We start from the raw sequence: 55867 nt of genomic DNA, 5'->3' as shown, positions 1-55867 counted from the left end.
GGCAAATGCCTGCCGCGCCCGTTCGGCCGGGTAATTCGATAACCCGACATACAGCGCTTTCCCTTGGCGGACTATCAAATCCAGCGCCGCCATGGTTTCTTCCAGCGGCGTATCTGGGTCAGGGCGGTGATGGTAGAAGATATCCACATAGTCGAGCCGCATGCGTTGCAGGCTCTGGTTCAGGCTGGCGACCAGGTATTTCTTCGATCCCCAGTCACCGTAGGGGCCAGGCCACATGGTGTAGCCCGCCTTGGAAGAGATAATCAGCTCATCGCGATAAGGCTGGAGATCCTGATGCAAAATGCGGCCGAAATTCTCCTCGGCAGAACCCGGCGGTGGCCCGTAGTTATTGGCCAGATCGAAGTGGGTAATGCCAAGATCGAAGGCACGATGTACCAGACTGCGCGCATTGTCATACAGCGAGCTATCACCAAAGTTGTGCCACATACCGAGCGAAACGGCTGGCAGTTGCAGCCCGCTGCGGCCACAGCGGCGATATTCCATATTCTGGTAGCGGGCAGGCTCAGCTTGATAAACCATATAATCCTCATCGACGGCGGGAAATGATATTCAGTGTATGCGCTTACATCTGGGTTGTCAGAGTGCCAGATCACGCTAATTGTCCGCCATTTATTCAAATTGCTTATGGATGATCTCTACTGCATACCGTTAGTGCGTAGATGTAAAGTGAGGTTTCCAGTGCCTCTTGCCGATAAAGTTCGAAAATTCGGCAGCATCTTTAATACTTAATACTAACCATTCTCCCGTTACCTAGGTGATGATCATGAGCAAGAGCTATACGGTGGCAGATTACCTTCTCGATCGGTTAGCCCAGATTGGCATTCGCCACTTTTTCGGCGTACCGGGAGATTACAACCTGCAGTTTCTCGATCACGTTATTGATCATCAGCAGATAACCTGGGTCGGCTGCGCCAATGAGCTAAACGCCGCCTATGCTGCCGATGGTTATGCCCGCTGCAAGCCTGCCGCGGCACTGCTGACCACCTTTGGCGTGGGTGAATTAAGTGCGATAAACGGCATTGCCGGTAGCTATGCCGAATACCTGCCGGTGATCCACATTGTTGGCGCCCCGGCTTTGCGAGCCCAGCGTGCCGGGGATTTGTTGCACCATTCGTTGGGGGATGGGGATTTTGGTCATTTTGCCCGCATGGCGAAAGAGGTCACTATCGCCCAGGCCAGCCTGACGGCCAGCAATGCGGAAGCGGAAATCGATCGCCTGTTGACCACCGCACTTTACGAGCGCCGCCCGGTGTACCTGCTGTTGCCAAGTGACGTTGCTGAAGCTCCGTTGGCTTCGCGCCCGGTACCTTTAGTGTTACGCCAGCCCAATCTGTCCGACGTTTCCCTACAGGCATTTATCGCCGCCGCACGGGGAAAACTGCAGGCAGCGCAGAAGGTTTCCCTGCTGGCGGATTTCCTGGCCGAACGCTTTGGTGCCGAACCGGTGCTGGAACAATGGATGAATGAGGTCAATATTCCTCATTCCACATTACTGTTAGGCAAAAGCGTGTTGGATGAAACCCATGCCTGCTTCACCGGAACCTATGCCGCAGCCGCGAGCGATCCGCAAGTCAGGCAGCAGATTGAGGGGGCCGATGTGGTGATTAACGTCGGGGTGCGTTTCACCGACGCCATCACTGCCGGTTTTAGTCATAACCTGCCCGTGGATAAATGCATAGATATTCAGCCGTTCGAGGCAAGGGTTGGGCAGCAGGTATTCAGCCAGGTCCCGATGCGGGACGCGGTGAAGGCTTTGCACCAACTGACGTTATCGTTGGCCAGCAAATGGACGTTGCCGTCGATCAAACGGCCAGCGCTGCCAGGTCCCAGTGCCAGCGGTCTGGATCAACATGGTTTCTGGCAGCAGATCCAAGACTTCTTGCTGCCGGGAGATATCCTGATTGCGGAGCAGGGTACCGCCTGTTTTGGCGCTGCGTCGCTGACGTTGCCGCAGGGGTGCCGGTTTATCGTACAGTCCTTATGGGGATCGATCGGCTATACCTTACCGGCGGCGTTTGGCGCGCAGACTGCCGAGCCTCAGCGTCGAGTGATATTGCTGATTGGTGATGGAGCCGCTCAGCTTACCGTGCAGGAGTTGGGGAGTATGTTGCGCGATGGGCAAAAGCCGGTGATCTTGCTGCTGAATAATGACGGTTACACTATCGAGCGAGCCATCCATGGGCCGGAACAGCGCTATAACGATATTGCGCAATGGAACTGGACGCGGCTACCGCAGGCTTTATCGCTCGACCATAAGATGAAGTGCCTGCGTGTCACCGAGCCTGAGCAACTGCGTGCGGCGCTTGGAGAGGTCGGTGGTTGCGAGCAACTGGCGTTTATCGAGGTGGTGCTGCCGAAAATGGATTTTCCCGAACTGCTAGATAGCGTTTCACGGGCCATTCAATCGCGTAATGCGGCGGCCTGATCGGTGGCATTCTCCAGCAGGCGATCCAATAACCACAGCCCCGCTGGCCCCGGCGGGGTAAGCTTGGACCATACGGCGTCTACCGAGATGGTTTGCGGCCAGCCACGCATTTTCAGCTCTGTCAGACGTTGCTGTCCGTACTGTTTGACCAGCCAGTGCGGCAATATCGCCCAACCCGCCCCTTGTTCCGCCATCTCCAACAGCATCAGATAGCTGGGTGCCGACCAGGTTCGCCCGCGCGGTTTGGCCGCGTTGTTGCTGGTATAGGTGTTGAGGTAAAGTTGGCGGCTGCTGGCAAGGTGGGCTTGTGTCAGGACAGGGAGATGGGTCAGTGGATGGTCATGAGCAACAAACAGCCCCATTTCAGTCTGTTCTGGCAGCCTGGAGACGGCAATCTCGGGGGGATAGGTGGGTTGAACCGCCAGCATCCCCAAGTGAGCGCGGCCAGTCTGTAGCAGATCCAGCACATCCTCCCCTTCGGCGATCATACATTCCAGCTCGATATCCTGATAACGCCGCTCGAAATGTTTCAGCAGGTTATCGTGATGGTTGGGTTGATAGGTATCGGAAAAAACGATGGTCAGCCGTGGTTCGATATTGTCGCCCAAGCGGATGCTCAACGCATCGAGCCGTTCGCTGGCCGCGAGAATTTCCTGCACGTGGCCCAGCACCTTGCGGCCGGCCTCCGTCAATACTGGTTGGCGGGCTTGGCGATCGAACAGCGTCAGTCCGAGATCTGCCTCCAGATTGGCAATGGCGGTGCTGATGGTGGATTGGCTTTTGCGCAACCTGCGTGCGGCGGCAGAAAACGAGCCTAACGCGGCGGCCTCAACAAAGGCCAGGAGGGCTTCTGGGGAATAGCGCATGATGTATCTACTTTATCGATGGAACCTATTTTTAATCTACGCAAAAAAGCGATGATAATCACCTGACTTTTTCAATAATGATCACAAAGCAGGTGAAGTATGCAGTTGCAAAACAAGTCGTTGACTGAACGTATCGTTCACGCAGTGGGATTCGAAGCTATCGCTGTAATGATCTGTGCCCCTGTGGGGTCATGGTTGCTTAACCGCTCTATGGCACAGGTCGGGACGCTGGCGATCATGTTATCTACTGTCGCCATGCTGTGGAATATCGTCTATAACTCGATCTTTGATCGGCTGTGGCCGGTGAGCCGAGTGGTCAGAACGCTCAAAGTGCGTATTGGCCATGCCTTTGGCTTTGAAGCCGGGTTTGTGCTGATTGGTCTGCCGATAGCCGCCTTTATGCTCAATATTTCGTTGTGGCAGGCCTTTGTGTTGGAGATTGGTTTCTTCCTGTTCTTCCTGCCCTATACCATGGCGTATAACTGGCTCTACGATACCCTGCGCCAGCGTTGGTTCGAGCCGCGCCAGGCTCAGGCTAGCAGTTCGCGCAGCAAATAATTGCTTCGTCAGTCGGGTCGTTCTCGGGTAATGTCTGGTTGATAGTGAGTCAAAACCAAGGAGAACCGAATGAAAGTGTTGGGATTATTGGGCGGGATGAGTTGGGAATCCACCATTCCCTATTACCGAATGATCAACGAGCAGGTGAAACAGCGGCTTGGTGGCCTGCATTCAGCCAAAATCGTGCTCTACAGCGTGGATTTTCATGAGGTGGAACGCTTGCAACACCAAGGTGATTGGGAAGGCGCTGGCCGTTTGCTGGCAGGGGCCGCCGCTTCGCTGCGTGCTGCCGGTGCCGAAGCCATCGTGATCTGTACCAACACTATGCATAAGGTGGCGGATGCGGTGGAACAGGCCAGCGGTCTGCCACTGATCCATATTGCCGATGCCACGGCATTGCAGGTACGGCAGCAAAATATTCGCCGTATCGGCTTACTCGGTACGCGCTTTACCATGGAGCAGGATTTTTACCGTGGGCGTTTGCAGGATAAATTTGCTATCGAAGTGGTCACGCCGGATGCTGCCGATCGCGATATCGTACACCGCATCATTTATGAAGAGCTGTGCCTGGGCAAGATCGTTGATACCTCACGCGATGAATATCGCCGGATTATTGCCAAGCTGGAACAGCAGGGCGCCGAGGGGATTATCTTTGGCTGCACCGAGATCGGCCTGTTGGTTAGCGCACAAGATGCCGCGGTGCCGGTGTTCGACACCACGGCAATTCATGCGCATGCCGCTGCCGAGTATGCTCTGGCCTAGTCTTCATGCGGAGGCTGGTATTTTACTACCAGCATTAAAGGTTTGCCCGCCAGCACTAACCAGGCGGGCAACATCACAATACACAATATCGGTAACAGGTGCAGCTCTGGCACCACCGCCACGGCCATAAACAGGCTCAGCCAGCCGTCGCGAGTCACTACCAGCACCAGCCCCATAATGGCACAAGAAACGGTGATCGCTGCCGGAACCGCCGGAACATGTTGATGCAACATCAACCCCAGTGCGACACCGATAAATACCGCCGGGAAAATACGCCCGCCACGGAAGCCACTGGCGGCAGCTACCACCAGGGCGGCCAGCTTGGTCAGGGTGATCACCAACAATTGGCTGGTGGTGAAACTGCCGTCGACCACCAACAGTTTCATCTCATCCAACCCTTTGAACAGGGTGATATCTCCGCCAATGACCCCAAGGATACCCAGCAACAGACCGCCTAGCCCGAGCATCAATACCGGATTTTTCAGCGAATGGAACATGTGGTGCATACGTGGGAAGCACCAGATCGCCACCATCCCCAGAGCAATAGCGATCAGCGCGACCACTGAGCCGCTGAAGATATCGCGTAGCCGGGTCACCTCGTAAGCATCAAGCTGTAGGGCAAAGTTCGGGGTAAAGAACATCTGGGTAGTGACGGCCCCGGCGGCAGCGGCCATCAGCGGGGCAAACAGCCGGTCCCACAGGGGGACTTCGCTATTCCCCCCCAGCGTTTGCGAGAAAATCAGGGCGGCGGCAACCGGTGTACCAAACATCGCGCCAATCGTGCCCGCGGCGGCGAGGATGATCCAGTCCATCTTGGGCACTTTGGGTAATAGTCTGGCCCCGAGTGCGACCACCAGGGCAATATTGATGGCGGTGATCGGGTTTTCCGGCCCCAAACTGACGCCGCCTGCCAGGCCGATCATCAAAGCTAACGCCAACCCCGGCACGGCGGATAGCGGCAAAGGCATGCCTATCAGTGATTCGGTAGCCGGATCTGGCCCGGCATGGCCCGGTACGAAACGTATGATCAACCCAATGGCTATACCGGTCAGCGTGAGAATACCTATGGTCCACCAGGGTGAATGGCTATCGATATTGAGCAGTTCCGGGAGGCGAGTCCACAGTAAACTCTGCAGCATGCTGGCACTTTCCATCAGCAAGATGAGGATCAGGCTGGAGACAGAACCGATAACGATCGCGGGCAGGGCGAAGGCCAACATAGCATTGGCGCGCGGATGCAGCATGCAGGATCCCTTGTTGTTACGTCCCTGATTGGCAGGGAAAACAGAGAGTAAAGCCAGCAGAATCGCCAGGCCCCAGAGAAATGGTTTGCATAGTATATAGCTCCAACGGAGCGATTTCGCTAATGGTAGCCGCACGCCATCGCTTTCATCTCACGTTTTTTGCGCCAATCTGTAACCGCCGGTATAAATCGGTGAAAACGGTGCTGGCTGAAACGATTTTTGTGATCGAGATCGCTATTGCGCAGCGGGCCACAGAATGGCGATTGTTGTTTGGGCGGCGTGATTTTACAGTGTACCCAATTTCGCATTATTCATTTTAGGGAGAAACACCGATGACCTATGCCCTCGTAGGTGATGTTGGCGGCACCAATGCCCGCCTGGCGCTGTGCACTGTCGAGACGGGCGAGATCGCCCAGGCGAAAACCTATTCTGGTCTGGAGTTCGATAGCCTGGAAGCGGTGATCCGCCAATACCTGGCCGAGCTGCAACTGGAGGTTCAGGATGCCTGTATTGCCATCGCCTGCCCGGTAACGGAGGATTGGGTCGCCATGACCAATCACACCTGGGCCTTCTCCATCAAAGCGATGAAAGAAAGCCTGGGCTTAAAGCACCTGGAAGTGATTAACGATTTTACCGCGGTTTCGATGGCTATCCCGATGCTGTCCGAAGATGACGTGTTGCAGTTTGGCGGTGGCAAAGCGCAAAAGGATAAACCGATTGCCGTTTACGGTGCGGGTACTGGCCTGGGGGTAGCGCATCTGGTGCACGTTAACCGCCGCTGGGTGAGCCTGCCGGGTGAGGGCGGCCACGTGGATTTTGCACCGAACAGCGAAGAAGAGGACATCATCCTCGAGGTACTGCGTGGCGAAGTAGGGCACGTCTCAGCGGAGCGTGTGCTGTCTGGCCCTGGGCTGGTGAATCTGTACCGTGCCATCGTTAAGGCAGATAAGCGGCTACCCGAGAAGCTGGAGCCAAAAGACATCACCGAGCGTGCGCTGGCGGACAGCTGTACCGATTGTCGCCGTGCCTTGTCACTGTTTTGCGTGATTATGGGGCGGTTTGGCGGCAACCTGGCGTTGAACCTGGGGACGTTTGGTGGGGTGTATATCGCCGGGGGCATCGTGCCGCGCTTTATGGAGTTCTTCAAGGCCTCCGGGTTCCGCGCCGCCTTTGAAGACAAGGGCCGCTTTAAAGACTATGTACGTGAAATTCCAGTCTTTATGATCACCCATTCCCAACCGGGGCTGCTGGGAGCCGGTGCCCATCTACGCCAGACACTGGGGATACACCTGTAATCAGCCAATAAAAAAGGGGCGCTACCAGTTTGGCTGCGCCCCTTTTTTTGCCGACCAAAGACTATGGGGTGATTAGCCGTTGGCCTTAGCCAATACCGGCTCTGCGTGAGACTCTTCTTCCTGCTCAACCGCTTTCGGCGCTTTGATAAACAGGGTGATCAGCAGTGAAATCACCGACAGCACACCCATCACCATAAAGGTCGCGTGGAAGCCGCCGAAGTGGTTGGCAACAAACGACCCTGCCAGCGCGCCCAGACCAAAGCCCTGATAAATGATGCCGTAGTTTTTGCTGTGGTTTTTCAGACCGAAGAAGTCACCGACAATCGCCGGGAAGACGGTAATGTTGCCACCGAAGCAGAAAGCAACCGCACCGACGCAGATAAAGAACAACGTATGGCTCAGCGTCACGAAGCTCAGTGCGGCAATCGCCAGAATAGTGACCAGCATGGTGAAGCTGATGACGCGCATACGGCCTACTTTATCGGACAGGGTGCCCAGAATGATGCGGCCTGCGGTATTGAAGATTGCCACGGCGGAAACGGTGTTGGCGGCGGTGGCCAAATCCATCCCAGCCAGCTGTACGCCCATGTCTTTAACGATACCAATCAGATACAGGCCACTCATGCAGGCCGCGAAGAAAATCACGAACAGCATGTAGGCTTCTTTGCTGGCCAGCATCTGGCGCACGGTGTAATCGTTGCCCAGCGTGCCGTGGTTAGCCTGTTGGTTAACCTGCACCGGTTCTTTGAGCAGCATGGAGCCCAGCACAATCAGCGCCATCACGATCACGCCCCAGTAGAAGAAGGCGGCAGAGACGCCGGCACCGCTAATCAAGGCGGCGTTAACATATTTGAACAACAGGCTGCCGCTGCCGAACGCCCCGACGGAGATGCCGGAAATCAGCCCTTTGTTGTCTGGGAACCATTTGATCAAGTTAGACAGCGTAGAGATGTAAGCGATACCCACCGCAAAACCGACCACCACGCCCGCTAACAGATAAATCATATCCAGCGATTGCACGTGGGCGCTGGCAATCAATCCCAGGCCGACCAGCACGCCGGAGACCAGCGTCAGATTACGAATACCGAAACGCTCTTGCAGTTTACCGGCGAACAGTGTGGCAAAGGCCAGGAAGAAGCTGGTGATCGAGAAGGTGGTAGCGACATCGCCAAGGCCCCAGTGGAACTTGTCTACCAACGGCTGGTTGAACAGACTCCAGGTATAGATAGTGCCGAGGCCCATCTGGCAGATGATGGTGCCGAGAACGATTAAGCTGCGATTTGCCGGTTTGCTGTTCATGGCCGGTCTCCTTCCTGTAATGGCGTTGCCTATTGGCAAAATTAGCAAGGCCACCAGAGCCCTGCGGTATGGGCTTATTATAAAGGGGGCGATCGTTGCCAATGGCGGATCGGGAATGAACTGCCGCTGCCGAGGAATGAAATGCCGTTATCGCTGCATGAGTTGCCGAATAAGGGCCAAAATGCTGTTGGAATGCGGCCTGCCGGGCGTGATCTATATCAAAGATATGTCAAATAGATGGCTAAACCGACGCGGCAAACTGTGTGGTAATTGTGAAGGATATGTCTGAAAGACGTAATTGGGCTTTCGTCCTATAGAGAACGTACCGGTGCGGAACTACTGTGATGGGGAAATGGACAGGTTCTGTTCTCTGGGAGTTACCCAATGAAAAAAATGCTGTTGTTATTGGCTGCGTTGCTGCCGCTGTCACTGCCTGCGGTGAGCCATGCGGATGTTTCTGTCGGGATCAATGTGCCCGGTATGTCGGTGCATATTGGCGATCGTGATGACCGTGGCCATTACTGGGATGGTTATCGCTGGCGTGAACCACGCTGGTGGTACCAGCATCGCCCACGCGAATATTATGGCCCACGTGAATACTATGGGCCGCCACCGCGTGAATGGCGTGATGGGCCACGTTATCACCGGATGCCGCCTCCGCCACCACCGGGTTATTATCGTGGAGGTCCACGCTGGTAATTACAGGCGCATCAGTTGGCGGAACGCCTTGACCTTGCTGCGGCTGACCGGAACTTCAAAATCCAGATCGCTCAGCCGCAGAATATAGGTGTTGTTGAACCATGGAACGATTTCCCGGATCTTGGACAGATTGACGCAATACGACCGGTGGCAGCGGAAGAAAAACTCTTCCGGCAGCCGTTGGTAAAACTCGGTGATATTCATCGGCATCACAAACTCTTCGCGCCGGGTATAGACCCGCGTGACTTTCTCATCGGCGGCGGCGTAGTAGATGTCGTTGATATCCGTGACGATGATGCGCTCGTCTTTGATCAGGTTGATGCTGTGGCTGGTGCGATTTGCTGGTGCGCTAGGCTCCGGCGTCTGCGCCGGTCGGCTATGCAATGCTTCCAGCTTTTGCAGCATGGTGATGATACGTGCTTCATGATACGGCTTGAGGATGTAGTCGAACGCCTCGATCTCAAACGCCTCCACCGCATGTTCTTTATAGGCGGTGATAAACACGATCGACGGACGATGCGCAAACTTGCTGATGTTCTGCGCCAGTAATACGCCGTCTAACGACGGAATATTGATATCGAGGAAAATGGCATCGACCTGATGGGTTTGCAGGTATTTCAGCACGTCAAGGCCGTCTTCAAAGGTGGCTTCGATGATGATATTACTATGTTTATTAATTAGATAAGTCAGCTCTTGCTGGGCGAGAAACTCATCTTCCACAATGATGGCTTTCATAGCTGTTCCCCGACAGGTTGTGGGCTGTTTTCGCTCTGCAGTTTATTGCCATTTTTGGTGACATAGAAGGCGATTTCCGTTCCCGGCTCCAGCCGTCGGATGCGCAATCCTTCGCCGTAGAGCAATGAAACCCGGTGATGTACGTTGAGCAGGCCGATATTGTGGCCAGGCATTTCATTGCGCGCTACGCGTTCGATTACCATCGGATCGATGCCGTTGCCAGTATCCTTCACCGAAATCCTGACACGATCGCCCCGATCTTTCACCGCGATCACCACCACGCCTTTCCCTTTACAGGGTTGAATACCGTGCACGATGGCATTTTCCACCAGCGGCTGGATCAGTAGACTGGGGATGCGCACGGCAATATCGTCGTCGATGTCATAAATCACCGTCAGCTTACTGCCGAAGCGCGCCTGCTCGATGGCGATATAGTCCTGGATCTGATGCAGTTCCTTACGGATATCGATCAGTTCGTCGTTCAGTTCCAGGTTATAGCGCAGGTAACGTGAGAGGTTGATGATCAACTGGCGGGCAGTATCCTGGTTAAGCCGGATCGACGACGAGATGGCGTTAAGCGCATTAAACAGGAAATGCGGATTGATTTTGCTTTGTAGCGCGCGCATTTCGGCCTTGTCCGCCATTTGGCGCAGATGCTCAATGCGCGAGACTTCCATCTGGGTGGAGATAATCTGCGACAGACCAACCGCCATCACCTTCAGCGTATTGGTGATCTGATGGGCATGGCAGTAGTAAATTTTCAGTGCCCCGGTCACCTCACCCTTTTCCCATAGAGGGATCACCAGTTGGGAATGGATCTGCGGTGCGGTCTGGTTCTCGAGGTTGTTTTTGATGATGATTTTGCCCTGCTGGATGCTTTCCAGCGTGACTCGGCTCAGCCCTGCGCGCCCGAGTGGGTAGTGCTCTGCTCCCACGCCAACGTAGGCCAGCACATGTTGGGTATCGGTGATGGCGACCGCATCGGCATTGATATCGTGGCGGATAATTTCGCAAATGGTGGTCAGCGATTCGCTATTGATATTACGGAAATAGGGCAGTGTTTTACGGGCGATATCCAGCGCCAGCTTGGCCTGCCGCGCCGCAATCACCTCTTTCTCGTCTTCGACGCTTTGCACCAGCAGCACGATCAGGCCGATACACACCGTGCCGAGGATCATCGGCAGGGCAATTTTAGACACGATATCCAGCCCGAGTTCGGTGGGTTTGGCCCAGGCAACGATCAGCAGCATGGTGAGTGATTCGCACAGCATGCCTCCCAAGATCCCGGCACGCCAGCGCTGGCCTTTCTTCACTTTCAGGTTGATATAACCGGCACCGATCCCGGCAATAATGCTGGTGATCAGGCAGGGAACCGAGGTGATACCGTCGATATCGATCAGATAGCGGTGCAATCCGGCGATAATGCCGGTAATGATGCCGACCCAGGGGCCAAACAGGATCCCCCCGGCCATAATGGCAATCACGCGTACGTTAACCAGAGAGCCTTCGACGTTGATGCCAGAATAAGTACTGAACAGGGCGAACAGAGAGAAGATGGCCGTGACTGCGGCCAGTTCCAGCGGAGTATGATCTTCCTTTTGCAACAGCTGGCGAAACAGCCGGGTGCGGGTGAGGAAAAACAGGCAGATCAACATCAGGGCGGCACGATCGAAGACCGCTAACAACATTTCAAAAACAGGGTGCACAACGGCGGCTCACTGCGACGAACGGGAGACCACAGTATATCACAGCGTGGCAATGACCGCGGTGGCCGGAGCACACCGCGATCATCAGGGCTATTTGATACCCAATTGCGCCTTGCCTAGCGGCGTCAGCAGGTCAACGGTGGCGCGGCCAATGAAATCCACTTCGAAATCATCCGCAGCAAAATCCACCGGGCTTTTGCCGGACAGGAAGCTTGGCAACTGCCGTTGCAGATAGGCATCGTTCTTCTCGCAACCCGGCGCGGCGGCGATGTACATCACGTTGCTGTCGAACTCGCCGTTATGCTCGTTTTCTACCGAATGGATCACGTCACAGTGCCAGAATACCGTATCTCCCGGCTCCAGGTCGGGAATAGGGGATAACCCACCTAATAAAAGGGGATGCCATTGTTCCGAGATAGAGAGCGCCCGGCCTGGTGCGGCTCCGCACAGATCGTCATCCGCCACATCGTCTTGCAGGGCACGCAGCAGGATATAGGCCATGGCGTTGGCGATCGGTACCACGTTCAGCGTTCCGGCGTGGGTGCGTTGCGGTGTCAGCGCCGTCCAGCCCTGGAAGGTGCGGAACATGGAACAAACCGCCGGTGAGGCAATCTCGCGCACTTCGGTGCGGCCATCGGCGGCAAAGGGATCGTATTGCTGCCAGTTGCCGGAGAACACGTGACGATAGACATAGCGGAAATTCTCATCCAGCCAGCGTTCGATGGTGCCGCTATCCACATGCGGGGAAAGGCCCAACGAAGAGGAGTTTGGCGGGCGGCGGCGGGTTCGGTCGGCATAGGTAGCAACACGCGTTGGGTCAAAGTGCTGTTTACCGTTGCTTTCGGTTGCCCATAGGCTGTTGAGGAACACCTGCACCGCATGCATGCGCTGATCTTGACGAGCCTCGACCTGAGGCTTTGACCAGTAAATGCCATAGATCTGTGGCTTACTGGCAGCCAGTTTGCCAAAGTAGTTATCTTCGGCGGCATTTTTTAGCCGCTCGACGAAATTATTGCGTTCGAGATAATCGCCGATCTCCTGGTTCCAGGCCTCGGCTTTGCTGCGTGGGAATACGCCCCGAATTGCGCACACGCCGCGCTGTTTAATCAGGGCAATTTGTTGTTCGGTAACACGTTGTTGCAGGATATCTTCGGCGTCCACCTGCGGCACCGGGTCCTGGCCGTTGGCCAGTTCCTGACGGATTTGCTCCACCTGCTGGCGAATATTGTCTTCCAGTTCCAGGAAGACTTCGCGATAGTTGGGTAAAGCCTGGCGTAACTGCTGCTTGACGCTTTTTATTGCGGCAGGAATATCATCGATGAGTAATGAAGCCATGGTGTTCTCCTTGGCCCGCCGGTGGGCGAGGATGGTGGTGGTAGGGTAGTGTTATAAAGTTGCTGTTTTGTTGTAACCTAGTTAACGATTATCTGGGTTTAATAGGGGAAAATAAAGGGATGTCTTTCATTCGTAACTTCCTCTCTTTCGTTTTTCGGAGATTTACCTGATGAAATTGGAAACACCGCGCTTGCTGCTGACATCACTAACGGCAGATGACTGGCCGTTATTCCTACGTTTGTTCCAGGATCCCCAGGTGATCCGTTACATTGCCGATCCGCTGCCGGAACACGAGATCCGTGAACGTTTTGAAGCACGCTTGCCCGCATGGGATAAGCATTGCGATCGCTGGTTGTGTCTGGTGATGAGAGAAAAAAACAGCGGTCACGCGGTGGGAATGACCGGGTTTCGCCCTGAGTGGTCCCCTTGCCAGCAGGCCGAAGTGGGTTTTGGCAGCCTGCCGGAAGGGCAAGGGAAAGGTTATGGCAAAGAGTCGCTGCCCGTGATCTTGGACTTTGCCTTCAATGCCTGCGGGTTTCACAAAGTGTATGCCACGGTGACAGAGGGGAATTTAGCCTCACGGGGTCTGTTGGAGAGCTGCGGTTTTCAACTGGAAGGGACGTTGCGTGACAATTTCCGCCTGGCGGACCGGTGGTGTAATGACTGGCGGTTGGGGTTGCTGGCGACGGAGTTTGCGGCTGCCAAACGGTAAAAAAATTGTTATGCGGGGGGCTCGACAGCCTGACAAGGCTGAGTTATGTTCGATGTTCGGCCATTCTGTGGCCAGCGTCGCTCGGATGGTCCGGGCGCTAACGTCTCTTCGAGGTAGCTATGTCTGATAACAACCCGCGCCGTTTCACGCGCATCGAACGCCTGCCCCCTTATGTATTTAATATCACCTCTGAACTGAAGATGGCCGCGCGCCGTCGCGGGGAAGATATTATCGATTTCAGCATGGGTAACCCGGACGGCCCGACGCCGCCGCATATCGTAGAGAAACTCTGCACCGTAGCCCAGCGTGACGATACGCATGGCTATTCAACCTCACGCGGTATTCCGCGCCTACGCCGAGCTATTTCGCACTGGTACCAAGAACGCTATCAGGTCGATATCGATCCTGAGAGCGAAGCCATTGTGACCATCGGCTCGAAAGAGGGGCTGGCGCATCTGATGTTGGCAACGCTCGATCACGGGGATACGGTGCTGGTGCCGAATCCAAGTTACCCGATCCATATTTATGGCGCGGTGATCGCCGGTGCGCAGGTGCGTTCCGTGCCGCTGGTGGACGGCGTGGATTTCTTTGGTGAGCTGGAGCGCGCCATTCGTGAAACCATTCCGCGGCCAAAAATGATGATCCTGGGCTTCCCGTCCAACCCGACGGCGCAGTGTGTAGAACTGGATTTCTTTGAGCGGGTAGTGGCGCTGGCGAAGCAGTATGACGTGCTGGTGATCCACGATCTGGCCTACGCCGATATCGTCTATGACGGCTGGAAAGCACCTTCGATCATGCAGGTGCCGGGAGCCAAAGACATTGCGGTAGAATTCTTCACCTTGTCGAAAAGCTATAATATGGCCGGCTGGCGGATTGGCTTTATGGTGGGTAACCCTGAGCTGGTTAGCGCATTGGCACGCATTAAAAGCTACCACGACTACGGCACTTTTACGCCGTTGCAGGTGGCCGCTATCGCCGCATTGGAAGGCGATCAGCAGTGTGTGTTGGACATTGCCGAGCAGTATCGCCAGCGCCGTAACGTGCTGGTGAAAGGGCTGCACGAAGCCGGCTGGATGGTAGAGAACCCGAAAGCCTCGATGTATGTGTGGGCCAAAATTCCTGAGCCTTACGCGCATCTGGGGTCGCTGGAGTTCGCCAAGCGTCTGTTGGCGGAGGCTAAAGTGTGCGTATCGCCGGGGATCGGCTTTGGCGATTACGGCGATACCCATGTGCGTTTTGCCTTGATTGAAAACCAGGATCGTATCCGCCAGGCGGTGCGCGGCATCAAGGGGATGTTCCGTGCCGATGGGTTAATCAAGCCAGCTAAAACGGCAACCCCTGCTACCAAATAACCCCTCATCTTGAGGGAGCTGGTGTGTTGCCTGAGACTCGGCAATCGCTGTTGCCCCTCACCCCAACCCTCTCCCACAGGGAGAGGGAGCTGTTAGCCCCAGCTCGTTTGGAAGTAAAGCGATAATCTCAGCAAGCTCGATTGTCTCTCATCCAAGGTAAGTCACCACAATTTCAAACATGCCCCTCACCCACTCCCACAGGGAGAGGGAGCTATTAGCCCCAGCTCGTTTGGAGGTAAAGCGATAATCTCAGCAAGCTCGATTGTCTCTCATCCAAGGTAAGTCACTATAATTTCAAACATGCTCGATCGGTTCCCTGTGGGAGCTGGCAGCCGCTGCTCGTTTGGAAGTAAAGCGATAATCTCAGCAAGCTCGATTGTCTCTCATCCAAGGTAAGTCACCACAATTTCAAACACGCTCGATCGGTTCCCTCTCCCTGTGGGAGAGGGTTAGGGTGAGGGGCGTGTTACGTACTCACAATCCTGATTTTTCTTCTACTTAAGGTTCTTTTCAGTTGTTATCCGCTATGCTCAGCTAATACCGTATTTAGTAGGAGTCTCTATGAGCGTTCGTTTTGCCAAATCGCAAATCCTCCTGCACTGGCTGACGCTGGTGATGGTGATCCTGACTTACAGTGCCATATTGCTGAAGGACTCTGTGCCGGATGACAGCGCGGCATTGGTGAAGGATCTGCACTTTAACTTTGGCCTGTCGGTGTTTGTGCTGATGTTTATCCGCCTTGGGCTACGCCACCGGCATCCGACGCCGCCGATCACTCCGGCCTTGCCGGAATTACAGGCGCTAGGGGCGAAAATTCTCCATTGGGTGCTGTATCTGCTGTTTTTATCGTTGCCGATTTTGGGCTTCTTGACGTTGGCCTATGGTGGCAAACAGTGGATGCTGTTGGGCTGGCAGGTGCCGCAGTGGGTCACGCCCGATGCGGGCATACGCCGCACGCTGAAAATGGTGCACGAAACCTTGGCAAACACGGGATATTTCATCATCGGCATCCATGCCTTGGCCGCAATTTATCATCACTATGTGCGGGGTGACGACACCATGCGCCGGATGATGCCCGGCAAATAATTCGCGGTGCAGAAACAACAAAGGGGCGCAGAAGCGCCCCTTTATCTATGTACCTGGTGAGATTGCTGTTAGGCAACCATCAGCATGAAGGTGCCTACCCATGCAACCAGCATGAATGAAACGCCCATCAAAAAGTATTTCACGTAACAACTCCTTGTGGAGTCCTCGCAAACCAACGATCCCGATTGTTGTCTGAGTATTTTGTGGCAAATCAGCGGCGGATGGCGGGTTCTTCAATCAGAAGGAACAACGTCCTGAGCTACGATTTACCGGTCGTTGCGATTCAAGTTCCTTGAGGTTATCCAGGAATCGCAACAGGATCGGCGCTAATGTACTCCCAAAATCCTACCCATTTCAATACTGTGTTTTTGATCACACTTTTGCCGATTTTTTACCCTGCCAGGGGGAGACGCGATTTGCCTCACTATGAGGAGCAATGCATCAGGCCACGGCGCTGACGCTGGCAATCAGGATAGCCCAGAAGATCAGACAAGAAAGCAGGATAGCGGCCCAGACATGACGACGGTTGAGTTCCATTTTTAGCCTTCACTTTGCAATCGGTGGTTGTTTAATAACCCTATCGGCGCAAAACGGTAAAAATTTACTCTCTGGGCAAACTATTTATTCTGATGGCAGGTGGATCGCCACTACCGCGGTATGCACTTCGTAGCCCAGCAGAAACAGGGCTTGCTCAAGGGCCTCGACTTTCGAGGCATAGGCCACATCCAGCAACCGATCGATCTGAGCACCGTTAAGCCCCATCTGGCGAGCCAGCAGCGCTTTTGACGTGTTGCTGCTCAACATATGGTTATGCAGTTCCAGCTTTAATTTTACCAGCACCGGCAAATGCAGGGCGATATCGCCGCTTTGTAATGCGGAGGCCGTAGGCACTGGACGCCCTTCTTCCATTTCAATGGCAATAGCCGTCAGCAGGCTTTCCTGCGCCTCCAGTTCAACGTCCTCACGTTTGTAGCAGGCGGCCTGCTGCTCGGGGAAATCGCGTAGGGTAATTTGCCAGGCATCGCTTTCGCTATCGAAGGCGTATTGGGCGGGATAGTGGCAAGGCATCATATTTCCTGCTTGGGGGGAAGTGAGCCGCATTGTGACCGGTTGGCGACAACAATGCCAGAGATTGGCGTTCTTAACGCGCGAGGAAAATCACTGCGTAGGCCGTCAAGCTGAGAGCACTGTTGCACCGTATCTTTTTTGAACGGTGACTGATGTTTTATTAGGAACTTATGCCAGAATTATCCTATAAGCCCAATGATGGTCCGGATTAACATGAAATACAGATTTAACGATCGTGTGCTGTTTGATGATGATAGCGGAACGTTGGGTCCAAGCGACTTTTCCGATGAGCCCACTTCTATTTCCAATCCTGCCAAACGCCTTTTGCAATTACTGCTCGCCAACTATGGCAAACCCGTGGAACGGGAGGTGATTTTCAAAAAGGTGTGGGACGACTACGGCATGATCTCCAGCAATAACAACCTTAATCAATGCGTAAGCAAGTTGCGCCGGGTGCTTAAGGTGATGGGTATCGATGATGAGGTGATTGTCACCGTGCCGAAAATAGGGTTCATGTTACGCCGCGAGATCCAGGTTGAAATCAGCCAGGAAGACGATGGACATTTTACTCCGCTAGTTCCTGCACAGACAGTAGGCAATGAGGCCTATTTGCCAGTAGAGAGCGGGCTGGAAGCCGAGACTGACGATGATGTTGCTATCGCTTCAGAGATGGATGATGAGCCCGATCTGCCGACAAGCGTAGAGATTGCGACTCCAGTTAACAAAAAACGTCTTGGTTGGGGGCTGATCGCTGGGGTTGCTGGTTTGGTCTTTGTACTGGGGATCGCTTCTACGATGTACGCCACCAATTCGCTTGCCAGACAGGAGGTATTTCTTGGCAAGGCGGGGAGTTGCAAGGTGTTTATGTCGACATCCACGCAGTCAGGTGTCCCCGGCCCCAGTCTGAATCAGGACATGTTGTCCTATGTGGAGCAACGAAAAGCCGAATGCCGGGCAGATGAATATCTACTGGTGATACGCAGCAACCAGGTACGCTCTTTTATTTCTGGCGTGAGCCGCCTGTTTTTTGTGCGCTGTACCATCGTACGTGAGCACAAAATAGAGTTTTGCTCAGGGTTAGAGAACGACAGCTTGCCGTTGTTGCAGTGAGGCCAAGTAAAAGAATGGGCCTGATCATCGCAACAGTAGTCTGGTTTTTTGGCGGATGAGCAATAACTCGCCGAATTGTTTAAAATTTGTATAATTTGAACATAAAACAAACAAGTTTTTTGTGCTTAACAATGAGGCCATACAGAGCTTTATGCATTAAATTAGTGATCTAAAACATTAAATTTAGGTTTAAAACCTAAATAATTGCAGGTTAATAGTTAATGATTCTTTTATACCGATTGCGGGTTAAGATTTTTCTCGTCAACGGGTGGTTGGGATTTTTCTTAAGTCACTGACTGATGACGCTCACCACGGAACCTGCGGAGTTATTGCAGAACGGTGGAAACAAACAAGTACGGCAAGATGGTAAATAACGGACCGATGACAGTAAAGATTCTCGGGCGCACCAATCGGCAATGTGCTTGGTTAACTACAGTTATCTTGTAACGGATTAGGATCATTATGAAATTTTACAACACCAAAACTACCCTGCTGGCCGCTGTTATCGGTATGACTTTTGCGGGTTCTGCCCTGGCAGCAGATGGCACCATTACCATCAACGGTACCATTACTGACACTACCTGCGATATTTCGGTTAACAACCAGTCTAAAGACGCCACGGTAACTTTGCCGACTATTTCCATCTCTGCGCTGCCAGCCGTTGGGGCAACAGCAGGGGCAACACCTTTCAGTATCGCACTGACCAACTGTGCGGGGGCTACACTTAATACTGCCAGCACCTTCTTTGAAGCAGGTGCTTATGTTGAACAGAGCACCGGTCGCCTGAACAACTCGGCATCGGGTACGGCGACCAACGTTCAGGTTCAGCTGTTGAACGCCAATCTGGGCAGCATCATGGCGGGTAATGCACATAGCCAAGGCGATTTGGCCGTTGATATCAGCTCCGGTGGCGGCGTAATGAATTATTACGCGCAATACTATGCGAACGGGACGGTCACGCCAGGTACGGTTAATACCCAGGTGGATTACACCATCATCTACCTGTAAGACATCCAGCCGTGGGATGGGGGCAGCCTCATCCCTTTCAGAGGACAGCGCCATGTTAAGAACTCTATTTACCGTTTCCGCCCTTAGCTTGGCGCTGACATGGACAGTTGCCGCTGATGCTGGTGTGATCATCAACGCCACACGCATTATTTATAACGAAAACAGCGGTGAAGCGATTACCCAACTGCGTAACCAAGGGACGAGCCCGGTGTTGATCCAGTCCTGGATCGATAACGGTGATGTCAAATCCAAACCCGACACCGTCAAGGTGCCTTTTACCCTGACGCCACCGGTCGCCCGTATCGATCCGGGTAAAGGGCAGGCGTTGCGCATTGCACGTACCGGCGGAGGATTGCCGGGTAACCGTGAATCTCTGTTCTGGCTCAATGTGTTGGAAATACCACCCAAGGCTTCCCAAAAAATAGCCGCGGGCGACAACCTGATGCAGTTCTCTTTCCGTACCCGCATCAAACTGTTCTACCGGCCGGATAACCTGCCAATGACCCCGGCTCAGGCTTACGAAAAACTGGATCTGAGCTTACGCAAAGGGGCTGCGGGTTACGAAATCGTCGCCAAGAACCCATCGCCTTATTACCTTACTTTCCGCCAGATTGAGATTCGCAGCGCCAAAGGCGCGCCAGTGCTGGGCGATCTGGGGAAAACGCAGGAAAGAATGGTGGCCCCCTTTGGCGAGTTGGTGATGAAAATTCAAGGAATGAAATCGGCACCGTCAGCAGGCTTAAAAGCGTTTTACAGCCTGATTGATGATTTCGGTGGGGATAACAAAAATGAGCGGACGTTGGCGGGCAGTGGTAAGTCTTGATTGGCGACCCACTTTTCTCAACCAGATTTACATTGCCGGAGCCATTTTACTGGCTCCCTTGGCGTTGGCTTATGCGGATGAAACCGAGGCTATTGAGTTCAACGAGTCTTTTCTGCGTTCGTCCGTCGATGTCAGCCAGTTCTCCAGCGGTAACCCGGTTGCTCCCGGCATTCACCGCATCGATCTCTATCTTAACGACCAATGGAAAGGGCGGCAGGACGTCAACTTTTCCCTGGCTTCGCCGCAAAGCAGCATCGCTCAGCCTTGCTACGATCTGAAACTGTTAAGTCTGTTCGACATTGCCTTGGATAAACTGGACAAGGCGGTGTTGTCACGCTTGCAGCAAGGGGAACAGTGTATTGCGCTGGGTGAACTGGTGCCTGGCGTGGAGGGCAATTTTGATAGCGGTGGCCAACGGTTGGATGTGCGTGCACCGCAGTCTTTGCTGCAGCATGAAGCCCGTGGTTATGTCAGCCCTGAGCTGTGGGATAACGGCATCACGGCGGCTACTCTGCAATATGACTACAACGCCTACCGTGCTGATCATTCCGACTCATCTGCTCAAACCACCCAGTTTCTGGGGTTGCGTGGCGGATTGAACTGGGACGTGTGGCGTTTGCGTTACCGGGCGTCGGCCAATTGGAATGATGACGAGGGTTTTCGCTATCAAAGCAATGAAACCTATCTGGAGCGGCCTTTGGTTGGCTGGCGTAGCCGGATGGTGCTGGGGCAATCGACTACCGACGGCCAAGTCTTTGACAGCATTGGGTTCATTGGCGCTCAGATCAGCTCGGACGATCGTATGTACAGCGATTCCCAACGTGGCTTTGCCCCGGTGGTGCGTGGTATCGCCAATACCAACGCGCTGGTGCGTGTAAGCCAGCGTGGCAGCCAGATTTATGAAACCACGGTACCGCCAGGGCCGTTTGTTATTGACGATCTGTATCCTACCGGCAGCGGCGGCGATCTGCTGGTCACGGTGACCGAAGCCGACGGCACCGAACGCAGCTTTACCGTCACCTATGCTTCGATAGCCGAACTGCTGCGGCCAGGTGTAACCCACTATTCACTGATGGCGGGGAAATATCGCAATAATTCGGTGAGCGAGGAACCTGCCATTGCGGTGGGCACCTTGAGGCATGGTTTCACTAACCTGCTGACGGGTTATACCGGCGTGATCGGTGCCGATGGCTATGCGGCCGCCTCGGGCGGTCTGGCATTCAATACCGATTTTGGTGCGCTCTCGGCGGATATTACCCAGGCACAAACGCAGTTTGATAACCGTCCTAACGAGCAGGGGCAGAGCGTACGGCTCACCTATGCGAAAATTTTGCCGGTGGTGGATACCAACATCACGCTGGCCAGCTACCGCTATTCCAGCTCTGGGTATTACAACGTGGATGACGCCATGTTGCTGCGCGATCGCGACAGTAACGATAGCGGCTTTGCTGACTACAACAGTTGGAAACGACGTAATCGTTTCCAGATCAACGCCAGCCAGTCGTTGCCGGAGGGTTTTGGGACGGTCGCGTTGAATGCCAACGTGCAGGATTATTGGGATCATGACCAGACTGACCGCGAATATCAGCTCAGCTACAACAATCACTATAACAAGCTGAATTATGGGGTTAACTTCGCACGGACACGCAACCTGGCAACCGGAAACTGGGATAACAAAGCCATGCTGACCCTGTCGATCCCATTGGGCTCCAGCTCGCGTGCGCCTAACCTGACCAGCAGCTATACCCAGCAAAAGGATCGCCAGGGGTTGCAGAACTCGCTTTCCGGTAGCCTGGGAGAGGACCGGCAGTATAACTACAGCGCCTTTACCAACTACGACTATGCTAAAAATGGTAGCAACAGCGTTAGCGGCGGCGTCAACGGCTCATGGGCCGCACCTTATGCCTTCGTTGGGGGCAGCGTTTCCGCAGGCCAAGGTTATCAACAATATGGTGCCAATATGTCCGGTGGCCTGGTTGCTTATAGCGGTGGAGTGGTGTTTACACCGATGCTGGGGGAAACTTCGGCGATCGTCGAGGCAGAAAACGCCAAGGGGGCCAGGATCACCAACTACAGCGGTCTGCGCCTGGATAACAGCGGGAAGGCGGTGGTCCCTTACCTCAGCCCTTACCGCCAGAATACCGTGGAGTTGGATCCGAAAGGGCTTTCCAGGGATGTGGAGCTGAAATACACCAGCCAGAAGATCGCGCCTACCGCCGGTGCCGTCGGGCTGTTACGTTATGAGACCGAAAGCGGCTACTCGATCCTGGTGACGGCCCGAGACGTTGCTGGTAATCCGTTGCCCTTTGGCGCAAACGTGTCCGACGAACAACAGCGCAGCGTGGGGTATATCGGTCAGGTTGGTGAAGGCTTACTGCGAGTCAACAACCCTAAAGGCCAGTTAGAGGTGAAATGGGGGGAGGGGGCCGGAGAAAGTTGCCGGTTTACCTATCAACTGCCCGCCGTATCGCCTGGGGCTGAATCTGACTATCGCCGCCTGGAGGTAATATGCCAATGAAGCAACGACTGACTTTGACCCGTTTTTTCACGTACTGGCTTGGCGCGGGGTTCCGGCAGCGTGGTAAGCGCTTGCTTCTTGGCTTATTGCTAATATTTGGCTATGGCGGAGCGGCCAGTGCCGAAGGGCTGGCGGTCAGTTGCGCGCGTAACAGTGGTTATTATCAGTTTTTCGATACGGCCACCATTGAGATTGGCAAAGACAGCGCCGTGGGTGATGTGCTGGGTCCTTGGATCAACTCTTACAACTCCACCGCCTGGAACTGCACCCCCAATAGCGCCTACCAGCAGCCGGTGCAGTTTAGCGTACAGGGCTACCCGCCTTACACCACGCGTAATACTATCGTGGTCGATGGGCAAACCTACATGCTGTATAACACCACGGTAAAAACCGGCCTGGGGTATATCGTCCGTTGGCGTTATACCCTGAATGGTAAAACGACCAACTGGCAGCCGCTGACCATTGGCACCGGCGGGCAACAGACCCATCCTGAGTCTATCACCGTCAACTACAGCGGTAACCGCTTCTATTTGGGTGTTGATGCCCAGGTGCGGTTTGTGAAAACGACCACCGGCCTGACCGCTGGCGCAATTCCCCTGTTCGATCCGATTTATCTGCGACATTTAGAGACGTATAACGGTATTGCTGCGCCAGGCGATCTCACCTACATGATTGCCCAGTTCAAAAGCGGCGGCACGATCGCCAGCGGCGGCACCTGCACCACACCTAATGTGAATGTCGATCTGCCGGAGGCCAGCGTCGGACAGTTCAACGGCGTGGGGACAGTGGCAGGGCGTAAAGCCTTTGAGTTGGCGTTCAACCAATGCCCAGCCGGCTTGGCCAGCATTGGTTACAGCTTTGCCGCCACGACTCAGGTGCTGGATGCCGCCAATGGCGTAGTGGCACCGAATGCAACCTCAAGCGCCCGAGGCGTCGGGATCCAGTTGTTACGTGGCAACAATCTGCCGGTGACGTTTGGCACTATTTATCTACTGGATAACTATGATAGTTCGGCCAAGGCCAACTATCGGGTTCCGATGCAGGCTGGTTTGTTCCAGGTGGGTAATACCGTAACTGCTGGTACGGCCAATACCGCAATCACTTTTACGCTCAATTACAAGTAGGGTGAAAATGGCAGCTATGTATGGTTTCACGCCACAATATCGCAGGCTTGGCCGTTGGCTATTGATTACGGTGATGGCCCTATTTATCCCACTGAGCCACGCCGAGATATACCTGGGAGCCACGCGCCTGATTGTCAACGGCAAGGATAAGGAAGCGACGCTGCGCGTGACCAACGAGGGTCGCTCTGCGGTGTTGCTGCAAGTCTGGGTGGACAATGGTGATAGTGAGGCGGAACCGGAGAAAATCGCCACACCGTTTACCGTATCGCCGCCAATCTTGCGCCTGGACGGGAAGCGGGCACAGCGTCTGAGAGTGTTGTTTACCGGGGCAGAACACACGCTGCCGAGCGATCGTGAGTCGGTGTTTTGGCTTAACGTGTTGGAGATCCCGCCGAAAGTGGCCAGCAATACGGCCAGCCAGATGCAGATGGCGTTCAGAACCCGGATCAAATTATTCTACCGGCCACGGTCATTGCAGACGGTGAACACGACCAACGTTCAGGAGCAACTGCGCTTTAGCCTGGCAAAACAGGGTGGCAATCCAGTGTTGGTGGTCGGCAACCCCACGCCTTTTCACCAGACATTGCTTGAAATGACGGTGGGCCGCGATAAGCAGCAGGCAGTCGCTACCTTGGTGCCGGAAAACGGTATGGTAAGCCCAAAAGGGCAGGCTGATTTTGCGTTAACGGCGACTAAAGGCCCGGTGAGTGCTGGCATGAAGGTGTTTTACTCGGTGCTTGACGACTTTGGCTCTGTGGTGACGGCAGAGCAAGTTTTGCAAGCTGCGCAGTCGTCCTCGCCGCGCTAGGTATTTATGCGATCACTGCCCATTTTTTGCTCACACCGCACGTATGGCGTATATTTTTTAGCCTTTGAGAGTATTCTTAGAGGTGCAGCACATTTAACGAGCGATTGTCATCCTGCTTGTGGCACGTCAACTTTATTGTAAATGTTGAGGAGGAGATCATGGAAACTTTGGAAAAGTGCTATGTCTATGCCAAGAACACCAGCAACATGGATTTTCTCGCTTCTACGGTGGCATTCTTGGAGTTTCAGGGACGTGAAGTCGATGCTAACGGCGTGGCGGGTAATATGTCGCGTGAACAGAGCGATAACTTCTTCGAACGGCTCAATCATTACCGTTCTATCTATAAAAAGCAGACCCAGACCGTTTGAATCCACCCTAAGGCCCCGTTTTCGGGGCTTTTTCATGAATGCCCTGCCTAAATTCTGCTTTCCTTATATGCCTTTTTTAATTGCCATAAATCCACCTTATTCCTGTGCCGGTGCGGTTTTTTTATTACTGCCCCGAGCGAACCATTTCTTCTATTTCACGCAGGGGGCCATCGGTATATTTAATGGCATCCTGAAGCGAAATTTCATATACATCACGGCGTTCGAAACGCTCGTTATTCTCTGGGGTGATGGCGTGAATGATGACGGCCACCTCGGCAAATATCCTGAGCGGTGAGGCAGTTCATCACTGCCTGGTTACAGGTGGGAAGTTGCCTATGCAATTACCTGTTCTCGCGTCAGGTCCGTCAGAGATTTTTTCAATTGTGACTGATTGAACCATTCACAGTAGAGCGGCGAGCCGCGCTGAAAACGCCAGCCTTCTTTCAGTACGCCCGCATCAACCACGTCAAAACCAAACTGGTCGATCAAATCGCTAACCCGTTTTTTGGCATCTTCATTATCCCCAGCGATGGGCAGGGCGCGGCGCCGTTCATCCCCTTGTGGGCGGCCATCTTTATCCAGATCGATGACGCGTATGGAGTTAAACGCCTTCACAACGTGAGATGCATAAAGGTGACGTGCGAGCAATTCGCTGGTGGTGGTGAGTTGTTGATCCAGTTCGACGAAATTACCGTCGCGTTCGGGATAATAGTTATTGGTATCGATTACGATTTTGCCGCGCAACGCCTCCGCAGGTACTGTCGCATAGTGTTTGAACGTGATCGCAATGACGACGATATCACCAAATTCTACGGCTTGTTGCACCGTTCCCGTTTCACACGCGAGAGCGACTTTCAGGCTGTATAAAGTGTCCGGCCCGCGTGAATTGCTGAGCATAACCTGATGCCCTTTAGCCAACGCATGTTCTGCGAGCGAACGTGCGATAAAACCTGCGCCGATGATGCCAATTTTCATGGTGTGAACTCCTTGATTAAGTTCGGCTACTGTAATTCATCATTTTTATGTGATAAATAGAGGTAAGGTTGCGATACTCGAAACTAAAAGTAGGGAATGATGGATCGGCTTAAGTGCATGTTGGTGTTTGTGAAGGTTACGGACTGCGGTTCTTTTGCTGCCGCGAGCGAGGTGCTGAATTTGTCACCGCAGATGGTGGGTAAACAGATCAGCATGCTGGAGGAACATTTGGGGACCCGTTTGTTAAACCGTACGACCCGGCGGCAAAACCTCACGGAAGTCGGGCGTATTTTTTATGAGCGTTGCAAAATTGTGCTTGCCGAGGCGGATGCCGCTGAGTCTGTTGCCCAGGATATGACCGCAATGCCGCGCGGAATGTTACGGGTTAATGCGCCTGTCACATTTGGGGCATACAGCCTGCCACCTTTGGTGAATGACTACATGCGTCGTTACCCAGACGTTCAAGTTGAATTGACGTTGAGCGATCGCTTTGTGGATCTTGTCGATGAAGGGTTTGAGGCGGTTATCCGCATTGGACCGTTGGCAGATTCGGCACTGATTGCTCGTAAACTCAAACCTTACCAACTAATTGCCTGCGCATCCCCTGGGTATCTGGCCGAATATGGTACTCCAGCTCAACCTGAAGATCTGCTCGATCACGAATGCCTCGGATATACTTACTGGTCCCGTCCTTCAGAGAAAGAATGGATTTTCACCAAAGGGGGGAAGCAGTACGCCGCCAAGGTGAACAGCCGTTTGCAGTCAAATAATGCTACGGCGCTGCTGTCTGCAGCGCTTAGCGGCGGTGGGATTATTTTGGGGGCAGAAGTGGTGCTCAGAAGCTACATTGCCTCCGGCCTGTTGACGCAGATCCTGGCTGATTATCAGGCACCTTCGCGCGAAATGCATTTGCTGTATTCGCCGAACCGTTATCCGACGCAGAAACTGCGCTGCTTTATTGATGCTGTGATGGCGGAGTATGGCTAACGTCAGGCAATAGTACTTACCACATCAGATCGTCAGGCACGACAAAATCGGCATACGGATCGTCTTCATCTTTAGCTTCTTTGCTCAGTTCGGCATTTAATACAATACTGCTCGCATCACGCTGCGCAATTTTATCGGCCACGATCGCGGGGATAATCGCGTATTCGCCATCAGGATTCTTATCGGTAATCAGCCGAGCAATGGCAAGACGGCCACTAATCAATTGAGATTGGGTTGTTTTATCCACATATATTTTTTTAATTAAATTGTTATCTGTGAAGTTATAACCAATATCGCCATTTGCAATAACGATCCGATTCATTTCAATGAGCTGCTTAACCTGAGCTTTATATTCTTTGGCCAAGGCGGCTTGCTTTTGCTGCTCATTCAGCTGTTTATCACGTTCAACCTGCGCTTTTTTGTTTTCTTCCACGGCCTCTCTTGCCTCACGAGCCTGAACCCGCGATTTTTTCGCCGTTCTTTCCACTTTCGCCAGTTTTTTACTGTTGACCAATCCAGCTTTAAGCAGCTGCTCTTGTAATGTTAGCTTTGCCATGTTCGTTTCCGAAACCGATTAAATAATGCCTTGGATTATACCCTTAACGTACGAGGTTGTGCTAGGTAGCGGGTGCCGGTCACACATTATATTGATAACACAGTATACCCTGTCCTCAGCGCCAGCATGGGTGCTGATTTGTAAGGGCCGAACATGTTCGGCCTGAGTTAACCCATTGGTTATCTAAAGGGCGGAGCATTGCAGCCCCCTACACTGAGCAAGATTAGGGGATCAACTGCTCGGGGGAGCAATCATACAGCGCCGCTAGTTTTTCACGGGTACGCTTCTGAGGGCGGTCTGATGCCTCCCATTGTGAAACGGTGGATTGGGTGGTGCCGAGTTTTTCGGCCACATCATACTGAGACAGGTCCCGATACATCCGCCAGGCCGCCAGAAGAGAAACTTCCTGGTCAATCATGATCTTGACGATCGCGTTAGGCACGGTCACATCATCGGATTTTGAGGCAGTGTAGGGCACATCTTCCCAATCAGTTTTTGCGTTAATCAGTTTTTCATATTCGCTGTAGGGCACCACGGCATACTGTGGTTCGCCTTTATCGTTGCGGATAATTTGCACTGCCATTTTCGGTTACTCCTGGTTTTACTTTAGATAGCTATATGAGGAAAGGGCGGGTTTTCCCGCCTTAGTACGTTTTCGATGACCTACGCTTAATTGCTGCAATCTCACAGATGACCGGTTCACCGTCAGTGATTTCGAAGATTACCCTATAGTCCCCAACCCTTAGCCGAAACTGGTTATCAGTTGCGTGAAGCTTCCTGATGTCGAGCTTTACGGCAGGGAAATCTTCAAGTTGGTTAACCTTCTCACTGATGGCTTTGCGGTACCTGGTGTCGATTGACAGCAACTGCTTGAGTGCTTTCTTCGTCCATTGAACCGTAACCATCATTTCCTCATTTTGTTAAGGAGCGCTATCCTTACTGGTCGATTAGATAATAAGTTTTAGTGATAAAAATCACAACTTAAATGCGATTAAAATACGATATTTTGTGATTTGCTTTGCACGAAAGAACGCTTGGTCGGGATTATCGGGGGATGGTATGCAGGGTATCGGATTGCCGAATCGACGAGCAGGTAGTAGGGTTTCTCTTTTAGTTTTGCCGTGACTGTATTTTGCTCGCGTGGGGGAGATTTGTTGGCATCAACATGGTGTCCCCTGCAGAAGTGTATTTTCTGGTGTAATAAATTGATTTTAAACGTTTAAAACATAATTTTAAATTTAATTTATACACTTACTTACTCACAATTTATTCCTTGTCTATTTAAACGCCACTCGCGGTTGATGCTTTAAGCTTCTTATATTGCCTGAGCGTGGCTTACAAAAACTTACATTCAAGATTACAAATATTTACATTAAAGATCTGCGGTATAATATGTGAACATACATATGACTCCTGACAACTCATGATAACTCCTCACCCTTCCGATATCAGTGGTGTGCATTTTATAACCTCATCGCTATTTTCTCCCCCCTTTACATAAAAATAATCGGCGTTAATCTATAGGCATCCAACGAGATTCCAGGGTGTTTATATAGCGCTTACAAAATATTACAATTAACGGATGTTTAGTATTTATTGGCATCTATTCGTATTTGTTCGTATTGGTTTGTATATATTCCATCTGACACTTTGTCCTTGAACTGTTGTGAGGGGTAGGGGGCTTTACACAAGTTACTCTAAGTGTGATTCTATACTCGTTTTTTATATTTAATTCATAAGCAAGGAGGGTGTTGTGCAGGTAAATAATGAGAATGTTCACATTCGCTTAATAAGGTTGCCAGATGTGATGATGATTACAGGGCTAAAAAGATCAACTGTATATAATAAAATGAAGAGTGGTGAGTTTCCGAAGAGTGTGTCTATAGGCGAAAGGTCTATCGCTTGGGTTGAGAGTGAGATTAATAGTTGGGTTGCTAACAATATATCAAGGAGAGTCATTCAGTGAATCAAATCAAGTACACAAGAAATGACAGTGAATTAGCTACTGTCTCTAATTATCATATTGTTCCATTCGATGAATCACATGGTGATGGCGGGTATGCAATACGCACTATTGAAATTTATCGCCTGCATAAAATGGAACCGCTTTTAAAGCAATTTGGACAGCTGACAGGATACGAGCCACCACGCGCAGATTGTACGCCACAAGAAATTCATATGCTGATAAAGCAAGGTGAAAAAATTTGTTTAGAGGCTGAGTCTAAAGTATCCGATATTCAAAATGAAATTATGCTGTGTGAACGTGAGCTAGGAAATGCCAAACGCGGTGTTAGTGATATCTCTCGTTGGAATGGTAGTATCAAAGAAGCCATCATCCAGGCAAAGAACAGACTTGAGCGAACCCAAACGAAACTCATTGAAGCTAACGCCATTGTTGCCGCTCGTAGAGGGTTGCTGGGATTGTTGCGTGAACCTGTCGAGCACATGTTGATGTGTGGTGAAAAGGGGTTTAAGGGCAAGATATTAACGCTTTTACCGCTTGAGACTTTACCGACCTACACCTACCGCAAGGGAATGTATAGTGAGGGGCTGCGTTCTCATATCTATGCCTGGGGATTAATGGATACCCTGGAAAATGCGTTACGTGCGATAGTCAATAAATGCACGCCTCCAACAGATAAATATACCCTTAATCAGGGGGGGTTAGACCGTGCTCTACTGGCTGTGGAATATTACAGCGTTTCGGGTGAAGAATGGCGTAATGTAATGGCTGTTGATGATTATATCAATCTTATGATGGGTTCGAAGTTACATCTGAAAGATAAACAGCAAGAAATGCGCGCATCACTTTAATTCAAAAAAATACATATAGGTAAAATATCATGGCTGCAATTAATGCTCCCGCCGTGGCGGAACGCTATCACCAAAATTTAATGAAAAATGTCACTTTCCCTTATGGGCATCAGCGAACATTCACAATCTCAGACGTTGCAGAAAATAAATTGCGTATTGCAATGTTGGAATCTGGTTGGATGATGAATGGCATCACGTTAATGGATGTCGATACAGAAAAAGGCCAGGCAATAGAAATTGGTGACTCGTCTTTACATACAGGTCGTGCTATTGAAGGGCGTTTTAATAAAAGCTTGGCGGTAAACGGAACAGATTATATCTTGGTCGAAACGGACTCATGCGCTTCCTTGCCTTATGGGAAAATGTCTGCGATTGCGAATGTAGGAGGAATGGAACATTTCACACAATCCGTGTCTGAGTTCTTTGGTATGGCGGTTTCTCTGGATATGTTGCGTATTGGATTAAACGGTGAGCGGATAGCCTATCCTACCGATCCACAAAATAATACTAAAGGGCAAGATGTTAATATTGGATGGCACGCTATAGCGAAAGCCTTTAATAACGGTTCTCAAGTCATGACTGAGGCCGTATCGTTAGGTGAGGGTGGTGATTTTCCGCACCTGGATGCACTGGCTAACCATCTTATTATGCAAAACATTCCAGAGGGGTTCCGTGAGGATCCGCGCTTGGTCGTCATGGTTGGTGCGGAACTGGCGGCAGCGGAGCGTTTACGCTTGTTTAATGCGGCAGACCGTCCGGCAGACATGGCAGCGGCTCAGATGCTCACCAGCTCGGTGGCAGGGCGTTTTGCTTTTGTACCTCCCTTTATGCCTGGGAAGCGTCTAGCGATTACAACACTGGATAATTTGCATATTTACACCCAAAAGGGCAGTCGCCATTTCAGGGCTGAGTTTGTCGACGATAGCGCCACGTATGAACAAGGCTATTGGCGTAATGAGGGCTATGCGTTAGGAAATGGTTTCCTTTATACGGCAGTGGATGAAAATGCAGTGAGCCTCGTACGAAAATAAACCCTGTTAACTTGAGTAACACCTGAAATAAAAAAAAGCCCGAAATAAAAATGGTTTCGGGCTAATCAAAGTGTTTTTGTCAAAACAAACGTGGTTGAGGAAAGAATGACTGTTATTATTGTCAGGCGAAATATCGCATTCAGCTTATCGGCTGTCAATCTTGGGTATTCGGATAAAAACGGCTTGCAGGATTTAGCCGCCACAAGGTATAGTTTCGCCGTTGCCGCAAAATCGGCAGCCGGGCGTAGGAACCCGTGTAATCTGAAGGCGATACCAGACGCCCTATGCGTCTTTTTTTGTATCGTAGCTTTGACTCACCTAAAGTTTTTGGTGTGGTGCTCACAGGGCTGTAGGGGCGTTATTTTGGCCTGTGTGCATCACCACCACGGCGTTATGGTAGTCCAGGCGGGGCAGCTCTCGGGCTGGCCGGTATCCTTCAGAGCCGGTATTCCTACCCCCGTTTGGGCTACCACCAGTCTTGGGCGTAGGAACCCCGGTGGTAGCTGTTTATGCTATCTGAAGGAGGTTGCCGCCATGGCCACTACCCCAATTTGCTCACATCCCCAATTTACCTATCTGTTTCTGGCCGTTCGTCGTGCCGATATTCAAGCCATACCCCAGCGTATACAAATTACTGCCGATTCCCAACAGGCCGCGCACCGTGCGCTGGTTAGAGAGTATGTGTTGGCGTTTGCTGGTCGCCTGCCGTCACGTCATGCCGTTGAATGGCGCTAAGGGGGAAAAATGAATACGACTCATAATACGGCGTTACATTCCCTGAATGATAAAGGCTGTGAGCAGTTAATTCGTGCCACGTTAGTATGTGAACTGATGGCCGACTTGATGAGTAACCAGGGAAACAGCAATCAAAAAATGGTTTCGGCTTTGGGGGTTGCGGCTCTGTTTGAATGCTTGGCCGTGCAAATGGATGGCGCTATTGATAACAGCGGTTTATTTAATGCTGCGAGAACACAGGGGAAAGATAATGCTATCAATTAATCACCCCGCATCACCTGAATTTAAAATTGCCTTGCTTCGTCATTATATTTCCTGCGCCTTTATCGACATGATGGTATTTAAACATGGCCAGGCGGTATTTATTGAGGACGGCGAGGAGGTTGAGTTAACGCTGGATAAGGTTGCATTGAACATCATTTACCATATTGAAGCACCTTTTATCGAGCGTTTTGGCGTCATGGATGGCGGGCAATTGGCCGCAGCGGATTTGATGGCCATGCTCATGCCTGGATTTATGGCCGCACAAGTTCAGTTATCCCCATATGGTTATCATCGGCTTTGCGAGGTGTACCGAGATATTATATTTGGTGCGCCAGATGGTGAGTTGCCTCCCGGGTCGTCGGTGTGCGCCTGTAACGTCAGGGAGGCGCACTGATGAGCCAACAACCAGTTACAGCGGCCATTAACGCTGCCAAAGGGCGCTGGCCGCATATTCTCCCCGCGTTGGGGATTACCGTTCCCTCCAACGGTAAGCATGGCCCTTGCCCTAAATGTGGTGGCACGGATCGCTTTCGTTTTGACGATCGTGATGGGCGTGGCACATGGATATGCTCACATTGCCAGCATGGTGACGGTCTGGATCTGGTGAAGCTGGTTGCCGGGATCGATGCCGCCAGTGCAGCGAAAGAAGTGGCCCAGGCGTTAGCCTTGCCCAGCGTGCAACAGCCCCCCATTTTGCCTGCCAGGAAAGAAGCCTCGGACACGCAGAAACTGGCCAAGGTACAAAAGAGCTATCAGGCGTTGTTATCCCGCAGCTCAACGGGTGAAAGCCCGTATCTGACAAACCGAGGTCTACAGGGGCAGACGGTAACACAGATTGGACAGACGGCGGCTTATGGCGGCATAGAGTTCCCTGTGGGGGCGCTTTTATTGCCATTGATAGACGTTTCCGGGCAACTGCGTGGGGCGCAGTTGATCCACCCCCTGGGAGAAAAGCGGCTTTTACCAAATTCGCTGTTGGCCGGCGCATTCATTGCCGTTAATGAGCCAGGGGAAGGGCCACCGGAACAAGTGATTATTACCGAGGGCTATGCAACCGCATTGACCGTAGCCAGGTTAACCGAGGGGGTGGTTGTCGCTGCGGTTGCGGCCAGCAACTTGATCAATGTGGCCCAGCAACTACGGCAAACGTGGCCGGAAGCCCGTTTGATTGTGGCGGGAGACAATGACTTTGACGATGGCAAAGAGAACACCGGCAAGCTGTGGGCGGAGAAAGCGGCCAAGGCGGTAGATGGGTGGGTGACGTTGCCGCCTACCCGCCACAAAGCCGATTGGGATGATTTTCGCCAGGAACTGGGGCTGGAGCGTGCCAAAGAAGCCTTTCGGGAGGAGATGATCCTGTTTGGTAAGGGTAAAACCAAGCTGCCGCAGGGGTTCCGGCTTACCCAGGAGTATTTGTGGTACGACAAGCTGGTGAACAAGTCGGATGGTGATACCGAGATCCGCAATATCAAACTGTGCAGCCCGCTACGGGTTACCGCTATCACTTGTGATGAAGATGGCAGTAACTATGGCCGTTTGTTGGAGTGGGAGGATACCAACGGGATCAGCCGTAAATGGGCGATGCCGATGGAAATGCTCTGTGGTGGTGGCGAGGAGCTGCGGCGCGTGCTGTTGGTCAATGGGTTGTCATACATCAATATCAACGGCCAGGCCCGGGCGCACCTGATGGAGTATATCTCGTTGTGCAAACCCGAACGTAAGGTGACGTGTGTTACTAAAACCGGCTGGCATGGTTCGGTTTACGTGCTCCAGGATGAAGTGATCGGCATTGGTGCGGAGTCGGTGATCCTGCAAACCTCCAGTGTTCAGGGCCGCGATTTCCGCCAGGCTGGCACGCTGGATGAGTGGCGCGAACAGATTGGGCGTTACTGCGTAGGGAATGGGCGGGTAGCATTCGCGGTTAGCCTGGCTTTTGCCGCGCCGCTGTTAAAACTGGTCGGCGTCGGTGGCGGGGGTTATCACCTTAAAGGGGAATCAACCGATGGCAAGACCACAACCATGAAAGTGGCGGCGTCGGTCTGCGGTGGCACCGATTTTTGGCATACCTGGCGTGCGACCGGTAACGCGCTGGAAGGTACGGCCAGCCGCCGTAATGACGCGACCTTGATGCTGGATGAGATCCGCGAAGTAGATGGCCGCGAGGCCGGTAATATCGCCTACATGTTGGCGAATGGCCAGGGTAAGGCGCGCGCCCGAACGGATGGCAGCGTGCGGGAGACCAACCGTTGGTGCTTGCTGTTCCTGTCTACCGGTGAGTTATCGCTGGTCGAGCACGCGGCCAACGTGGGCGAACGTACCTACGCCGGGGTTGAGGTCAGGATGATCCAGATCCCCAGCGATACCGGCAAATATGGCGTGTTTGAGGAGTTACACGGCTTTGCCGGGGGGAAGGCGTTGGCGGAACATCTGGAGCAGGCAGTGACCGCAAGCCACGGAGCGCCGTTCCGTGAGTGGTTGCGCTGCTTGACGGCGGATTTGCCGGGTATGACGCATAAGGCAAAAGCCTTGCTGAAAGAGTACACCCGGTTGCTCACTCCGGAAAACGCGGGGAACCAGGTAGGGCGAGCAGTCACACGCTTTGCTCTGGTGGCGATGGCTGGAGAATTGGCCACCGAGGCGGGGATCACCGGTTGGGCGCAAGGTGAGGCGCTAAACGCCGCCAAAAGCTGCCTGGCTGCATGGATGTATGACCGGGGCCACACCGCCAATCAGGAAGATGCCGCCGCGCTGGAACAGGTCAGGGAGTTTATGACCCGTAACCAGTTTAGCCGCTTTGCCGATTGGTTTGATACCCAAAGCCGCCCCGGCAATATGGTGGGCTTTCGCCAGGTGAAGAAAGGCGACAACCAGGAAGAGGCGGTGACCACGTTTTACGTGTTGCCGTCAGGCTGGAAAGAAATCTGCAAGGGGTTCGACGCCAAGAAGGTGGCGCGTTTATGCGTGGCGGCGGGTTACCTGGAGGTGCCGGAAGATGAAACCCGGACACAGAAAAACATACGCCTGCCAGAAATAGGGCTGAAACGGGTTTATCAGTTCAACAGCAGCGTCTTGGGGTAATTCTCTTACGCGAGTCTTATCTATGACTGGTAACACTGGTAACAGAGGTAACAACCAGGTGTGGCAAGGCTTGGCGGTGTTACCAGTGAAATAAACCTACTGGTAACACTGGTAACGTTTTGCCGCTGTTACCAGTTGATACCAGTAGATAAAGTGAAGTGGTAACAGCTTTTATCCTTTTAAATCAATGACGTTACCAGTGTTACCACTGTTACCAGTCAAAAAGGATAAAGAGAAGATGAAATCAGGCTGGCTGAGGCTTCTTTCCTGGCTGGCGGTGTTAAAAGATAAAGGAGTAAAAAGAATGGCAGCATTTACAGTGATATGTCCTGATTGTGAGTCAAAGTCTATTATTGCTAAGACAAACCGCAAGCATAAGATGCTTGCTGATGTGTACTGCACATGCAGCAATCCCGAGTGTGGTCATCGGTTTGTGGCTAATGTGACGTTTTCCCATACCTTATGCCCTGGCGCGTTGACGCACGGTAAGATAATGCAAATCATAATGAGCGGCATCACACCGGATCAACGGGCGAATGCTATAGAGTGGCTCAAAACGGCCCAGGAGAAGGATGCACAAGAGGCAAAGGCTAGAATGCCCGATCCCACCAAACCAGTCGTTACGCGGCGCAAGCACGCCAATTACGTGGCAGGTCAGTAATGCCATTACAGGCCAAGTCGTAGAGGCCATGTCGGGAGCTTGGCTTACAACCTTTTTCAGTTGGACTATTTTCTACAATCCCCGCAAAGCCGCGCCCTGCGTGGCTTTTGTGTTTTCTTTCCGCGTGCCGCTGGCTTTATTTTTTTCCTGCACGCCCACGTAAAATAAAATAATTCAATATAATCAATGTTTTATTTTTCCTTGCGGTAGTGTATCTGGAAGCCAAAACTGAAAAACACTGAAATTCTTTTCAAACTTTTCAGTTGGGGGTTTCTCGTAGAAGCCTAGGCGTGGCGCGGGCTGGCGGATTGGTTTGTAAAAAAATAAAACTGAAAAATTTTTATGATCCAAAGTGTGCAGGCGGGTGCGGTGTAGTGCCGTTTCCGTGGGGATCGGGTTTATGTCATGGGGATTCTGGGGTGTAGGCGGTTCGCTGTGAGGTTAAGCGGTTTCGTTGGTGTGATTTTGCAGCTAGGGCATCGAGAGGCTCAGGAAGGCGTACAGGTGCACCAGATAGCAGGCATAAGCAATCCTGCAAAAGGCTGGGGGGTATTGCCGATTCCGTAATTATTGGATTACAGTATAGAATTCCGTAGTATTGTTATCTAGAATCGTCCCCAGATGAGGACAATGGTATTAAAAATAATTTTCTTTTTTTAAAGGGGTTGGGATGTCTCTGAAAACTAATAAGAATAAGCATTATAAAAAAAGAGTAGAGAAAATAAAAAAGAAGTTATCGTGTTATTCAGATGAGTCATTTCTTGAAAAGATGTTTTTACACATGAAACGTGCACGTGAGCCAAGTAATGGTATCATATCTAACTTTCCATGGTGTTGCTTTTTGGCTTTGAAATGGAAGTTTACAGTTATAAACAAAAAGTATACTAGTCACTTATCTGAGAGTGAATTTATTTCTATAATAAATAGTATTTACCTATTGCAAGATGATGCAATTGATTTAAGCGAAGATAGCAATGCAATATTGGAAATGCGGCGTTATATGATTTCACAACTACAATATCAATCCCCCTTTAAATTTGATATCAATACATTATCTCGACAATATGGTTGGTTCTGTTGTAGTGAATCAAATTATTACAAGGATTGTTTTTATGAAGTAACAGGCGTTAAATTAGAAGACTTTTATATTATTAGTGCATATCTTATTATTATGTGTAGTGATAATTGCAACGCTGATTCGAAAGTAATTCCTTATCAACACTTTATTATTCATTTGCATCCATTCTTTGGTCTTGATGTTTTAAAAGGATATCTTAGTTTTGTTAGTATTAAATTAAATGAAATCAGAGCGTTCATGGGAGCATACAAAGATGAGGGTGAGTTGAGTGTTGAGTATTTTAGGGAAACACCAATGTTGAAAAAACCCATCATCATTACAGATGATGGATTATTGATTTTAAGTAAGAAAATATTGAAGTCAGCATTGTCCAGTATGGTTCCCAATGTATTGAAAGGTAATGTTGATAACTACAAAAATAAGTTTGGTAATTTAATGGAGGTGTATATAGGTAATGTTATTAAAGAAATAAATGGAGAAGTGGTTTTTGAAAGCGAAATAAAAGAATTATATAATAAAAAAAATATAGAGGGGAAGTCTGTTGATTTTTTACTGAAATATGACAAATCAACGGTATTTATTGAATCTAAGGCAATAGAACCAGACTTAGTGGTTAAATCAACAAATGCATCAAAATCTCTAAAGGATAGATTAAAGAGAAGCTTTATAAAGGGAATCATTCAAGGGCAAGAGTGTGCTAGCCATTTATCAAAGACCGACTTGTATGAAAATAGTGAATCGGATTCCTTGCTTATTATAACTCATAGAGATCATTATATATATAATGGTGTTATGGTTGATGAATTAATTGACAAAAAACTATTTCAGCATATTGAAAATGAGCTTGGTAAAGTATGGATTGATAAAAAAAGGATTTTCTATATAACAATTGATGAATTCGAGAATTTGGTCTATGTTAGCAATTTTAATAATATTGCCGTAACAGATATTATAAGCGGGTATGCAAATGGTGAAGCTGATACTCTTACACGGAAAGGAAGCCTCAATGATTACCTTTATTCTATAGTGGATAAAGGAATACCTGATTGTAAGTTTGTAACTGACTCTAGAAGTATATTGTCAGATGTTCTTGTTAGCTATATTTCCAAGTCAAACCACCTGTGGAGTGGTCGTGTTAATGAATATGTTTATATTCTAAATAGTATTTTGGAGTAATTATTTATGATGGCTTGGATATTATCGTTTTTTTAATAAGATAGATGGGGTGTTACCCGGTAAAGAGAACCCGTTGCCATACACCTTCACTGGCAAACATCATATGAAATAGATAACTGAAGCGGTATTAGGCGCAGTTATTCAGAGTGGGTGTATTAATTAATGTTGTCCCCATACCATTGCAACATAGTTCTACGCCCTTCCAAATATTGTGCATGGTTATAGGTTCCTCGAATCGAGTTCTTGTCAACATGCGCAAGCTGCATCTCAATCCATGCACTTTCAAAGCCGTGTTCATGCAAGATGGTACTCATCGTATGACGGAAACCGTGGCCAGTGGCCCGACCATGATAACCAAGCATCGTGATCACTTTATTAATGCTGGCTTCACTCATTGGCTTACGCGCATCATTACGGCCAGGGAAGAGCAGATTATAGCGCCCGGTAAGCACTTTGAGTTTTGCAAGGATCTCTAAAGCTTGGGTAGACAGTGGCACTAGGTGAGGGCGGCGCTTTTTCATCCTCTCTTTAGGCACTTCCCATACTGCATTATCAAAATCAAATTCTGACCATTCTGCCCCACGTAGTTCGATAGTGCGAACGCCCGTTAAAATAAGCAACTGTGTGGCATATTTCGTTAACATACTGCCCTGGTAGTTACTGAGTGCCTGCATAAATTCCGGTAATTCACTTTCAGTCAGGAAAGGATAGTGGCCACTTTTGGGCTTGTTTAAAGCACTGGCTAGATCAGGTGCTGGATTATAGTGTGTGCGTCCTGTCACCACAGCGTAGCGGAATACCTCGCCGCAAAGCCTTCTAATCTTTCCCGTTAATTCCAATGCTCCGCGCTTTTCTATCTTTTGTAGAACAGTAAGTAATTCCAATGGGGCGATCTGGTCTATCGGACGTTTACCGATGTAGGGGAATATATTGTTTTCAAAACCACGTATTACGTCATTGGCATAATTTGTTGACCAGGTGGGTAACTTTGAGCCATGCCATTCACGGGCTATTGCTTCAAACGTGTTGATATTTGAATGTGACAGAGCAATTTTTTCTGCCCGGCGTGCATCACTGGGATTGATGTTGTTGGCGAGTTGGTGTCTGGCTTCATCGCGTTTTTTACGTGCTTCGGCAAGAGAAACGTCCCCATATACCCCAAAGGAGATCATCTTTGCCTTACCAGCAAAGCGGTAACGGAAGCGCCAGCCCTTGGTGCCAGAGGGATCGATAAGAAGCGAAAGACCATTGCCATCATTCAACGTATAGGGCTTGTCTTGGGGCTTAGAGCGGCGGATCTGTACGTCTGTGAGTAGCATAATGTGTATAACCTAAACTTCGAACCTGGAGTTATACGCAATTTTATACACAAACATACGTAGATTCCAGTAAACATCCTTGGATGTCATTAGACGCGGGATAAGCTAATGTATTTGTTTTGAATGGATTTTATAGACATTTTGGGATGTTGTTAGACGTACCAATGGTGTCCCCTGCAGGAATCGAACCTGCAACTAGCCCTTAGGAGGGGCTCGTTATATCCATTTAACTAAGGGGACTTTGGGCGGCTTTGATTTGAAGTGTTCGCCTGAGTTTCTATCCTACCGTAAATCCTCAAGTTTTATCAAGCCTTATGTTTCTTTCCTTTCTCTATCATCCCTCCTAGTTTCGCCGTTTGTTCGCTTCGTTCACTTGCCTTTGAGTACAGATTGAGTACAGAATGCAATTAACGATTGTGTACAGGATCTATAACATGGCCCTTAGCGATACCAAACTGCGCAGCATACACAACAAACCATATTCAGGGCCTGCGGAGCTTACCGACAGTGACGGCCTAAGTGTACGCATAACCCCGGCTGGTACTGTTACTTTCCAGCATCGATACCGCTGGAATGGCAAGCCGGTGCGCCTAACTGTTGGCCGCTATCCGGTGATGTCACTCAAGGATGCGCGGGTAGCTGTTGGCGAGATGCGCGAATTGTACCTGAAGGGCATCAACCCTAAAACCTATTTTGTAGGCGCAACGGGAGAACTGACCCTTAAGGAGTGCCTAGATCAGTGGTGGGAAAAGTATGTAACTGGGCTTAAGCCTAACACCCAGACGCTTTACCGCTCGGTTGTGTACAACACGATGTACACACAATTCGAAGATGTACCGGTGGCACAAATCCCTGTGTCGCTATGGGTTCAGTTTTTTGATAAGCAGGAAAAGCTTAATAAGAAGAAAGTCCGAGTTTTGCTGCTCCAACTGCGTTCTGTGATCAACTGGTGTATCAGCAGGCAGTTGATCCCTTCATGCGAACTATCAAAGCTAAGTGTGAAGAATATCGGTAAAAAACCCGATACCGGTAGCCGCGTTTTAACGTTTACAGAACTAGCAAAAGTATGGTTGGCGCTGGAGAACAGCAAAATCGTATCTTCTAATAAGTTGCTTCACCAGTTGCTCTTGCTGTGGGGAGCTCGGTTGTCAGAACTGCGCCTGGCTAGGGTTGAAGAGTTCAATATGGAAGACCTGATTTGGACTACACCCGGCGCACATTCGAAAATGGGTAACGTGATCCGCCGCCCTATATTTGCTCAAGTTAAACCTTACATAGAGCGGCTGATAGCAGCAAAAAACCCGGTTCTCTTTCCTGGGCAAGAGCTGGATAAATCGATTGATCGGTCTTCGGCAAACCTGTACATGAAAAAGCTTAGGGATAAGATTGATATTCCGGAGTGGCGTACGCACGATTTCCGGCGTTCGCTGGTGACGAATCTTTCAGGGGAAGGGGTCATGCCCCATGTCACCGAAAAGATGCTGGGGCATGAATTAGGGGGGGTGATGGCCGTGTATAACAAACACGATTGGTTGGCAGAACAGAAAGAAGCGTATGAGCTGTATGCTGATAAGATTTTTTGGCATGTTAAGCAGCTCGGTTAACCCCTCCATTTTCGATCCATTTCTCAACTGCCTGGCGGCTATATCTTGATGGATGGGTAAGCACGGGGGAGGGGAAACCATATTTAGTGCGTAGCCGCCACAGTGCAGTACGTTTCTTCCCTGTGAGGGTAAACACCTCTTCTTCAGTCATGAAGTCAGTAATCATTTTAAGCCTCTCTTCATTAGGTATAAAAAACCCCGGCGCATAGCCAGGGAGTTTTCGTTCAACTATTTTGCTATTTGAGCCTTCGCAAAGAACTTGCTTGGTAAGTCCGGCCAACACGTAGCACTGTGGCGATCAGGGATTCAACACAACGCGCCGCTTGTGGGTCTACTGCCAGTAAATCACTGCTTATCTGAGCCCACGATTTTTCAATCGTGTTAAAGCATTCAAAAAAACGCTCAACGTCTATCGCTGAAGCATCAGGTTCTATTTCAGCACTCTCTGTAAAAGGAACGTTATTAGATGACATATGGCCTCTCTAATTAATTGAAAATAATGGACAAATGTCCTTTCACGAGTGCGCGCTGATTGAGTGTTGTTAATGAGTGATAAACAATCAAATAGAACCTAGCGATCAATTACGCCTTATCGATCGGTTTAACAGATCGATGATGGTAAGTGACTAATTTTGCTGGTGGGGCGCAAGTAGCCGCTGATAGATTGCCGATACATATTTAGCCTGGTGTATCGCATCATGTAGAGCGTTATGGGGCTCGCCGTCAAAAGGCATATCCCGCTTAGGGTCGAATCCGATTTCGCGCCCTAGCTCTACGATGGTGCGTACATCGCGATCGTTGAACCAGTTCCAACACGGTGGCATGCCGCAGCGTTCATACGCACCGCGCAGAATCACATTGTCGAAAGAGGCCCCATTACCCCAAACCCTGAGGTATTTCGGCTGTTCGCAGTTGGCTGCAACAAAATCGGATAGGTTAAAAAGAGCCTCAGAAATTGGAATGGCCTGATCGCTGGTGATTGCTGCTCGGGCTTCGCTGCTTTGCTTCAGCCACCAAATGATGGTTTCTGACTCTACAATCGCGCCAATAGCCATTTCACTTTCGAGGCTTATTGCGGCATAGAATTTTTTGCCTATCGCCCCAGAGTTTGGGTTAAAGAACACTGCGCCGATCGAAAGGATTGGGGCAGTAGATTTTTTTCCCATGGTTTCAGCATCAACCATTAAATGTTCATTAACCATATGTTTTTTCTCTCTTATCTCATAATTTGCGTGAATGAGTAGAATCCATAATCGCAAAATACTGTATGCATAAACAGTATCAGCGAATCAGGGATTGATCAATCTGGGGGAGGGGTAATAAGGACACTTTGCGTACAACATAATGATTATTGTGTTGTATTAGGCACTGCACACAACAACTAGAAATTACTTAGTCAGTCGCAGGCATAGCTGCCAGGATAGCGCGGCGAAGTATGTTAACGGAATTGCAAGAGCCTCTATCATCACCATTACAGCGGGCGATGAAATCATCAATCCAATCCAGCGCCGCAGCCACATCATCAGGAACCACTGGTGCTTGAAGTGTCAGTTCTTCAGCTCGGATACGGTCAGCCAATTCTTTGGCTTCTCCAGCCAGCTTAAGTGCGCGCTTAAGGTGGTCAGATTGCGGTATCCCCGTCAGCTTGTGAGGCTCGTATGCGGTGTGGCAGGCTTCAGGAGGAGTGAAACCTATGACCTGATCCCCTTCAGTAACCAGGCGAATCAACATGGCCAGATTATCAATGATTTCACCTTCGACGTTCACCCACTCTTCGCGCCCTTCGGTGTAGTGGATTACAGCCTTGATAACTTCTCCGCTTTCCTCAGCTACTTTGTTAAGTACATAGTTCGGTTGCGGATATTTACGCATAGCTTTGTCAGCTGATGCTCGCGCCTTTTGCACCAAGACGCCGAAGTAATCGTCCGGCAGCGCTGGCGGAGCGGTGAATAGCTCATGATGCCCGTCCGATAAATTATGGTTCTCGTACTCGCTGAAGCCATCCATAATCACTAAGCCATCTGCAACAATGCACGACGCTACCGGTTCGCTAACCGCACTCCTTGCGGCTATTAACTCGTCAATGATTGAAACAAACTCTTCTGTTGATGCTCTGTCGTTCCATCCGCCGCCCGTTGTCAGGAACCGGCGAATGACCGCGACACGTTCAGTTGATATGGTCATGCAACCTCCTCGAATTCAACGGAGCCATCTAAGCCTGGGATATGATAAGTTGCGACGCTATCATCGTCGGAATATGTCAGAGGATGGGCTATCCACTCACTATTTGGATAATCATCATCACCAACAGAGAGCATGCCTGCACCTGCGTAGTCAGCCGCATACGTTTCTCCTTCCGTCCAGAAACCAGTTTCGTCTTTTGTGCATTTCAGCTTTGACATATCACTCCCCTTTAGGCGCAGCACGATCTAAGCGCTCAATCTCTGCCAGAATTAGCGCCCCAGCTTTAACTAAGTTGCGGCGGTAGCTGGTGGGTTTCCAATCTGAGAAATCCCACGGCCAGTATTCAGGGGCATAACCTGGTTCACAAAACTCATCATGACCATTTAGCGCATAACAACCCGCTGCGTGAGCAATTGAGCCGCTGGCGTGACCGTCATCATGTTCCGGCGTCCAACCCTCGGCGCTGATCTGTCGCTGCCGTTCGGCCACCACATCAACAAGCGCTGGCCGTAATGTTAGATTTGGCCCCATACACACCTTAAGAGCCTCATAGAAACAACCTTTGAGATTGTTGAACTGGTGCCCATTCAGCGGGCCATGTTCTGTCAGCATGTCGTGTAGCTTCCATGCTGCATCGTTAACCTCATTTGAACTTTGCGCAGGGATAATAGGATGCTGAAGTCGCTGTTCTGCTGACTCTGCACGGTGTTTCATTTCGCCCAATACAACAAGCAGCTCGTCATGGCTGTTGAGCAACGCCTTTACTGCTGGAGAGTAACGCCAGTTTTGGCTATCCGGGCCAGTGGCAGCGTCTCGAAGTTCTTCTTTTGCATCTTCCAGTGTGATTTTTAACTTGCTCATGCTTTCTGCTCCTGCATTATTGCGTTGTAATCATTATTAATAAGTAGCTGCCAGTTATTACCGTTATCACGAGACAGCAAACGCCAGCGCTTGTTAACACGGAAGGTCAGATAGCCTTTTAATTTTGTTCGGCGGGGAATTAATTGGCTTTTGCTGAATTGAGATAAGGTATGAAGCGCCTTTGCTGTTATCCACAAAGGCGCATTGTTAAAGTTAATATTGCTCATTGCTGGTGGCCTTCATTTCGATAGCAGAATGGATTTCGGCACGCAGCATTCTGATGTTTTCCCATTTATCACAAGGGATGGTATCTACAAGTGAAATAAAATCGCCCATATTCATCACTGGACTTTCCGGATCACCCATAGTCTCTGACGAGACATCATGCAGCCGCTCAAACATCGAGTCAGGCACTTCAGCATTACCGAACTTTTCATTCAGCCAGGTTCGAAGCTCTTGAGCTTCCTGATATTGGGTAATAAGCGCTTTGGCCTTATAGATTGTCTCTGTTGGCACAACAACGGCTTCTGGATTTTCGAAAGAATCAGCCGCCCAGGTGTGAGCGAACTTCGACTCGTGAAACAGAAAATCATCTTTATCGCCAAATGCTGCTGCCGCGCATGCCCATACCTCTATTCCACTCTTACTGATAATGTCGGTTTTCAGTAAAGGGAGTTGATCGCCATCGGTGGTCTGTACTGGTTCACTTGTAGATGCCGTGTTGCTAGCGCTGGTAGGCTTATTTTCGTGACGATATTCTTGGAGGATAGAGATTAATTCAGCTTTAACTGAAGGGTGGATGCGCAAAAGGTGCTCGTCGCCGTTCTCTACTGTTTCCGCATCGAACAGGAGCTCAAGCGCTCGACGGGCTTTTTTGGCGCTGAACTGCGGCTGTGCAATGCTTTTGGTAACTTTGGTTTTACCAGCATCCTCAGCTTTTTTCATGAGCCGCGCTGCTTCGCGGTCAGCGTACACACCGTGCTCACGGTTAAGCTGGATAGCTAATGAGTAATTCATAGAACCGGCCCTAACCAGGCTCTTAACGTACGGAGTGCATTCCTGTAATTGCAGGTGCTGAAGGATGTCAGACTCAGACCGCTTAACCTTCTTGGCGATCTCTGCATTGGTCCAGCCTTGATTCACAAGCCGCTGATAAGCCGCGCCTCGTTCTATTGGGGAAAGTGCCAGCCCTTGCGAACTGGTGACCATGAAGGCGATTTTATCTGCTTCAGTGCCGACGAAATCCTTACATTCGAGGCGCAACACTTCATGTCCGGCAGCAGACGCTAATAACGCACCATGGTAGCGGTGGTGACCGTCGATCACTTTCACACCCTTTTCCGTTATTTCAACAGCAAGAGGGGGAATAAACTCACCGGCAATCCAGGAATCCCTAAACTCTTCAACGTGTGCTTGGTTTAATTCACGAACGTTATAGCCTTCCTCTGCATAAATTTCATTGAGAGGAACCATAAACGTTTTACGGGTGGAAATATCAGAGCCAATACTTTCACGCGCAGCATAACGCTGACTTAAAGTTGCCATAATTTATCTATCCATTCAGAGGGGTGAAAATGCTTCACTATGCGCCACACGAGGCGGCGCATAAGACAGCACTTTATTAGGTGGTTAATATTTAAATGCGGCCTTCAAACACCGGTACATCTGGTAACTGGCTTTGCAAATCAACAAGAATTTCATTGTATGCATGCTCAATGATTTTCTGCGGTTCAATCAGCTCGTACCAGAGAGTGAGCCTTCCTTCGCGGAGGCGATAACGGAACCGCGCATCGATTTGGTAAGGAGTGCCGTTATGGAACGGGGAGATTGCCAAGCTGATTTTTTCCGGCAACTGAGTGTTACCACTACCCGATTTTTCGTTGCTGAACGCCATCTGGTATGTACCATCATTCAAGCGGTTTACCGATTTAAATTCAGATGTACGCGTTTCTTGGAATGCCAGCACCATTGCTAACAGATCGTTGCCAGAGGTTTTATTTGAGTCAGACACAGGGGCAATGCTTTTAATGTTCTGCTCAATAAACTCGGCGAACTCAACCTGATCCATTTTATGCTTATCACTACCGGTAAAGGCTTTCCACTCTTCGGAGTGTGGGCAGTCATACGTAACAATATGCGTGTTTTTAAACGGGCTTTTACTATCCAGATGGTAATCCAGCACGCCGCGAAAACGCGTATTTTCAGTATCGGCAAAAATAACGCTACGGTCATCTTTGAAGCGCACAAGATAGGCGATTAGAGAAGAGGCAGACGTAACCATTACACTCTGTTTAATCTGCTCCTTATCAACCATGTATTTTTCAAGGGATGCGAGCTCATAACCGCGCGGCACAACTGCATAAGGAATATCAGTTTTAACCAGGCTGCTTGCTACCGCTAGTTCTGCAACATGCTTAACTGACTCGTTGGTAATATCCATTTTAAATCCTTCTTTATGGTGAGGGTTTAACTGCGGTGGGTTATTAGCCGTTCTGCGTCAAACGAATTGGCGCGGCGGCTGGCTGTGTATCAATAACTTTCAAATCCATCTGAACTTGTGAGGGGTCGTCACGCATCAAATCGCCATCTGCCGTTGAAAACATAATGGTGTCAGCGCGGCCAAGTTCAGGGATAGACGTTTTGACAGTTGGCGTGATTTTCATTGTGTTTTCATCACGCGTGTTAAGCATGGAACAAGTAAGGACTAAGGTAACCGCCCCTTTTTTACCTGTTTCACGCACGGCCTTAATTACTCTTGCCAACTCTTCAGAAAGTTCACTGTCAAGAGTGCCTTTATTGATATATGAAAGATGTTGACTGAACGATGTGACCTTATTTTCACTCATTGATTAATCTCCTGAGTTAAACCTTTTTGAGGCATTGCATAATGCAAACGTTATTAGGCCCAGACAAGCGCCTACGACAGCTCCTATCACAAAAGCAATTAGCAGCATTTTGATATTCCATTGAGAAGTAAAAAGGGCGGCTACCCGCTGAACATTGTCGCCATCCTCCGTTAAGTAGTGATTGGAAGAACGGATAGCCGCCAAACTGTTACCACAACGAAAAGAGCACTGCCGAGCGCGGCAACACTCTACGCATGGATTGGGCTATGAACCCGTCATGTGCCAGTGCTCTTGTCGTTGTGCGCCTGGGTACTTCTCCACCTCAGGCGGCGGTGTGGGTTTTAAATTGGGTTGCCTTTCTGGGTAAGTAGCTTGACCAACTTAGACTTACGCACTTCAACAGCAGGTTGAGAGGAACGATCGCGGCGAACAGCTTGAACGGAAGGGCGAGCCCTCATCCAATCTGTGGAAGATGTGATAATATTGGTGGTGATCATGTATGAAGCTCCTTTGTACTGGTCAAGCCCCGGCGAAAGATGGGCGTCAGAGCCGGGGCTACTTAATTTTAATATTTGCGAATGTTGCAGCATGCGTACCGTATTGACTGATGAAATAGAGCCTACAATCCTCACAAAGAGACATGCTGCCGGTTACCCCGTTTTCATCAGGTCTTGTTTCGGTTGCAATAAAAACAGGCTTATTGGTACATCTAACCAGGCCGGGAACACCGCCCAGTGAAAATAAACTATGCCCATTTGGCTTTTCTGCCTGACATTGCTCATAGTCTGGGGGAATAAGCTGTTGCTCCGTCATAATGAAACCCTCTATTTATCTAAACCTAACGCCTCACGAATTTCAGCGGCGCGTTGTTCACTTCCTGCGATTTCGCCTGCATGGTACGCCCTGTTAATAAGGTCGATGATCAGGTCGAAATCATCCCTATAAAGCTTTACTGACAAATTTGCAGCAGGCTTACCATTTTCAAACTTGAATGTGGTTTGCTTTTGCATTGCCAGGTACTTGCCGCTGATGTAAGCCATCGTTTAACCCTCTGCTGTAATGGTGCGCACCGTAGGGAGCGATAGGTGTTATTAGCACTTCCAACCTTCAGCGGTTTTTATCCACTTGCGACCCTGATGGCGTCCAATCCGTAAATAGTACGCTGCACCATCACGCGTTAGCCTGTGGGCCACACCATCCGCATCAATAACACGCCAGTTAGTTCTACTATCCATCGTTCAACCCTCTGCTGTAGCCCCGTTGCCGGGGCGGTTTTTTTATGCCTGCACTACGTGGCGGTCGTTGTAATCTGCGTAGTAGGTGTTACCGTCCAGGCTTGCCGGTACTAGCGTGACGATGTAGCCAGCGCCAGATTTTCTCACTGACTCAAACGGGTAGTAATTGCCGTTAAGGATGTTGCGAACCATGTCACCAGCTACCAATTGTTTAGTTTTCTTTTCCATCGTGTAATCCTCTGCTGTAGTGGTTTTATGCCTACCGCCGAACATCAAGGCGGCAGGGTAAAACTACTCTGCGTTTTAAGGCTGGTTGCTGCGTTAATGGGTCGCCATGCCAAACTGCCCAGTGCGCATTGCGCCTCCTTTCCCCTGGTGCGTCGCTTTGGGAACGTGGCCCCGTTCCTCGCCGTTGGCGGGGTGGCCGGTACTGCGTTTAGTGCTTCATTGGCTTGATCTCCTATGGTTGAACACTCACGCCACATCATCGTGGCGGTTCGAGTTGCACGACTTATTAGCCTTCCTGTTCGTAACCTTTGCGTAAGGTATTGTCTGCTGACAAATTGCCTACCTGCCATCCATCCTGTCCGGCGCTGAAACAGCTAGGGCGAAGGGGTTAGCCTGTCGTGCGTTCCGTAATGTTAAAGAGCGGGCGGCGGGTGCCGGTGGAATGAATATCACATAACGTGTAATTAAAATCAAACACGAAATGTGTGTTATTGGTGTGTATCATGATTCCCCTTTGATTTGGATGGAGATTTATTTTCAGTAATGTTTGTGGGGACAGGATTTTTAGGCACAAAAAAACCGGCTCGGGGCCGGTTCAGTTTGGGGGGGTTTTACTCATAGTAGGATGTGGCTAAAACTTATCATCGCCCCATTTTGCAGCAATGACTTTACCCACTAACTTCACTCCACGCTCTATAAATTCAATCATATGGAACGAAGAGTTAAGGGCTACGAGATACTCAGTTCCTGCATCTTTCAAGTATTGCCTAAACACAGCCTCATCACTGTTGTTAACTTCAGAAATGCAGTAATCACCCGATGCTAAGTCTTCAAGCGGGTCTACAAGGATAAGCATCCCAGCAGGAAAACTAGGGCTTGCGCCTTGTGGGGCGGTCATTGAATGCCCCTTTACCTCTAACCAGAATGACGCCTCACTTGCTCGCTTATCAGATGTGATCCATCTAATCGGCTCAATGTCTGCGCCACTGCCTGGCGAGGATATGAGACTACCTGCCTTTAGAGAAGTAAGAAGCATGTACTTATAGTTTTTATAGACGGCTGAGCTTTCTTCACCAAAAAGCAACTCCCCCGGCGAAATCTCCAGGGCAGCACTTATCACCACAGCATCTTCTGCGCTGATCTTTCTAGTACCTAGTTCGTAATTGCCAATACGGGATATAGAACTCCATCCGCAAAGCCTTGCTAGCTGTGACTGGCTAAGGTTTTTGCTTTCTCGGAGCTGCCGTAACCGTTCATTGGGTTTTTGCATCAGCATTTTCATCCCTCAATGCTACCACATAACGTGTTTCTTTCAATTTCACGCTTTGAGTTGATCTCTTACACATATTGTGTGATATTTATCGAAATCAAATTGTGTGGAGTAGTTATGAACAACATAGCCGTACACCGAAAAAAGCTCGGTTTATCTCAGTCTGCACTGGCTTCGCTGATCGGTTGGACTACCTCGCGACTCTCAAATTATGAAATCGAGATTCGCACTCCTAGCCTGGATGACTCTCGTCTAATCGTTAGTGCTTTGAACAGCTTAGGGGCAGAGGTAACGCTGGATGACATTTTCCCGCCGCAAGCTGCTTAGCTGGTGGAAAGAGTATCTCCCGTTAACTCACGGGATGTAACTACCAAAGGAAAAGCGAAATGGTAGAGCAAAACCTTAAAGAAGTTGTGAAGGAGATGTGTGCTGCCTTCCCTGGTGGACGTTCAGCAATGGCTGGCGCATTGGGTATGAGCAAAACGCAATTCGATAACAACCTGTACGAAAAGAACGGTTGTCGCTTTTTTGAAGTAAGCGAGTTGGAAGCGATCGAAGACCTTTCTGGAACCTGTCTGCTGGCTGATTACTTCTCTGCCCGCAAGGGACGGATCAGCGTGAAAGTGCAGTCTCGGGATGATTTGGATCACGTTGAACTCTTTGCCTTGGGAACGCTGGTGGCGGCTAAACGAGGCCAAGTTGATTTAACCATTCAGGACTCAATTGCAAATGATGGCGTTATCGACGCTAGAGAAGCGGCGGAAATCCTAACTCTGCATAACCGCCATGTTGCAGCTCGTGAGGAATACGTGAGAGCCGTCATTGCTTTACACAGGGAAAACTGATGAACGCTCTGGCACTGACTGGAGGCACATCACTGTGACGTAAGCCATGGGGGGTGAGCATGTACGAAAACACGTTCGTGAGAACAGTAATGCCCACGGCTTTTTGCCGTGAGGATGCCGCATGGATACAGGCAAGGTTGAGTGAACTACCGATCGGGACGCGCAGCAAGGTAGCAAACCAGTATTCGGATGTTTACCAAGAAGCGTTTGACGCTGAGCCAGTGACCTACAGGCAAGAGAACGCGGGGCGCAGGGCGGCAAACGAGCGGTTGAGGTTATTCGCTGACAGGTATGCAAGGGCGAGCGTTGGACATACACAACCGCCTCCACTGGCTAGATGAATTGGGTGATTGGATGTTTGGACGGCTAGAAGTCTTTTTTTCTTTTGGGGGAGAGGGGAAGGGTAAGAGGGGGGTAAGGGGGGTGATCGGGTTGGGGTGTGGGGGAAGGAACAGGCTTAACCAAGAAGGTGATCTTAAAGGGATCGAGTAGTTAAAAACGCCGGGCAGACATTTAGACGGCTAAACATCTAAACGAGGAATAGAACGAATGCTTACCATCCAGCCACGCGAAAAACAGATTGTTGCACTGAATATGCTGCGCTCGGCATGGAAGCAACACGCATCATTCATGATGTACGCCCCGGTAGGGTTTGGCAAAACTGCGATAGCGGCGTTGATTACTGCCGGGTTTATCAGTCGCAACATGCGCGTAATGTTTGTGGCTCCGTACACCGTGCTGTTAGACCAGACGGCAACGCGTTTTATCGAATACGGTTTGCCTGCTGAAGAGATTGGCTACATCTGGCGTGATCATCCGGCATACGACCCGCGCCGCCTGATTCAGATCGCCTCTGCCGATACGCTGATCCGTCGTGACTTCCCTGAAGATATCGATCTGCTGATCATTGACGAGGCACACCTCAAGCGCAAAAAGATTCTTCAGACCATCGAGCACCTGACAACTAACACCGCCGTGAAAGTTCTCGGCCTGTCTGGCACCCCTTTCGCCAAGTTCCTCGGCACGTATTACCAGAAGCTGATCAAGCCAACGACCATGAAAGAGCTGATCAGCATCGGCGCTCTTAGCCCTTACGAGTTTTACGCACCATCCCAACCTGACTTGAGCGATGTAAAAACCTCCGAGCAAGCTGGCTATGGACGTGATTACAACGAAGAGCAGATCGGCGAGATCATGAGCGACGTTAAGTTAGTGGGCGATATCGTTAAGAACTGGTTGGAGAACGGGGAAGACCGACCAACGGTATGTTTCTGCGTGAACGTGGCTCACGCCAATTACGTTACTGTTGAATTCAACCGGGCCGGGGTAGCTGTTGAGATTATGACAGCAGCCACGCCGCATGAAGAACGTCAGCTTACTATCCGTCGCTTTGAGCAAGGTATCACCAAAATAATCGTTAACGTTGGTGTGCTGGTGGCCGGTTTCGATAGTGATGTTCGCTGCATCATCTTTGCCCGTCCTACCAAGTCAGAAATTCGTTGGATTCAGATTTTAGGGCGCGGCCTGCGTCCAGCTCCAGGCAAAGACACCTGCCTCATCTTCGACCATAGCGGCACCATCCACAAATTGGGCTATCCCGACGATATCGAATATGACTACCTGCCTGCCACGTCTGACGGCATGGAAGATGCCCCGGCCAGGGTGGTTAAAACCGATGAACCTGAGCGCCTGCCGAAAGAATGCCCCGAGTGCCACTACGTCAAGCCTGCGGGTATCTACATTTGCCCTAAATGCGGTTTCAAACCTATCGGCGGCGAAGACGTAGAGACAGACAAAACCCGCAAGCTCAAGAAAGTGAAGCAAACCAAGGAAGTGATCACCAAAGCGGTGAAACAAGCCTGGTGGAGTCAGATCCTCTATTACCAACGTTCCCGCAGCGCACAGGGCCGACCTATCAGCGAAGGCTGGTGTAAACACATGTTCCGCGAAAAATTCAGCGAATGGCCGAACGGCCTGAGCCATATGCCAATGGAGATCACTCCAGTGGTAAGCAACTTCATTAAATCAAGACAGATCGCCTTTGCTAAGGCGAAGCAGAAAGAAGGGAAAGCCGCATGAATACCAAACAAGCAGTAATCGGGCGTTGGCCCGAAATATTCAAGTTTTACGGCTTACCTCCGGTGACCGGTAAAAACCATTTTAAGGGTGAATGTCCGCTGTGTGGCCGTAAGGGGAAGTTTCGTTGTGATGACAAGAACGGCTCAGGTTCCTACGTATGCACTTGCGGTGCTGGGGATGGTTGGGCATTGCTGACTGGTTCCACAGGCAAGGACTTCAAGACGTTAGCGGCAGAGGTTGACAAGCTGATCGGTAGGGTATTTGTGCCTGGTGAATCCGTTCCTGCCCCCCGTTCTGGAATAGGCCCATTGCGTGAGCGTGTCAGCCATAAGTTTGCAAAGCTTACGCCGCTGCGTGGGACAGGTGCAGATGCATACCTGAAGAAGCGTGGGATCACGTCCTTGCCAATGGATCATGTTCGCTACTGCGATAGCCAGCGGGCTGCTGGTGGTGAGTACCAATCGATATACGCGCTAGCAACCGATGATAAAGGCGAGCTGTGCTACCTGCATCGCACCTTATTAGATGGTGACAAAAAAGCGGCTGCTGCTGGTGGAGCCCAAAAGAAGATGATGAAACTACAGGAAGACAGCTATCTAGAGCATGCCAGCTCGGTAGCAATCCGCATGTTCCCACCGTCTACCACGTTGGGTATCGCAGAGGGCATAGAAACCGCGCTTTCCTGCCATCAGATAACCCGCTGTAACACCTGGGCGACTCTCAACACGGCATTCATGAAGAAATTCCGTGTTCCGCTTGGCGTTCAGACCCTGATTATTTTTGCTGACACAGACCGCCACGCAGCGGGGCATGCTGCGGCGTTTGAATGCGCCCGAGCCAATCTTCATGCAAAGAACGATCTCCAAAGGGTGTTGGTTCGCTGGCCAAAATCTGGCGACTTCAATGATCTGCTGCAAAACGGTTCAGAGGTTTACGAGTGGGTATTCGAGAGGGAAAGCAAATGATAGCCAAGAAATTAAAAATCGACGCTGAGCCGCCTAAGTCTCACATGCTCATACCAAAGCTTGTTAGGCAGGAAGACAGCAAATACATCAAATGGGTTAAGACCCGACCTTGTAGCGGCTGCGGTGGTTCATCTGATGACCCACACCATGTAATAGGCCACGGCCAAGGGGGGACAGGAACCAAAGCGCATGACCTGTTCGCTATCCCTATGTGCAGGGGATGCCATACCAAACTGCACGAAGACCCGAAAGCATGGGAAGAGGAACACGGTAGCCAGGTAGTGATTTTATTCCGGTTCTTAGATTATTCAATTGGCATAGGAGCGATAGCATGACCCCTAATCAGAAGAGAAAGTTAAAACATGAGGCATGGGCTCTTGTTGCCGGTATCCCTCGCAAGTCTTACCTGGGTAAGTACAAGCGTCTGACCGAGATACAAACCCTCTGGATAAAATCATTATTGCGCGCCTGGGGCGATATGTACGGTGGCCGGGTAGATGGAAAGTTGAGGTGTAGCGGCGGTAGCGGTGTCTGGGGACAACTGGTCGCTGAAGAGTGGGACGACGACAACGCCAGCCAGATAGTTAAGGTGATGGGAGAGCTGCGCAAGAGCGGCTATAGAGGGGAAGCACAGTTAGAGCGGGCAAAAGCCATCTTGTGGCCTAAACAATCACTGGGGGCAATGCTGGTGGCTGCTGACCGGAAGGAGGAAGAGGATTTCATGGAACGTGCAGTGCTCACAGCCATGGAACACCTAAACCCTGCATACATCATCGGTAAAAGCTTCTATGCCGGTCATCACACTGTAACAGAGCTTGGTGAAACCCTCCGTAATCATTACGCGCCGTGGCTCTCTCGCATACAGTCTGAAGATAGAGTTCGCTGGTGTCTTGAAGTGTTTAACTCTGCTGTCTTCTGCTCCGTTCGTGTGGCTATTTGCATCGAAAACTCAAAAAATATGGAAAAAAGCTTGCAAACGGATAATGAAACTCTATAATTCAGGTATGCTTTCGCAAAGCTGTACCATCAAGCGACTGAACAAAATGACCCGCCTCGTAGCGGGTTTTTGTTTATAAAAAGCTTTAAAAAGCGTAATGTGACACCATAATATTATTGAAGTTATGGAAACCTTCAGATGCTCTCATTGGATGAAATAAGCCAGGCAGTCCGTAATAACCTTCAATTAATCATTGATTCTCAGCAGCTTAAGTTGGCTGTTGGTCCGATATCTGAGCAGGATTATCGAATCCTATCTGGTGGATTTGGTGAACTTGAGTGGGATGTAGGGTTGTGCAGTTACGGAAACAACCCGAACCGTTTTGAGTTTTGCATCAAATTGGTTAAAAATGCTGTTGAGGCGGTTCCTTCAGGAGCAGCTTTATGTGTTTACGGTATTGATGATCATATCTTCCGTATCCACATGATAGAAAGCTTTGTGAGGGATGAGGATGAGCACCCCTTAAAAGGCCGAATGGTAATGCTTACACTTATGGCAGCTTACCTGTTTTGCATGGCTGTTGATGCAGAGGGGGTACAGATATGCGAGCCTGTGAAAGAGTTGTTAGGGTACTATGCATCTTTCGGTTTTGAGATGCATGATAGTGGTTATGCCATGTTTGCGGATGTGAGTACGTTAGAAGTTGCATTTGAAAAATTCTTCAAAAGCGTATAAGTTTTTAGCACAAAAACAGTAGACGCTAGTTGTCAACATGATAGGATGAGCCTCCCAACGGTAGTCAAAACTACTGATATAAGCAGTTATAGGTAACGAAACGTAACTGGTGAGTTGGGTGTTTTTAGCATAGATGCTAGAATGTTTCTTAATGAGAGCCGCGTAGGTACTCATAAAGGGGTCAATATGAAAGAGCAAAAAGTAGCCAAAACTGAAGTTAAGTTCGACACAAAAAGCGCATTTGCGAAAATGGGCGCTGCTGTTGACGTTCTGATGAAGGCTGCCCCAAACGCATTCGAACACAAAGCCGGATGTAGTGAAAAACAGGGCCAACCTCGTCGTAGAAAAGCAGTAGCTTAAGCTTTTCGCAGGCACTTTTTGTAACCCGCCATTTTGGCGGGTTTTCTTTTATATGTATCCATAGAATTTATCGAAGAGCCCTAGCTTAACCGCTGGGGCTTTTTCATTTGGGCTACCTCATG

The 55867-nt window shown here is 50.4% G+C and carries 63 protein-coding genes, 1 tRNA gene and 2 pseudogenes (1 of these 66 cut by a window edge); 35 read left to right on the top strand and 31 right to left on the bottom strand.

Going from position 1 to position 55867, the window contains the following annotated elements; all coding sequences use genetic code 11:
- A protein-coding gene (mgrA, locus tag N6G83_RS50845; protein WP_065683015.1) for an L-glyceraldehyde 3-phosphate reductase crosses the window boundary here: on the bottom strand, window positions 1–540 show its 5' portion. It extends 450 nt beyond the left edge of the window; 540 of the gene's 990 nt are visible here — the first part of the coding sequence; the start codon lies at window positions 538–540; the stop codon falls past the left edge of the window.
- A gap of 244 nt (window positions 541–784) precedes the next feature.
- Here mgrA and N6G83_RS50840 point away from each other — a divergent pair, with 244 nt between their 5' ends.
- Window positions 785–2446, top strand: a complete 1662-nt coding sequence (locus N6G83_RS50840; RefSeq protein WP_211136128.1) for an alpha-keto acid decarboxylase family protein — start codon at window positions 785–787, stop codon at window positions 2444–2446.
- Here N6G83_RS50840 and N6G83_RS50835 read toward each other — a convergent pair.
- A complete protein-coding gene (locus tag N6G83_RS50835; protein WP_074030334.1) occupies window positions 2422–3312 on the bottom strand; it encodes a LysR family transcriptional regulator in 891 nt (296 codons plus the stop codon). The two genes, N6G83_RS50840 and N6G83_RS50835, sit on opposite strands and share 25 nt — an antisense overlap.
- Window positions 3313–3411: 99 nt before the next feature.
- Between N6G83_RS50835 and N6G83_RS50830 the strand changes: the two genes are divergently transcribed.
- Together N6G83_RS50830 and N6G83_RS50825 are read left to right on the top strand one after the other, a co-directional pair.
- Window positions 3412–3870, top strand: a complete 459-nt coding sequence (locus N6G83_RS50830; RefSeq protein ID WP_211136127.1) for a multidrug/biocide efflux PACE transporter — start codon at window positions 3412–3414, stop codon at window positions 3868–3870.
- Between the two features lie 69 nt (window positions 3871–3939).
- A complete protein-coding gene (locus N6G83_RS50825; RefSeq protein ID WP_024486101.1) occupies window positions 3940–4632 on the top strand; it encodes an aspartate/glutamate racemase family protein in 693 nt (230 codons plus the stop codon).
- Here the strand turns inward: N6G83_RS50825 and N6G83_RS50820 are convergent.
- Entirely contained in the window at window positions 4629–5876 is a 1248-nt protein-coding gene (locus N6G83_RS50820; RefSeq protein WP_211136126.1) for an ion channel protein, read from the bottom strand. The two genes, N6G83_RS50825 and N6G83_RS50820, sit on opposite strands and share 4 nt — an antisense overlap.
- Window positions 5877–6208: 332 nt before the next feature.
- Here N6G83_RS50820 and glk point away from each other — a divergent pair, with 332 nt between their 5' ends.
- Entirely contained in the window at window positions 6209–7171 is a 963-nt protein-coding gene (gene glk / locus N6G83_RS50815; protein ID WP_024531243.1) for a glucokinase, read from the top strand.
- A gap of 72 nt (window positions 7172–7243) precedes the next feature.
- On the opposite strand, the gene N6G83_RS50810 is transcribed toward glk, so the two are convergent.
- Complete coding sequence (locus N6G83_RS50810) at window positions 7244–8470, bottom strand: OFA family MFS transporter (protein ID WP_024486104.1); 1227 nt, start codon at window positions 8468–8470, stop codon at window positions 7244–7246.
- 384 nt (window positions 8471–8854) lie between these two features.
- On the opposite strand from N6G83_RS50810, the gene N6G83_RS50805 reads away from it, so the two are divergent.
- A complete protein-coding gene (locus tag N6G83_RS50805) occupies window positions 8855–9169 on the top strand; it encodes a DUF2502 domain-containing protein (protein ID WP_211136124.1) in 315 nt (104 codons plus the stop codon).
- Here the strand turns inward: N6G83_RS50805 and N6G83_RS50800 are convergent, their stop codons facing one another.
- The 3 genes from N6G83_RS50800 to N6G83_RS50790 all read right to left on the bottom strand — a co-directional run bounded on the left by N6G83_RS50800 (window position 9170) and on the right by N6G83_RS50790 (window position 12945).
- The gene (locus N6G83_RS50800; protein WP_024531241.1) at window positions 9170–9904 is read right to left on the bottom strand and encodes a LytR/AlgR family response regulator transcription factor; all 735 of its coding nucleotides are present in this window, start codon (window positions 9902–9904) and stop codon (window positions 9170–9172) included.
- Window positions 9901–11592, bottom strand: a complete 1692-nt coding sequence (locus N6G83_RS50795; protein WP_282440829.1) for a LytS/YhcK type 5TM receptor domain-containing protein — start codon at window positions 11590–11592, stop codon at window positions 9901–9903. Before N6G83_RS50795 ends, N6G83_RS50800 begins: the two co-directional genes overlap by 4 nt.
- 108 nt (window positions 11593–11700) lie before the next feature.
- Entirely contained in the window at window positions 11701–12945 is a 1245-nt protein-coding gene (locus tag N6G83_RS50790) for a DUF1479 domain-containing protein (protein WP_211136121.1), read from the bottom strand.
- A gap of 169 nt (window positions 12946–13114) precedes the next feature.
- Here N6G83_RS50790 and N6G83_RS50785 point away from each other — a divergent pair, with 169 nt between their 5' ends.
- The 3 genes from N6G83_RS50785 (at window position 13115) to N6G83_RS50775 (ending at window position 16095) form a co-directional block, all read left to right on the top strand.
- Window positions 13115–13657: a GNAT family N-acetyltransferase gene (locus N6G83_RS50785; RefSeq protein ID WP_074030347.1), complete on the top strand. Its 543-nt coding sequence runs from the start codon at window positions 13115–13117 to the stop codon at window positions 13655–13657.
- A gap of 119 nt (window positions 13658–13776) precedes the next feature.
- Window positions 13777–15009 (top strand): alanine transaminase, encoded by a 1233-nt coding sequence (alaC, locus tag N6G83_RS50780; protein WP_074030349.1) that lies wholly within the window; start codon window positions 13777–13779, stop codon window positions 15007–15009.
- A gap of 561 nt (window positions 15010–15570) precedes the next feature.
- Entirely contained in the window at window positions 15571–16095 is a 525-nt protein-coding gene (locus N6G83_RS50775; RefSeq protein ID WP_199062353.1) for a cytochrome b, read from the top strand.
- A 68-nt stretch (window positions 16096–16163) separates the two neighbouring features.
- Here N6G83_RS50775 and ypdK read toward each other — a convergent pair whose 3' ends face one another.
- The gene (ypdK, locus tag N6G83_RS50770; RefSeq protein ID WP_099782600.1) at window positions 16164–16238 is read right to left on the bottom strand and encodes a membrane protein YpdK; all 75 of its coding nucleotides are present in this window, start codon (window positions 16236–16238) and stop codon (window positions 16164–16166) included.
- Window positions 16239–16716: 478 nt separating this feature from the next.
- Window positions 16717–17163, bottom strand: coding sequence for a hypothetical protein (locus tag N6G83_RS50765; RefSeq protein ID WP_211136130.1), 447 nt, complete (start codon window positions 17161–17163; stop codon window positions 16717–16719).
- 213 nt (window positions 17164–17376) lie between these two features.
- On the opposite strand from N6G83_RS50765, the gene N6G83_RS50760 reads away from it, so the two are divergent.
- From N6G83_RS50760 to N6G83_RS50730, 7 genes are all read left to right on the top strand, one after another.
- Window positions 17377–18273, top strand: coding sequence for a transcriptional regulator (locus N6G83_RS50760; protein WP_211136120.1), 897 nt, complete (start codon window positions 17377–17379; stop codon window positions 18271–18273).
- A 462-nt stretch (window positions 18274–18735) separates the two neighbouring features.
- Complete coding sequence (locus N6G83_RS50755) at window positions 18736–19281, top strand: fimbrial protein (RefSeq protein WP_024529237.1); 546 nt, start codon at window positions 18736–18738, stop codon at window positions 19279–19281.
- Between the two features lie 52 nt (window positions 19282–19333).
- Window positions 19334–20104 (top strand): molecular chaperone, encoded by a 771-nt coding sequence (locus N6G83_RS50750; protein WP_024529236.1) that lies wholly within the window; start codon window positions 19334–19336, stop codon window positions 20102–20104.
- Window positions 20070–22622 carry a fimbria/pilus outer membrane usher protein gene (locus N6G83_RS50745; protein WP_211136119.1) on the top strand — a complete coding sequence of 851 codons (2553 nt, stop codon included), beginning with the start codon at window positions 20070–20072 and terminating at the stop codon, window positions 22620–22622. The genes N6G83_RS50750 and N6G83_RS50745 overlap by 35 nt, the downstream gene beginning before the upstream one ends.
- Entirely contained in the window at window positions 22619–23746 is a 1128-nt protein-coding gene (locus tag N6G83_RS50740; protein ID WP_161629488.1) for a fimbrial protein, read from the top strand. The genes N6G83_RS50745 and N6G83_RS50740 overlap by 4 nt, the downstream gene beginning before the upstream one ends.
- Before the next feature lie 7 nt (window positions 23747–23753).
- Complete coding sequence (locus N6G83_RS50735) at window positions 23754–24554, top strand: molecular chaperone (RefSeq protein WP_211136118.1); 801 nt, start codon at window positions 23754–23756, stop codon at window positions 24552–24554.
- 158 nt (window positions 24555–24712) lie between these two features.
- Window positions 24713–24922, top strand: a complete 210-nt coding sequence (locus N6G83_RS50730; protein ID WP_074030359.1) for a hypothetical protein — start codon at window positions 24713–24715, stop codon at window positions 24920–24922.
- Between the two features lie 124 nt (window positions 24923–25046).
- On the opposite strand, the pseudogene N6G83_RS50725 reads toward N6G83_RS50730, so the two are convergent.
- Together N6G83_RS50725 and N6G83_RS50720 are read right to left on the bottom strand one after the other, a co-directional pair.
- Window positions 25047–25230 (bottom strand): annotated as a pseudogene (locus N6G83_RS50725) (PTS fructose transporter subunit IIB); the annotation flags it as partial.
- 25 nt (window positions 25231–25255) lie between these two features.
- Window positions 25256–25897: an NADPH-dependent F420 reductase gene (locus N6G83_RS50720; protein WP_211136117.1), complete on the bottom strand. Its 642-nt coding sequence runs from the start codon at window positions 25895–25897 to the stop codon at window positions 25256–25258.
- A gap of 99 nt (window positions 25898–25996) precedes the next feature.
- Between N6G83_RS50720 and N6G83_RS50715 the strand changes: the two genes are divergently transcribed.
- Complete coding sequence (locus N6G83_RS50715) at window positions 25997–26884, top strand: LysR substrate-binding domain-containing protein (protein ID WP_029711211.1); 888 nt, start codon at window positions 25997–25999, stop codon at window positions 26882–26884.
- A gap of 16 nt (window positions 26885–26900) precedes the next feature.
- Here the strand turns inward: N6G83_RS50715 and N6G83_RS50710 are convergent, their stop codons facing one another.
- From N6G83_RS50710 to N6G83_RS50700, 3 genes are all read right to left on the bottom strand, one after another.
- On the bottom strand, window positions 26901–27440 hold the full coding sequence (locus tag N6G83_RS50710; protein ID WP_024529229.1) for a DUF2058 domain-containing protein: 540 nt from the start codon (window positions 27438–27440) through the stop codon (window positions 26901–26903).
- Window positions 27441–27663: 223 nt separating this feature from the next.
- Window positions 27664–28023, bottom strand: a complete 360-nt coding sequence (locus N6G83_RS50705) for a helix-turn-helix domain-containing protein (RefSeq protein WP_211136116.1) — start codon at window positions 28021–28023, stop codon at window positions 27664–27666.
- A gap of 61 nt (window positions 28024–28084) precedes the next feature.
- On the bottom strand, window positions 28085–28345 hold the full coding sequence (locus N6G83_RS50700) for a type II toxin-antitoxin system RelE family toxin (protein WP_024529227.1): 261 nt from the start codon (window positions 28343–28345) through the stop codon (window positions 28085–28087).
- A gap of 848 nt (window positions 28346–29193) precedes the next feature.
- Between N6G83_RS50700 and N6G83_RS50695 the strand changes: the two genes are divergently transcribed.
- The 10 genes and pseudogenes from N6G83_RS50695 to N6G83_RS50655 all read left to right on the top strand — a co-directional run bounded on the left by N6G83_RS50695 (window position 29194) and on the right by N6G83_RS50655 (window position 38277).
- Window positions 29194–29406 (top strand): helix-turn-helix transcriptional regulator, encoded by a 213-nt coding sequence (locus N6G83_RS50695; RefSeq protein WP_226906473.1) that lies wholly within the window; start codon window positions 29194–29196, stop codon window positions 29404–29406.
- Complete coding sequence (locus N6G83_RS50690; protein WP_260524294.1) at window positions 29403–30254, top strand: hypothetical protein; 852 nt, start codon at window positions 29403–29405, stop codon at window positions 30252–30254. Before N6G83_RS50695 ends, N6G83_RS50690 begins: the two co-directional genes overlap by 4 nt.
- A 29-nt stretch (window positions 30255–30283) precedes the next feature.
- Entirely contained in the window at window positions 30284–31285 is a 1002-nt protein-coding gene (locus tag N6G83_RS50685; protein WP_211136287.1) for a P2 family phage major capsid protein, read from the top strand.
- A gap of 105 nt (window positions 31286–31390) precedes the next feature.
- A pseudogene (locus N6G83_RS54870) lies at window positions 31391–31795 on the top strand (ash family protein); the annotation flags it as partial.
- 24 nt (window positions 31796–31819) lie between these two features.
- Window positions 31820–32020, top strand: a complete 201-nt coding sequence (locus tag N6G83_RS54865; RefSeq protein WP_312847433.1) for a host cell division inhibitor Icd-like protein — start codon at window positions 31820–31822, stop codon at window positions 32018–32020.
- 9 nt (window positions 32021–32029) lie between these two features.
- Entirely contained in the window at window positions 32030–32284 is a 255-nt protein-coding gene (locus N6G83_RS50675) for a hypothetical protein (RefSeq protein ID WP_211136289.1), read from the top strand.
- Complete coding sequence (locus N6G83_RS50670; RefSeq protein ID WP_211136290.1) at window positions 32271–32678, top strand: hypothetical protein; 408 nt, start codon at window positions 32271–32273, stop codon at window positions 32676–32678. The genes N6G83_RS50675 and N6G83_RS50670 overlap by 14 nt, the downstream gene beginning before the upstream one ends.
- Complete coding sequence (locus N6G83_RS50665; protein WP_260524293.1) at window positions 32678–35362, top strand: DUF927 domain-containing protein; 2685 nt, start codon at window positions 32678–32680, stop codon at window positions 35360–35362. The genes N6G83_RS50670 and N6G83_RS50665 overlap by 1 nt, the downstream gene beginning before the upstream one ends.
- A gap of 238 nt (window positions 35363–35600) precedes the next feature.
- Window positions 35601–36023, top strand: a complete 423-nt coding sequence (locus N6G83_RS50660; protein ID WP_248006666.1) for an ogr/Delta-like zinc finger family protein — start codon at window positions 35601–35603, stop codon at window positions 36021–36023.
- Between the two features lie 670 nt (window positions 36024–36693).
- Window positions 36694–38277, top strand: a complete 1584-nt coding sequence (locus tag N6G83_RS50655; RefSeq protein ID WP_260524292.1) for a hypothetical protein — start codon at window positions 36694–36696, stop codon at window positions 38275–38277.
- A gap of 155 nt (window positions 38278–38432) precedes the next feature.
- On the opposite strand, the gene N6G83_RS50650 is transcribed toward N6G83_RS50655, so the two are convergent.
- Window positions 38433–39596, bottom strand: coding sequence for a tyrosine-type recombinase/integrase (locus N6G83_RS50650; protein WP_211136879.1), 1164 nt, complete (start codon window positions 39594–39596; stop codon window positions 38433–38435).
- A gap of 165 nt (window positions 39597–39761) precedes the next feature.
- A tRNA-Arg gene (locus N6G83_RS50645) sits at window positions 39762–39836 on the bottom strand.
- Between the two features lie 194 nt (window positions 39837–40030).
- Between N6G83_RS50645 and N6G83_RS50640 the strand changes: the two genes are divergently transcribed.
- Window positions 40031–41200: an integrase family protein gene (locus tag N6G83_RS50640; RefSeq protein WP_211136878.1), complete on the top strand. Its 1170-nt coding sequence runs from the start codon at window positions 40031–40033 to the stop codon at window positions 41198–41200.
- On the opposite strand, the gene N6G83_RS50635 is transcribed toward N6G83_RS50640, so the two are convergent.
- The 15 genes from N6G83_RS50635 to N6G83_RS50565 form a co-directional block, all read right to left on the bottom strand.
- Window positions 41184–41366: a helix-turn-helix transcriptional regulator gene (locus N6G83_RS50635; protein WP_071784428.1), complete on the bottom strand. Its 183-nt coding sequence runs from the start codon at window positions 41364–41366 to the stop codon at window positions 41184–41186. The two genes, N6G83_RS50640 and N6G83_RS50635, sit on opposite strands and share 17 nt — an antisense overlap.
- A gap of 70 nt (window positions 41367–41436) precedes the next feature.
- Window positions 41437–41673: a hypothetical protein gene (locus tag N6G83_RS50630; RefSeq protein ID WP_260524291.1), complete on the bottom strand. Its 237-nt coding sequence runs from the start codon at window positions 41671–41673 to the stop codon at window positions 41437–41439.
- Between the two features lie 153 nt (window positions 41674–41826).
- Complete coding sequence (locus N6G83_RS50625; RefSeq protein WP_248006712.1) at window positions 41827–42402, bottom strand: 3'-5' exonuclease; 576 nt, start codon at window positions 42400–42402, stop codon at window positions 41827–41829.
- Between the two features lie 190 nt (window positions 42403–42592).
- Window positions 42593–43384, bottom strand: coding sequence for a hypothetical protein (locus N6G83_RS50620; RefSeq protein WP_248006711.1), 792 nt, complete (start codon window positions 43382–43384; stop codon window positions 42593–42595).
- Window positions 43381–43602, bottom strand: coding sequence for a hypothetical protein (locus N6G83_RS50615; protein WP_211136903.1), 222 nt, complete (start codon window positions 43600–43602; stop codon window positions 43381–43383). The genes N6G83_RS50620 and N6G83_RS50615 overlap by 4 nt, the downstream gene beginning before the upstream one ends.
- Before the next feature lies 1 nt (window position 43603).
- Complete coding sequence (locus N6G83_RS50610) at window positions 43604–44245, bottom strand: hypothetical protein (protein WP_248006710.1); 642 nt, start codon at window positions 44243–44245, stop codon at window positions 43604–43606.
- Window positions 44242–44472 (bottom strand): hypothetical protein, encoded by a 231-nt coding sequence (locus N6G83_RS50605; RefSeq protein ID WP_211136902.1) that lies wholly within the window; start codon window positions 44470–44472, stop codon window positions 44242–44244. Before N6G83_RS50605 ends, N6G83_RS50610 begins: the two co-directional genes overlap by 4 nt.
- On the bottom strand, window positions 44459–45790 hold the full coding sequence (locus N6G83_RS50600) for a ParB/RepB/Spo0J family partition protein (RefSeq protein ID WP_260524290.1): 1332 nt from the start codon (window positions 45788–45790) through the stop codon (window positions 44459–44461). Before N6G83_RS50600 ends, N6G83_RS50605 begins: the two co-directional genes overlap by 14 nt.
- A gap of 91 nt (window positions 45791–45881) precedes the next feature.
- The gene (locus N6G83_RS50595; protein ID WP_211136928.1) at window positions 45882–46685 is read right to left on the bottom strand and encodes a DUF2303 family protein; all 804 of its coding nucleotides are present in this window, start codon (window positions 46683–46685) and stop codon (window positions 45882–45884) included.
- A gap of 43 nt (window positions 46686–46728) precedes the next feature.
- Window positions 46729–47091, bottom strand: coding sequence for a hypothetical protein (locus tag N6G83_RS50590; RefSeq protein WP_024529216.1), 363 nt, complete (start codon window positions 47089–47091; stop codon window positions 46729–46731).
- Between the two features lie 341 nt (window positions 47092–47432).
- On the bottom strand, window positions 47433–47588 hold the full coding sequence (locus tag N6G83_RS50585) for a hypothetical protein (protein ID WP_211136888.1): 156 nt from the start codon (window positions 47586–47588) through the stop codon (window positions 47433–47435).
- Between the two features lie 58 nt (window positions 47589–47646).
- On the bottom strand, window positions 47647–47904 hold the full coding sequence (locus tag N6G83_RS50580) for a hypothetical protein (RefSeq protein ID WP_211136889.1): 258 nt from the start codon (window positions 47902–47904) through the stop codon (window positions 47647–47649).
- An 11-nt stretch (window positions 47905–47915) separates the two neighbouring features.
- Window positions 47916–48131: a transthyretin-like family protein gene (locus N6G83_RS50575; RefSeq protein WP_248006707.1), complete on the bottom strand. Its 216-nt coding sequence runs from the start codon at window positions 48129–48131 to the stop codon at window positions 47916–47918.
- A gap of 237 nt (window positions 48132–48368) precedes the next feature.
- Window positions 48369–48554: a hypothetical protein gene (locus N6G83_RS50570; RefSeq protein ID WP_211136890.1), complete on the bottom strand. Its 186-nt coding sequence runs from the start codon at window positions 48552–48554 to the stop codon at window positions 48369–48371.
- Between the two features lie 631 nt (window positions 48555–49185).
- Entirely contained in the window at window positions 49186–49830 is a 645-nt protein-coding gene (locus N6G83_RS50565; protein WP_248006718.1) for a LexA family protein, read from the bottom strand.
- Between the two features lie 12 nt (window positions 49831–49842).
- On the opposite strand from N6G83_RS50565, the gene N6G83_RS50560 reads away from it, so the two are divergent.
- The 8 genes from N6G83_RS50560 to N6G83_RS50520 all read left to right on the top strand — a co-directional run bounded on the left by N6G83_RS50560 (window position 49843) and on the right by N6G83_RS50520 (window position 55745).
- Complete coding sequence (locus tag N6G83_RS50560; RefSeq protein ID WP_409529741.1) at window positions 49843–50151, top strand: helix-turn-helix transcriptional regulator; 309 nt, start codon at window positions 49843–49845, stop codon at window positions 50149–50151.
- Window positions 50152–50210: 59 nt separating this feature from the next.
- Window positions 50211–50669, top strand: a complete 459-nt coding sequence (locus tag N6G83_RS50555) for a YmfL family putative regulatory protein (RefSeq protein ID WP_024529212.1) — start codon at window positions 50211–50213, stop codon at window positions 50667–50669.
- Between the two features lie 549 nt (window positions 50670–51218).
- Window positions 51219–52748, top strand: coding sequence for a DEAD/DEAH box helicase (locus tag N6G83_RS50545; RefSeq protein ID WP_260524289.1), 1530 nt, complete (start codon window positions 51219–51221; stop codon window positions 52746–52748).
- Window positions 52745–53713, top strand: coding sequence for a toprim domain-containing protein (locus tag N6G83_RS50540; protein ID WP_260524288.1), 969 nt, complete (start codon window positions 52745–52747; stop codon window positions 53711–53713). Before N6G83_RS50545 ends, N6G83_RS50540 begins: the two co-directional genes overlap by 4 nt.
- Window positions 53710–54048: a DUF968 domain-containing protein gene (locus N6G83_RS50535; protein ID WP_074030485.1), complete on the top strand. Its 339-nt coding sequence runs from the start codon at window positions 53710–53712 to the stop codon at window positions 54046–54048. Before N6G83_RS50540 ends, N6G83_RS50535 begins: the two co-directional genes overlap by 4 nt.
- Window positions 54045–54710 (top strand): hypothetical protein, encoded by a 666-nt coding sequence (locus N6G83_RS50530; protein ID WP_211134550.1) that lies wholly within the window; start codon window positions 54045–54047, stop codon window positions 54708–54710. The genes N6G83_RS50535 and N6G83_RS50530 overlap by 4 nt, the downstream gene beginning before the upstream one ends.
- A 138-nt stretch (window positions 54711–54848) precedes the next feature.
- Window positions 54849–55385, top strand: a complete 537-nt coding sequence (locus N6G83_RS50525) for a hypothetical protein (protein WP_211134551.1) — start codon at window positions 54849–54851, stop codon at window positions 55383–55385.
- Window positions 55386–55571: 186 nt separating this feature from the next.
- Entirely contained in the window at window positions 55572–55745 is a 174-nt protein-coding gene (locus N6G83_RS50520) for a hypothetical protein (RefSeq protein WP_211134552.1), read from the top strand.
- The last annotated feature ends 122 nt before the right edge of the window (window positions 55746–55867 follow it).

Source organism: Serratia sp. PL7 (genome assembly GCF_945957435.1).
The sequence above is the reverse complement of the archived record's forward strand: the minus strand, read 5'-3'. Positions and strand labels throughout refer to the sequence as shown.

Coding starts and splice junctions, on each gene's coding strand:
- N6G83_RS50670 (WP_211136290.1), top strand. CDS start 32,271: ATGCTATCAATTAATCACCCCGCATCACCTGAATTTAAAATTGCCTTG.
- N6G83_RS50685 (WP_211136287.1), top strand. CDS start 30,284: ATGGCTGCAATTAATGCTCCCGCCGTGGCGGAACGCTATCACCAAAAT.
- glk (WP_024531243.1), top strand. CDS start 6,209: ATGACCTATGCCCTCGTAGGTGATGTTGGCGGCACCAATGCCCGCCTG.
- N6G83_RS50615 (WP_211136903.1), bottom strand. CDS start 43,602: ATGTCAAAGCTGAAATGCACAAAAGACGAAACTGGTTTCTGGACGGAA.
- N6G83_RS50575 (WP_248006707.1), bottom strand. CDS start 48,131: ATGGCTTACATCAGCGGCAAGTACCTGGCAATGCAAAAGCAAACCACA.
- N6G83_RS50560 (WP_409529741.1), top strand. CDS start 49,843: ATGCTACCACATAACGTGTTTCTTTCAATTTCACGCTTTGAGTTGATC.
- N6G83_RS50555 (WP_024529212.1), top strand. CDS start 50,211: ATGGTAGAGCAAAACCTTAAAGAAGTTGTGAAGGAGATGTGTGCTGCC.
- N6G83_RS50650 (WP_211136879.1), bottom strand. CDS start 39,596: ATGCTACTCACAGACGTACAGATCCGCCGCTCTAAGCCCCAAGACAAG.
- N6G83_RS50590 (WP_024529216.1), bottom strand. CDS start 47,091: ATGAGTGAAAATAAGGTCACATCGTTCAGTCAACATCTTTCATATATC.
- N6G83_RS50605 (WP_211136902.1), bottom strand. CDS start 44,472: ATGAGCAATATTAACTTTAACAATGCGCCTTTGTGGATAACAGCAAAG.
- N6G83_RS50620 (WP_248006711.1), bottom strand. CDS start 43,384: ATGACCATATCAACTGAACGTGTCGCGGTCATTCGCCGGTTCCTGACA.
- N6G83_RS50660 (WP_248006666.1), top strand. CDS start 35,601: ATGAAATCAGGCTGGCTGAGGCTTCTTTCCTGGCTGGCGGTGTTAAAA.
- N6G83_RS50525 (WP_211134551.1), top strand. CDS start 54,849: ATGCTCTCATTGGATGAAATAAGCCAGGCAGTCCGTAATAACCTTCAA.
- N6G83_RS50675 (WP_211136289.1), top strand. CDS start 32,030: ATGAATACGACTCATAATACGGCGTTACATTCCCTGAATGATAAAGGC.
- N6G83_RS50745 (WP_211136119.1), top strand. CDS start 20,070: ATGAGCGGACGTTGGCGGGCAGTGGTAAGTCTTGATTGGCGACCCACT.
- N6G83_RS50810 (WP_024486104.1), bottom strand. CDS start 8,470: ATGAACAGCAAACCGGCAAATCGCAGCTTAATCGTTCTCGGCACCATC.
- N6G83_RS50835 (WP_074030334.1), bottom strand. CDS start 3,312: ATGCGCTATTCCCCAGAAGCCCTCCTGGCCTTTGTTGAGGCCGCCGCG.
- N6G83_RS50520 (WP_211134552.1), top strand. CDS start 55,572: ATGAAAGAGCAAAAAGTAGCCAAAACTGAAGTTAAGTTCGACACAAAA.
- N6G83_RS50775 (WP_199062353.1), top strand. CDS start 15,571: ATGAGCGTTCGTTTTGCCAAATCGCAAATCCTCCTGCACTGGCTGACG.
- N6G83_RS50610 (WP_248006710.1), bottom strand. CDS start 44,245: ATGAGCAAGTTAAAAATCACACTGGAAGATGCAAAAGAAGAACTTCGA.
- N6G83_RS50545 (WP_260524289.1), top strand. CDS start 51,219: ATGCTTACCATCCAGCCACGCGAAAAACAGATTGTTGCACTGAATATG.
- alaC (WP_074030349.1), top strand. CDS start 13,777: ATGTCTGATAACAACCCGCGCCGTTTCACGCGCATCGAACGCCTGCCC.
- N6G83_RS50720 (WP_211136117.1), bottom strand. CDS start 25,897: ATGAAAATTGGCATCATCGGCGCAGGTTTTATCGCACGTTCGCTCGCA.
- N6G83_RS50785 (WP_074030347.1), top strand. CDS start 13,115: ATGAAATTGGAAACACCGCGCTTGCTGCTGACATCACTAACGGCAGAT.
- N6G83_RS50665 (WP_260524293.1), top strand. CDS start 32,678: ATGAGCCAACAACCAGTTACAGCGGCCATTAACGCTGCCAAAGGGCGC.
- N6G83_RS50795 (WP_282440829.1), bottom strand. CDS start 11,592: ATGTTGTTAGCGGTCTTCGATCGTGCCGCCCTGATGTTGATCTGCCTG.
- N6G83_RS50765 (WP_211136130.1), bottom strand. CDS start 17,163: ATGCCTTGCCACTATCCCGCCCAATACGCCTTCGATAGCGAAAGCGAT.
- N6G83_RS50580 (WP_211136889.1), bottom strand. CDS start 47,904: ATGACGGAGCAACAGCTTATTCCCCCAGACTATGAGCAATGTCAGGCA.
- N6G83_RS50625 (WP_248006712.1), bottom strand. CDS start 42,402: ATGGTTAATGAACATTTAATGGTTGATGCTGAAACCATGGGAAAAAAA.
- N6G83_RS50700 (WP_024529227.1), bottom strand. CDS start 28,345: ATGGTTACGGTTCAATGGACGAAGAAAGCACTCAAGCAGTTGCTGTCA.
- N6G83_RS50825 (WP_024486101.1), top strand. CDS start 3,940: ATGAAAGTGTTGGGATTATTGGGCGGGATGAGTTGGGAATCCACCATT.
- N6G83_RS50540 (WP_260524288.1), top strand. CDS start 52,745: ATGAATACCAAACAAGCAGTAATCGGGCGTTGGCCCGAAATATTCAAG.
- N6G83_RS50655 (WP_260524292.1), top strand. CDS start 36,694: ATGTCTCTGAAAACTAATAAGAATAAGCATTATAAAAAAAGAGTAGAG.
- N6G83_RS50735 (WP_211136118.1), top strand. CDS start 23,754: ATGGCAGCTATGTATGGTTTCACGCCACAATATCGCAGGCTTGGCCGT.
- N6G83_RS50595 (WP_211136928.1), bottom strand. CDS start 46,685: ATGGATATTACCAACGAGTCAGTTAAGCATGTTGCAGAACTAGCGGTA.
- N6G83_RS50565 (WP_248006718.1), bottom strand. CDS start 49,830: ATGCTGATGCAAAAACCCAATGAACGGTTACGGCAGCTCCGAGAAAGC.
- N6G83_RS50640 (WP_211136878.1), top strand. CDS start 40,031: ATGGCCCTTAGCGATACCAAACTGCGCAGCATACACAACAAACCATAT.
- N6G83_RS50800 (WP_024531241.1), bottom strand. CDS start 9,904: ATGAAAGCCATCATTGTGGAAGATGAGTTTCTCGCCCAGCAAGAGCTG.
- N6G83_RS50710 (WP_024529229.1), bottom strand. CDS start 27,440: ATGGCAAAGCTAACATTACAAGAGCAGCTGCTTAAAGCTGGATTGGTC.
- N6G83_RS50840 (WP_211136128.1), top strand. CDS start 785: ATGAGCAAGAGCTATACGGTGGCAGATTACCTTCTCGATCGGTTAGCC.
- N6G83_RS50570 (WP_211136890.1), bottom strand. CDS start 48,554: ATGGAAAAGAAAACTAAACAATTGGTAGCTGGTGACATGGTTCGCAAC.
- N6G83_RS50830 (WP_211136127.1), top strand. CDS start 3,412: ATGCAGTTGCAAAACAAGTCGTTGACTGAACGTATCGTTCACGCAGTG.
- N6G83_RS50755 (WP_024529237.1), top strand. CDS start 18,736: ATGAAATTTTACAACACCAAAACTACCCTGCTGGCCGCTGTTATCGGT.
- N6G83_RS50820 (WP_211136126.1), bottom strand. CDS start 5,876: ATGCTGCATCCGCGCGCCAATGCTATGTTGGCCTTCGCCCTGCCCGCG.
- N6G83_RS50630 (WP_260524291.1), bottom strand. CDS start 41,673: ATGTCATCTAATAACGTTCCTTTTACAGAGAGTGCTGAAATAGAACCT.
- N6G83_RS50750 (WP_024529236.1), top strand. CDS start 19,334: ATGTTAAGAACTCTATTTACCGTTTCCGCCCTTAGCTTGGCGCTGACA.
- N6G83_RS50535 (WP_074030485.1), top strand. CDS start 53,710: ATGATAGCCAAGAAATTAAAAATCGACGCTGAGCCGCCTAAGTCTCAC.
- N6G83_RS54865 (WP_312847433.1), top strand. CDS start 31,820: ATGGCCACTACCCCAATTTGCTCACATCCCCAATTTACCTATCTGTTT.
- N6G83_RS50730 (WP_074030359.1), top strand. CDS start 24,713: ATGGAAACTTTGGAAAAGTGCTATGTCTATGCCAAGAACACCAGCAAC.
- N6G83_RS50790 (WP_211136121.1), bottom strand. CDS start 12,945: ATGGCTTCATTACTCATCGATGATATTCCTGCCGCAATAAAAAGCGTC.
- N6G83_RS50805 (WP_211136124.1), top strand. CDS start 8,855: ATGAAAAAAATGCTGTTGTTATTGGCTGCGTTGCTGCCGCTGTCACTG.
- N6G83_RS50585 (WP_211136888.1), bottom strand. CDS start 47,588: ATGATCACCACCAATATTATCACATCTTCCACAGATTGGATGAGGGCT.
- N6G83_RS50760 (WP_211136120.1), top strand. CDS start 17,377: ATGAAATACAGATTTAACGATCGTGTGCTGTTTGATGATGATAGCGGA.
- N6G83_RS50705 (WP_211136116.1), bottom strand. CDS start 28,023: ATGGCAGTGCAAATTATCCGCAACGATAAAGGCGAACCACAGTATGCC.
- N6G83_RS50600 (WP_260524290.1), bottom strand. CDS start 45,790: ATGGCAACTTTAAGTCAGCGTTATGCTGCGCGTGAAAGTATTGGCTCT.
- N6G83_RS50530 (WP_211134550.1), top strand. CDS start 54,045: ATGACCCCTAATCAGAAGAGAAAGTTAAAACATGAGGCATGGGCTCTT.
- N6G83_RS50740 (WP_161629488.1), top strand. CDS start 22,619: ATGAAGCAACGACTGACTTTGACCCGTTTTTTCACGTACTGGCTTGGC.
- N6G83_RS50715 (WP_029711211.1), top strand. CDS start 25,997: ATGGATCGGCTTAAGTGCATGTTGGTGTTTGTGAAGGTTACGGACTGC.
- N6G83_RS50635 (WP_071784428.1), bottom strand. CDS start 41,366: ATGATTACTGACTTCATGACTGAAGAAGAGGTGTTTACCCTCACAGGG.